Source organism: Streptomyces sp. NBC_00986, assembly GCF_045162565.1.
Classification (GTDB): Bacteria; Actinomycetota; Actinomycetes; order Streptomycetales; family Streptomycetaceae; genus Streptomyces.
Genome location: NZ_CP108733.1, coordinates 7,917,972 through 7,974,307, shown reverse-complemented (window position 1 = coordinate 7,974,307; position 56,336 = coordinate 7,917,972). Strand labels below are relative to the sequence as shown.

The following is a 56,336-nucleotide window of genomic DNA, read 5'->3' as shown; positions in this document are numbered from 1 at the left end:
GGGCGTTTCGTCACCGCACTCCGACGGGTGGACGCGGTGGGCGGACCCGTGTCCTTCCGAGGTGGGCCGGTCGGTGCGCAGGACGCGGACGTCCGTAAGGCGATCGAGGACCTGGGCGCCGACGGCATCCATGACCCGGCCCTCGCGACGGCTGCCTGGGAACACACCCTCTCCCTCCCCCAGTGGGATGCCGCCCCCGTCTGGCTCCACGGCGACCTCCTCCCCGGCAACCTGCTGACCGGGTCCGGCCGCCTCACCGCGGTCATCGACTTCGGCTGCCTCGGGGTCGGCGACCCGGCTGCGGACGCGCTGCCCGCGTGGGCTCTGTTCTCCGCCGGGACGCGTGAAGTCTTCCGCGAGGCAGGCGAGTTCGAGGATGAGGTGTGGGCTCGGGGGCGGGGGTGGGCGTTGTGCTTCGGGTTGGTGGCGGAGCACTACTACCGGGGTGGGCGGAATCCGGTGTTGGCGGGGGTGGGGCATCGGGCTGTGCGGGAAGGGCTGGAGGAGTTCGGGGCTTGATCCGCGATCATTCCGCTGGTGCCGCGTGCCGCTTCCGCCGCGCGTCGCGGGGTTTCTCCAATACACCTGCGGCTTCGGCGATCACCCGGCGACGGAGGTGAATATGACCGCTTCGAAGAACGCTCCGATCCAGGGGCCGATCCCCTTCAGGAACGGCCGCGTTTGTTGCCCCCTCGTCAGGGCGTCAGATTGTCGAAGTCGTCGGCAAGGAGCCCCGTGTCGGATCAGCGGTGGGTGCGGGAGCAGTCCCGCGTCACATGGGAGGCCATGAGCAGGCGCGAACACGCGGCCGTAGTCCGAGCTGTCCGCAAGGGCGAGCCGGCACGGGACCCCGCGACCGCGCTGCCGGCGCTGCACTGGGCCTGGGCCGTCATCGGGCCGCCCGGTGCACGCAGGCGCCACCCCTGGCGGGACGCCTTCCTCGCCGACATCTACGACGGCACCCCGCGGAACGATGCCCGGAGGGTTGAGGCGGCGTACTTGCCGTTCACGGAATCCCTGGATACTTGACGTTGTGACTGATCAGCGCGAGGTGTCCATCGTCCGTCGACCGGGCCGGGGTCTTTCCGCCGAGGACGGACTGGGCGCGTTGCTGGCGGCCTACCACCTGCGGACGGAGGCCGAGAAGGGGGAGCCCGTTGCCGATGTGGACGCACTGCCGGACCGGTACCGGGCGGAGATCTCGGACCCTCGGACCGCGTTCGTCGACGATGTCGTGCTGGTGGCAGTGAGCGGGGACGCCGCAGTGGGCTGCCTGGTGGTGACCGCTCCCGCCGACGGGCGGTCGGAGATCAAGAGGCTATGGACGGACCCGGCGTTCCGGGGCCGGGGCGTTGCCTCGGCTCTGCTCGGTGCGGCGCTTGCGCATGCCGCGGAAAGCGACGTGGGTGCCGTGCGCTTGTCGGTGTGGAAGTGGCGGACCGGGGCCATCGCCCTCTACGAACGGTTCGGCTTCGCCGTCACCGAGTCGTGGGACGAGCGGGATCAACTGGTCTGCATGGAGCGGGTCGTGTGAGTGGTGTCGTACGACGTCCAACTCGCACCACACCGCCTTGCCTACGGTGAGCTCGCGCACGCCCCAACGGTCCGCGACCTGACCGACGATCAGCAGTCCACGCCCGAACATGTCGCCCTCGGTGGCCTTGCGGAGGCTCGGCCGTAACTCGCCCCTCGGGTCGGACACCGCGATGCGTACGGCGCGTTCCGTGAGGGTGAGTTCGACGCGGAACAGGCGGTCGCGCAGGCACCCGTGCAGTACGGCGTTGCCGCCCAGCTCCGAGACCAACAAGGCGGTGTCCGCGGCGAGTTCGGGGTGACCCCACTCAGTGAGGAGCCGGTGCGCTCGGCGGCGGGCGAGGGTGACGCTCTTGGGCAACGGGGTGTAGTCGAGGCGGTCGTGATGCAGCGGGACTTCGGGGGCGACCATGTCGCTCACCTCCGGGCAGGGGCGAGCTGCGCCGCGTATCAACTGGCGCCGCTCTGCGATCGGTTCACAACGGAAGGTAGCGGCGCGGCGCCAGGGTTTTCAAGCTCTTCCTGGAAGATATCCACCAATCGTGTTTGCCAGCCCGGTGCCCCACCGAGCAAACTGACCGCGCACAGCACCGAAGGAGCAGCCGGGTGACAGCGAGTCAGGCACGTCAGGGCAACAGCACGACCAGCGTTCTGGGGCGCAGGCTCGGAGCCGAACTCCTCCAGCTCCGCGTAACGGCCGGCCTCACTCAGCCGCAGGCCGCGAAGGCGCTCTCCGCTTCGACGGCCAAGGTCGCCAAGCTGGAGGGTGGTTGGGTTCCCGTTCGCGATCCGGACATCCGGGCCTTGTGCGAGCTGTACGGCGTCCGCGATCTCGGAAGAATCGGCGGCCTCCTCGAACTGGCGAGGGTCGACCGGGAGCGCCGGAAGGCCAAAGGCTGGTGGGACGACTTCGACATCCCGGGTGTCATGCAGGAGTACGTCGCACTGGAGAGCGCCGCGACAGCCATCAAGGCATGGCAACCCGCCTTCCTCCCCGGACTGCTCCAAACAGCCGAGTACGTAAGGGCGTTGAGGACCGAACCGACAGCCACGGTGACTACCAAAGGGACCGAGACCGACGAAAAGTTCATCGCGGCCCGGCTCGCCCGACAACGCCGCCTGTCCGATGACCCTCTACTGTCGCTGCGGGCGGTGATCTACGAGGCGACTCTCCGCAACTTTCCCGGCGGCGCAGCCACAGCCATCGGCCAACTCGACGAGCTGATCAAGACAGCCGACCAGCCGAACATCAGCCTCCGCGTCTTCCCATTCGACGCCGGTACGCACCCGGGCCTCAACGGCTCGTTCAACATCATGTCGTTCGCCGAACCCGGGGCCATGGACGTCGTCTACGTGGAGTCACCCTTCGTCGAACGCTGGGTGGAAGGCGGAGAATTGGCAGCCGCCTACGCCGAGTTGTTCGAGAAGATCACCGAACGCTCCCTCAGTGAACGGGAATCCATTTCCTTCCTCCACGAGCTGCGCAAGAGACTGTGAACCATGCCCACGTTCGAGTACCGCAAGTCCAGCCACAGCAACGAAAAGGCCGAGTGCGTCGAGGTAGCCACCAACATTCCCACCACCATCGCCATACGCGACTCCAAGAACCCCAACGGCCCCTCCCTCCACCTCAACCCCGCCACCTGGAGAGCGTTCCAAGCCTCCCTCCCGCCAACCTCCGCGCCCCGCTGAGCTTCTCTTCAGCGGATCGTGGCGCGGAGCCGGTGCTGTGTCTCGTGCATCAGGTCTCGTGCCGTGGACGCGTGCGTCCCGACCAGCGTGCCGTCGCGTTTGGCGAATTCCCCGCCGACCAGGACCGTCTCGACGTCGGCCGGGCCGGCGCCGAGCCCGAGCATCGCGACCGGGTCGCCGAAGCCGTCCAGGTGGGGCGAACGCAGGTCGACGACGGTGATGTCGGCCTGCTTGCCGGGGGTGAGCGAACCGGTCCGGTCGGCGAGACCGAGTACCTGGGCACCGCCGAGCGTGGCCAGCCGCAGCATGTCCCGCTGGTGCAGTGCGACCTCGTGCACGAGCTCGTTGCGGGCGAGGGACTCGGCGTTGGCGCGCGAGCGTTCCGCGGCCAGCGCGAGGCGCATCTCGGAGAACAGGTCGGTCCCGGCGCTGCAGACGGTGTCGACTCCGAAGCCGGAGACGATGTCACGTTCCAGAGCTCGCCCGGTGGCCGGGTAGGTGCCGAACTGCATCAGCATGTCCGTGCTCGGGGTGATGGTCACGGTCCCGCCCGAGGCGGCGATCAAGTCCATCTCCTCGTCGGTCAGTTGGTTGGCGTGGATGTAGTTGACGTCCGGGCCGAGCAGCCCGTCCCGGCGCAGCGCGGTGACCGCGTCCGCGGTGCCGGCCATCCCGACGTGGATCGAGATCGGCAGGCCGAGTTCGCGGGCGAAGGCGAAGTCCTGGCGGTTGCGCTCCGGGGAGGTGAAGCACGGCCCGCGCAGCGCCATGCCCATCCGCAGCCGTCCGTTGCCGCTGGTGCCGGGGAACTGCTCGTCGCGCATGCGCCGGGCGTCGAGCGGGTGCGGCGGGTTCGGGTCGTCGTCGGCCGGGCCGGGGCCGCCGTAGAAGAACAGGCCGCGGATTCCGGACTCGCGCAGGCCGCGCAGGTTGGCGTCGGCGTGGTCGGCGGACTGCAGTGCGTGGGCCCAGTCGCCGATCGTGGTGATTCCCGCGTCCAGCGCCTGCAGGGCTCCCCACAGCGTGCCGGCGTAGATGTCGGCCGGGGTGTGCCTGAGGGAGATCCCGGTCAGTACGGCCGGTCCGTACCCGTATCCGGTCATCTGCGGGGTGAATCCGGCGATCGCGCCCTGCCAGACGTGTCGGTGCGTGTCGATCAGGCCCGGGATCACCAGCCGGCCCCGCGCGTCGACGACCTCGGTGTCCGGCCCGGGGTGCAGGCCGGCACCGATCTCCGTGATGACACCGTCCCGCACTCGCACGTCACCACCGGGTACGTCGCCGAGCGCGTCGTCGAGCGTCACGACGTGGCCACCGGTGATCAGGATTTCCTCGGACATCGTCGAACTCCGTTCCAGTTGAATCGACTTGGGGGTGACAGGGCCGGACGCGTCGGGACCGGGCAGGGTCATCGCGACGCGCGGATCGAGGTGCCGGTGAGCTCGGCGCAGTAGTCGAGCAGGGCGTCCTGAACCGTCGCGTCGTGCGCCTCGGCGGGCACGGAGCGCTCCTTCTGGTGGTAGAAGTGCCGGCCGGTGACCTGCGCTGCCTCGTCGTCGCTGACGGCGAGCCACGCCTGGGTCACCGGGCCCCAGGCCAGGTCGTCGGGCGCGCCGGGGCCGCCCATCCTGGTCGCGACCCACCCGGGTTCCACGGAGTTCGACAGCACGTCCGGCCAGCGCCGCGCGACTCCGAGCGCGAGCAGGACGTCGAACAGCTTGCTGTCGCTGTACGCCTGCGCCCCGTTCCAGCGCCGGTCGTTCCACTGCGGATCGGACAGATCCGCGTCCCCACCGCGAGCCATGCCCGAACTGAGGTAGACCAGCCGGTCGGGCCGCGTCATCGACGCGGTCAGCAGGTAGGGCGCGAGCACATTGACCGTGAACAGCTGGGACAGGCCGTCGACGGTCCCGACGCGGCGCGGCTCGCGGTAGCCGATGCCCGCGTTGTGGATGACGGCGTCGAACCGGCCCGCCGCATTGGCCTGGGTGGCCACCGACCGGATCCCGTCGAGGGATCCCAGATCCCCCACCAGCACGTTCTCGGCAGCGGGCAGGACCGCACGCGCATGTGCGGCTCGCGCGGTGTTACGAGCGTGCAGCGTCACCTTGTGGCCTTGGCCGATCAGCAGGCGAGCGGCCATCAGGCCGAGGCCGTCTGCGGATCCGGTGATCAGGACGTGAGTCATCGTCGCACCTCCCGGAGGGCGTTCGAGATGTGTCTCGGGGTGTCGGTCGGAACGCCGGCGACAGGCAGGAACCGGGATCCCGGCCCGCTGTCGCGGCACGTCCACTGTCGATCCGCGGGGGCCGCCCTGTCCAAGACTCTTTGCGTCGCCTGTGATGCCCGCGCGTCATGCCCGGCGGGCATCACAGAGCACGGAACAGGTCTTGGACAGGACCGGCGACCAGGCCGCACGGTGGAGTCACACCTGATCAACAGCGAGGGACGGCATGCGAATTTTCCTGACGGGCGGATCCGGCTACATCGGCCGGGCCACGATCGCCGAACTGGTGCGACGAGGCCACTCCGTGGAGGCGCTGGCGCGCAGCGAGCAGGCGGCACAGGCCGTGACAGGCGCCGGGGCGGTCGAGGTGCGCGGTGGACTCACCGACCTGGACGTGCTCAACCACGCGGCCGCCCGCGCCGAGGCGGTGATCCACCTCGCGCAGGCCAGCTCCGCGGACATGGACCTCGCCGCGGCCACGGCCATGCAGGACGGCGTCGGGGCCGGACCCTACGTGCACACCGGTGGGACCTGGGTCTACGGCGACACCGACGGCGTACAGGACGAGAGCGCACCGTGGAATCCACCTGGCGTGGTGGCCTGGCGCAGGTCGGTCGAGGACGCGGTCTCGGCACGCGCCGCCGAAGGCGGTCGCCCCGTCGTCGTGCAGCCCGGGCTGCTCTACGGAGGCGACAACCGGCTGATCGAACATTTCTTCATCGCGCCCGGTAAAATACGGGGAGCTGTCCCGTACATCGGTGACGGTGCCAACCGGTGGGCGCTCGTGCACATCGACGACATGGCCACGCTGTACGTCGCCGCACTCTCGGCGAAGGCGGGGTCGGTCTACATCGGGGTCGGCGAGAGCCACCCGACGATGAAGCAGGTCGCCGAGGCGGCGGCGCGCGGTGCCGGACTCGACGGCAAGACGGTCTCGGTCACACTGGAGCAGGCCCGCGCCGAGATGGGGCCCGTCGCGGACGCGTTCGCGCTGGACCAGCGGCTCACCTCGGCCAAGGCCCGCCACGAACTGGGGTGGGCACCGACGCACGGTGACCCGCTCGCCACCTTCGAGCGCGGCTGATCACCCGGAGGAACCGCATGGACGTCGATCTGCGCAAGCTTCGCTACTTCCTCGCGGTGGCCGAGGAACTCCACTTCGGACGCGCCGCGGAGCGCCTGCACATCACCCAGCCCGTGCTCTCCCGCCAGATCCGGGTGCTCGAGAGCGAGCTGGGCGTGGACGTGTTCATGCGCGACCGCCGCAGCACCGTGCTCACACCGGCGGGCGAACAGCTCCTTCACGACGCCGGGCCCCTGCTGGCGAGCGCGGACGCACTGCTGCGGCGGGCACGCGCCGCGGGCGAGAGCGTCACCCGCTTCACGATCGGGTTCATGCCGGGAATCACGCTGACTCCCGTCACTCGCCTGCTGCGCGAGCGCCACCCCGGGCTTGACGTGCGGATGCTGCGTACCGGCTGGCACGACCAGGTGGAGGTGCTCCACGACGCCCGCGCGGATGTCGGCATCGTCCGGTTGCCGATCGACCCGGCGGGCCTGGAGATCAGGCCGCTCTACACCGAACCGCGCCTCGTCATGGTGGCCTCGTCCCATCCCCTCGCCGGCAAGGAGTCCGTGCGGGTCGCCGACCTGGCGGCCGATCACCTTCTGCAGGATCCCGACGCCGTCCCCGAGTGGCGCGACATCGCGGTGGAACTGCGAACCGGTGAGCGCCGCCCGGTGGCGGCGATCCACAGCGTCGAGGAGAAACTCGAACTGGTCGCCGGCGGGCAGGGGATCGCCGTGATCCCGGAGTCCACCGCGAACTTCTACACCAGACCCGACGTCGAGGCGATCCGGGTCGAGGACCTCGGCCCCAACCATGTCGCGGTGGCCTGGCCCGCCGGGCGAACCACCGGCCTGGTCCAGGAGTTCGTCGACGCCGCCACCGCTCTGCTGCCCGAGCAAGTCTCCTGACCCCCACGAGGACCTACCGTCAGTGGGCCGTCCCCACGGTCATCGACCGCGGACGTGAGGCCGTTGCCCGATGTGGGCAACGGCCTTGTCCTGCGGGTGAGTTGAGGTAGACCCGGGTCAGGCGGCCAACTCCCGCTCCGCCGTCCCCTCTTGGGCCTCGGTCACCGGCTCCCCCGGCTTCCCGTCCCGCATCACCACGGCCGCCAGCACCGCCGCCGCCACGACCCCGACCGCGCTCACCATGAAGGTCGTTGACATGGAGTGGGTGAACGCCTCGCGGGCCGTGCGGACCAGCCCCGCGTCCCCGTGCGCCGCCGCCAGCGCCCCGCCGATCGAGTGGCGTGCCTCATCGGACGTACCGGAGGGCATCTCGTCGGCGAAGCCGCTGGACAGGAGGGAGCCGAGGATCGCGATACCGAGAGCCGTACCCGCTTGCTGGATGGTGTCGTTGAGGGCCGAGCCGACGCCCGCCTTGTCCTCGGGGATCGTGCCCATGAGCGCGCCCACCGCCGCCGGCATCGCGAGGCCCGCGCCCAGCCCGAGGAGGCCGAGGGCGACCGCCGGGACGGTGAAACCGGTGTCGGCCGTGACCGTCGTGAGCAGGACGAAGGACGACGCCATCACCAGCATGCCCGCCAGGATCAGGTACCGATGGCCGTACCTCGCCATGAACTTGGCGCCCGCCGCGTTGCCGACCAGCGCGGTGACCGCCAGCGGGACGAAGGCCAGGCCCGCCTTGACCGGCGAGTAGCCGAGCACGAACTGCAGGTACTGGGTGAGGACCAGCAGCAGGCCGCCGTTGCCTATCTGGACCAGCGTCAGGGAGAGCGAACCCCCGCTGAAATTACGGTGCTTGAAGAGGACCAGGGGGACCATCGGGGTCGGGGTGACGTTCTCCCAGATCACGAATCCGGCCAGCCCCACGACCGCCACGACCAGGGTGACGAGCGCCCGGCCCGCGAACGCTCCGTGCTGCGGGATCTCGATGATCCACCAGATCAGGGCCGTCATCCCGACCGCCGACAGCACCGCGCCCAGCGGATCCGGCTTCTGCCAGGGGCCCTTGGACTCCGGCATCAGCGTCACACCGGCCACCAGGGCGAGCGCCACGACCGGCACGTTGAGGAAGAAGATGGAGTGCCACGAGAAGTGGTCGATCAGTACGCCGCCGAGCACCGGGCTGCCGACCAGCGCCAGCATCGACACCGAACCCCAGGCCGCCATCGCCTTGCCGCGTTCCTCCGCGTCGAAGACCGTGATGAGGATCGAGAGCGTCGACGGCATGATCAGCGCGCCGCCCACCCCCATCGCCACCCGTACGGCGATCACCTCGCCGGGGTTCGTGCAGAACGTCGCCGCCAGTGACGCCGTCCCGAACAGCACCAGGCCGATCAGCATCACCTTCCGGCGGCCGAAGCGGTCACCGAGGCTGCCGGAGGTCAGCAGCAGGCCGGCGAAGACCAGGATGTAGGAGTCGAGGATCCACTGGGTGTCCTGTGCGCTCGCCCCGATGCTCTCGGTCATCGACGGGACCGCCACGGTCAGCGCCATGCTGTCGACCACCAGCACCAGCGAGCTGAGGCACAGCACGACGAGGATCCACCAGCGCCGGGGGTTTCGGGTTTCCATGGGGCTTCCCTTCAGAGTCATCGGCCGGCTTTGTGCGTACACCGTTCCTTCGATGCGAACACTGTACGCACAACGGAACAGTGTGCGCAATCCCTGAACTCTGTACGCTGGATGCGAACGTCGTACGCACGGCCCGCACGAAGGAGCGCGCATGCCCCCCAGGACCAAGCAGCACCCCATCCCGTCCGTGTGGGCCCGCGAGCAGCGTGCGGCCGATCAGCCCGCGCTCAGCCGCGACGCGATCGTCCGTGAGGCGATCGCGATGCTGGACGCCGACGGCATCGAGGCGCTGAGCATGCGCAAGCTCGGCGCGCGTCTCAACGCCGGCGCGACCTCGCTCTACCGGCATGTCGCGACCAAGGACGAGCTGATGGAACTGGCCGTCGACGAGGTCGCCGCCGAGATCCATGTCCCGGCCGCGGACGCCGCCGACTGGCGCGCCGCCGTCACCGAGGCCGCCGCGTCCTTCCGTACGACCGCGCTACGGCACCGCTGGCTGTCCTCGGTGCTCGGGCAGGCGGGGCTCGCCTACCTGGGCCCGAACCTCATGTCGTTCACCGAACGGCTCGCCGCGCTGTTCACGACCGTCGGATTCCCCGAGCCGAGCGGCGCGATCGACGCGGTGCTGTCGTACACGATCGGGATGAGCACGACCGAGGCCGCCTGGCTGACCACGGTCGCGCGGTCCGGCGAGAGCGAGGCCGAGTTCATCGCCCGTCTGATGCCGGCCGCCCAGCAGGCCGCCGCCGGCCACGCCCATCTCGCCGGCACCTACGCCGAGTCGGCCGTCACGAGCACCGATCCGGTGACCCTGCGCGACGGCAAGTTCGCCTACGGCCTCGATGTCGTCCTGGACGGGCTGTCGCTACGGCTGGCCCGCTAAGCCCCTTCCGCCAGGTCGGCCGTCTCCAGGTACACCTCCGCCAGCACCTGCAACTCCGTTTCACCGGTGGTGAGTTGCTCGCCCGGGCGTAGGCGGCCGGCCAGGTCGTCCGGGCGGTTCGGGATTGTCACCAGGTGCGCTGCCGTCTCTCCTACGGCGCCCAACGCCAGCCACTCCCCCACGAGTTGAGCGGTCAGCACCTGGTCGAAGTCCGGGGGGCGGGTGAGGGCGTGGGCCAAGTAGAGCTGTTCGCGGCCGAAGAGGAGGTACCGCAGAGCTGCCGGTTCCATGGTGGGCTCGGTCGGGTGGCCGACGTACAGCCGCCCCTCGATCCTCACTCTCACCTCCCCCAGCGGCTCGCCGTCCCTCCCGAAGCGGCCGAAGTAGAGGTCGGCGGGGAAGGTCGCGCCCGGCTCGAGGTCCTTGAGGAGGAGGGTGGGTGGGCTGAGCGTGAACAGGGCCGACGTGCCGTAGCGCTTGCGGGCCGTGCGGTAGGTGTCCGTGTCCAGCGCCACCCGCAGGACCGCCTGGAAGTCGTACGGCGCGGTGAACGTGGGCATGTGGACGGCGTACACCGTGTCCGTGCCCAGCAACACGAGTCCGTGCACGGCCAGTTCGGGGGTCACCATGTCAGTGCCGGGTCAGGGTCCGGGCTCTTCGGGAGCTGTCTGCACACGAACCCGGCGAGGAACACGTCGTCCGGTGCGGTGATGCTGCTCTGCGTCGCGGAGGTCGCCTGTTGGTAGGCCACCCAGCGGAGTTGGAGGTCGTAGCCGTACTGGACCACCTGCACCTTGGCAAAGCGGCCCTCCGTCGTCCGTACGGCGAACACGTCCCCGGTGACGAGTTGGTTGCTCGCGTTCGGGTTGCCGGTGAGGGGGGTGCTGCCGTAGGTGAGGGTCGAGAGGCGGTGGCCGTCGAAGGCCTCGTAGTCGACCTGGCCGAGGTTGACGATTCCGGCGTGGGAGCTGGGCACCAACTGGGCGGTGGTCTCCGTCATCCACTCCCACCAGAGGTCGGCGGTGTTCATGTCGCCGCCCGCGATGCCGTTGTCGAGATCCAGGGTCCAGGTGCCGTGGAGGGTGGTCTCGCCGGGGGTCTCCGTGTAGCCGACGGCCTGGCGGATGAGTTCGATGTTGCGGGCCAGGGCGACCGATTCGACGTACGACGGGCAGCGGCCGTGCGGTGGGGTGGCGCCGTCGCTCAGCGGGGCGACGCCTGACGACAGGCGCCAGGCTCGGGAGCCGAAGAGTTCCATCGGCGGGTCCAGCCAGGGGCGGACGACCGACACGACCCGGTATTCGAAGGCCAGGGAGAAGACCGTGTCGTCGGTGGCTCGGTCGCCGAACGCCGACTTGAGTTCTGCGGGGGTCTGCGCGGCCAGGGTGCGGAGCATGTCGTCCGAGAGCACGACTCTCGACCAAGGGTCGTCCAGCGCGCCGTCCGGCGAGTAGTAAGTGGGCGCGAAACGCGTGCCGTTGGGGGCGGTCGTGTACTGGTCGGGGAGGTTCGGGTTGAAGGTGTCGCGGTGTCGTTTCCAGATGCTGGAGGGGGCCTTCGAGGCGAGTTCGGAGGTCTCGCGCAGGGCGTCCTCCACCTCGGCCTTGTGGCCCGCGGTCTGCCAGGCGTCCATGGCGTCGTCCCTGGCCTGGCGGAGTCCGGGTTCGTCGACGTGGGTCCAGTGGTCGCGGACCGTCTGGTCGGTCGACATCGTCGCCGTCTGTTCCGCCTGGTGGTAGTCCGTGTCGGCCTGGAGCCAGGCCTGGCGGGCCGTGCGGTAGCCGCGCAGGGCGGCCGAGGGGACGAAGACTCCGTCGGCGCCGGTGTCGTAGAGGTAGCCGACCGCCGTGTCGTAGCGCTGGTGTTCCTCGGGGGTGAGGGTGGAGCTGGCCAGGTCGGCGCCGAGTACCTCGCCGTAGATTCCCCAGAGGTGGACGGTCGACGAGGGTGCCCAAATCGGTTGGGTGGGAACCCTGTTGACCAGTTCGCAGAACTCGGACCAGACCGTGGCCCGGGCCGAGTCCAGGGCGCCGCCGAAGCGAAACATGCTGTCCTGGTGGACGATCGGCGTCACCGGAACGGCGACCAGGTGGTCGGGGTCGGTGAGCAGGCCGCGGAAGTACGCGCCGAGGCTGAACATGGCCGCCGTGTCGACGGGGGACGCGGCCCACACCGTCTCGGTGTCATTCATAACTGGCCGCCGCCCTAGACGAGTTGGTCGGGGTCGAGGCCGTCGAGCAGGTTCGGTGTCTTGTCCAGGAGGTGGTTGACGAAGCCGATGATCTGCATGCCGGGGACGGTGATGGTCGCGCCGTCGTTCTCGGAGTGGAAGTGCTGGTCCGACTCGGAGTGGCTGTAGCTGCCCTTCACGGTGAACGGGCCCCAGCCGACACTGGCGTTGACCGACACCGAACTCTGGTGGGTCTGCAACGCCTGGGCCAGCGAGGCGGAGTGGATGGTGAGGTTCCTGATGAACAGGGCCTGGAGCGGATAGCCGATGAAGCGGCCCTCGGGCGGGTTGCCGCCGTCGGACGGCATCTGGTCGTAGTTCCAGCCCTGCCCCGTGCGCAGGTCCCAGCCGCGGTTCTCCAGGAACTCCGGGTAGAACCACGGCCGTACGACCTGCACCTGGGCCATCTCGAAGGACATCGAGAAGTCGTCGACCTGGAAATTCTCGCTGTAGTCCTGGGAGTTGGAGGTGATGCCCGAACTCGCGCTCCACAGACCGAAGTTCAGTCCGCCGCCCGCCGACCAGGACGTCGTCTCGTAGTGGCTGTGGGAGTCCACCATCTGGTGGTACATCGAGTACGCGGTCCAGCCGTTCGAGGTGGCGAAGTCACCGGGGACGACCGTCGTGTAGTAGAAGGACTGGCCCGGGCCCAGCGCGTTGGTGTTCGCCTCCTCGTAGAAACGCTCCAGGTTGCGCTTCCACAGCAGCATCGACTTCTCGGTGGTCTGGTCGATGTAGGCGTTGATCTCCTCGACCTCGTTGCGGTACCCGCTCGACGTCCAGTCGTCCATCGCGGCGGCGACCTGCATCGAGTACAGCTGCGCGTTGGCCGCCCAGTCCGCGACGGCCTGCTTGCCGGACTCGCCCACGGCGGCCTGCGCGGCGATGCGTTTGTTGTTGTACGACAGGGCCGCGGTGACGTACGCCTGCATGCACGCCTTGTAGGCCTTGAGCATGGGGCTGTCCTCGGTGACCTGCTTCTCCTGCTCGGTGACGATGTCCTTCACCGTGCGCGTCACCCTCAACAGGCCCCGGAACCGGTCGAGTTTGGCCTTCTGGTCGTCGGTGAGCTGGTCGTCGACGACCTTGGAGAACTTGAGGATCTGGCCGTAGATCTCACTCAGCCGGGCACCGCTCGCGTTGCGCCACACCCCGTCCTGCCGTCCCGACGAGTACGCCGAGGTCACGTCCGGGATGAAGTCGACGAGCGAGGAGAAGTTGTACGCCTGCTGGAGCAGGAGCTTGTCCTCCGCTGCCGTGGCGCCGGTGCCGATGCCTTGCGCGGCGAACGCGAAGTCCGCCTCCTGGTACGGCAGTCCGGGCATGCACCAGGTGATGAAGCTGGACTTGGCCGGCGGGACACTGCCGTCGCCGCCGGTGAGCACGTTGTACATCTGGTCGCGGAACGTCCGCCCCAGATCCCCCAGTTGGTATCCCATGGCCCCGTCCTGCCCGGGTCATATGACACCTATACGGCACCTTGTTTGCATTCACCCGGATAAGTGAATCACCGGTGCCCTCAGGCAGCGGCCTCGATGTTCCGCATCACCGAGGCGAGGGAGTCGTAGTAGTTCGTCGCCGTCGCGTACCCCGCGTCCGCGACCGCCTGCGCGAAGGCGTACGGGTCGTCGGTGTGCTCGAACGCCGAGGCGTAACGGGCGTTGTTCCGCAGGTAGTTGCCATGGGCCGTGAAGGACTCCTCGGGGGTCGCGTAGACGCGGAACCAGTCGCGGACGACGTACAGGTACTTGCCGTCCGGGCGCTGCGTCACCGAGACGACTTCGGGGAACTGCACGTCGGGGCGGTCCAACACCTCCTGGGTTCGGAGAAGTTGGCGGGTCTTCGGTGGGTCGGTCGCCTTCGCCTTGATACCGAAGAAGTTGTTGCCGGGCGCGGCCGTGCCCCAGCCGGACTCCAGCGCCGCCTGGCCGAGTGTGACCAGCGCGGGGACGCCGGTCGCCGTTTCACTGGCGGTGGCGAACTCGCCGTAGGAGAGCTTGAATTGGGTTGCCTTGCTCGAACTCGGGGGCGCTGTGGCCGCGTTGGACCAGATCGCGTCGTAGGGGCCGGTCAGGCCGGGCCATTGGTCGGCGGTGGTGAGCGGGTAGCCGTCCTCCTGTTTCTTGGTGTGCCAGTCGATGGCCGCGTACTCGGTGCCCTTGAAGAAGTACGCCCGTCCGTTGCCGGGGTTGAGCGCGCCGTCGATGCCGTCGCCGATCCAGTCGGCGGTGACTCCCGTCCAGCCGTCGGCGATCGGCTTGGGGTAACCGGGGTCCTGGCGGTCGGCGGCGATGTCGTAGCGGACGTACTGCGGGCCGCTGAAGAAGTAGAGCTTTCCGTCGGACCAGTTCATGACCGCGTCGACGGTGTCGAAGGAGAGGCCGGACCAGTTGTCGCGGGTCGTGAGCGGGTAGCCGTCGTCCACGGTCTGGGTGGCGAACGGGATGCGGACGTACTCCGGGCCCCGGAACACGTACAGGTGGGCCTGGCCCAGGTCGACCGCCGCGTCGACGCCCTCCTCCCAGCCGGGCGGCAACCCGCCCCAGGCCGTGCCCAGTTGCCAGTCCTGCGCCGGGTCGGCCGCGTCCGCGTCGATGTCGTACGTGGACACGGTGGCCCCGACGGTGAAGTACGCCCTGTCCACACTCATGCCGGGATGCATGCTCCGGCGGTGCGGTTCTTATGGCGTGACACGGGGTCCCGTTCGAGTGAATCATCGGGTGATCCACGTGGCGTCACGGAGGTGGCACGACGTTTCCAGTGATCGTTTAGGGGTTGTCCGGCCCGACGTGCCCGTTTTCCGGCGCGTCATCCAGAGATCATTGGAGTAGTCATGCGTATGCGTTCCGCCCTGACCACGTCCGTCCTCGCCGTCGGCATCCTGCTCGGTGGCGCGGGTGCCGCCCTCGCCCACGACAACGGCCCGTTCCCCCACGACGACGGCGCGCTCGTCCAGGGCACCGGCTCGCAGGGTTCCGGGCACGTCGACAACACGATGTTCGCCGGTGTCATCGACCACGTCGGCCCCGTCTACTCCTCGACCACCAAGACGGACCACGACTGGGACCGTGGCACGTTCGAGGGCGTCTTCGGTTTCTGACACCTCCCCGTGACGGTGTGAAGGGGGCGGCCGACCTTTGTCGGCCGCCCCTTTTTCGTTGGATCCTTTTTTCGTTGGATCCTTTCGCGTCAGACCAACGGCCGCACCCGGCGTGCCTCCTTCAACGCCCGTCCCCACCACACCAGTTGGTCCAGCATCGCCTTCGCCGCCGCGTCCGGGGCCGACGGGTCCTTGAGGCGGCCGTCGTCGTCGAAGGACGCGCCCGCGTTGTGGAAGGAGACGGTGTCGCGGACCGTGACGGCGTGGAGTTCGGCGAAGACCTGGCGCAGGTGCTCCACCGCACGCAGGCCGCCCGCGAGGCCGCCGTAGGAGACGAGGGCGACGGGTTTGGCGCGCCACTCGGTGAAGTGCCAGTCGATCAGGTTCTTGAGGCCGGCCGGGTAGGAGTGGTTGTACTCGGGGGTGAGGACGACGAAGGCGTCCGCGCCGGCCAGCTTGGGGGTGATGCCGGCGAGTGCGGCAGTGGCCTCCGGGGTCGGGGCGAGGGTCGTGGGCAGGTGGCCGGTGTCGGCCACGTCGACGACCTGGAGGGTGAGCTCGGGGTGGTCGCGGACGTGCGCGATGAGCCAGTCGGCGACGACCGGGCCGAAGCGGCCGTGGCGGTTGCTGCCGATGACGACGGTCACGGTCAGAGGAGCCGTAGTGGGTACGGCAGCGGGTGCGGTGGTGGTCGCGGTGGTGGTGTCCATGCGGGCAGCCTGGTACCTCAACCATTCTTGAGGTCAAGGGCCGCCGACCTCGCCTCCTGCCCGCGCCGCCCGCTGTGCCCGGTCACCCGTTCACACGCGCGGCTTGCGCTCTTCGGGTTCTTCTCCGGAACGGGTTTCGCCGCAGCCCGTCGTACCGCCATGACCTGCTGAAACGGCGCCGAGAAGGGGCGCCGGAGGCCCTTTCTGACACCCATTCACCGCAATTCTGACGCTCGCTCAGGAAGCGCGCTCGGCCCGGTGCCACTTACCTCGGAAGGGCAGCCAACCACAGCTCGGAGGAGCACCGATGCGACGTACCGCCCGTCTGCTGACCGGCACCGCGCTCGCCGTCGCCGCCGCGGGTCTCGCGACCGCGCCGGCGTACGGCGGCGAGACCGGCAGTCTGGAGGTGTTCCCCTCGAACGCCGTGCCGGGCGGCGACGTCACGGTGAACACGGCGGCGTGCGGCGACGACGGTACGGCCGCCGGTGACGCCAGCGCGGTGGGCGCCGGCACGTTCACGCTGGCGCCGAGCGCGCACGAGGGCGATGCGATCGGGCAGTTCAAGGTGCCGCCGAGTGCGCAGCCGGGGACGTACGAGATCGTCGCGAAGTGCACGGACGGGCGGCAGGTCAGCGGCGATCTGATGGTGACGCTGGCCTCGATGCGGCAGCAGGTGCAGCCGCGAGGCAGTGTGAAGACGGGGGTCGGCGGCGCCTTGGGCCCCGACCCCGTGCAGACCGCGGCCGGCGTGGCGGCTCTCGCCGTCGCCGCCGCGGGCGGTACCTGGCTCCTGCATCGCCGGGCGAGAGGCGACAGGTTCTGACGGACACCCTCCGCTGTCCGTCCGCCGGTACCGCACGTCCCGTCCCCCTCCGGGTCCGACGCCCCTCGTGGCCCGGAGGGGGCGCGGGGCCAGTTACTGGAGAGGGGTTGATCGCTCATGCGCCGTGGATACGGCAATACCGCGATAGGGGCCGTCACCGTGGTCGCCCTGTGCACGGGCGCGTGGCTGTTGGCCAGCGGTTCCGACACGAACGCCCCGCCGCAGCCGTCCGCCGCGGAGGGGCGGCCCGACCCGGCCGCCGGGCGCACCGCGGCGCGTGCGCTGCCGCCGTCGCCGCCGGACCGCATCCGTATCCCTGCCATCCACGTGAACGCCCCGCTGATGGGGCTCAAGCTGACGAGCACCGGCAGCCTGGACGTGCCCCCGGCCGCGAAGAAGAACCTCGCCGGCTGGTACGAGGCCGGGACCACCCCCGGCGAGACCGGCACGGCGGTCGTCGCGGGGCATGTCGACAACGCCGACGGGCCCGCCGTCTTCTACGACCTCGGCGCCCTGAAGAAGGGCAACACGATCGAGCTGGACCGGCTGGACGGCAGCGTCGCGCTGTTCACGGTGGACGCGGTCGAGGTGTACCGGGCGAGCCACTTTCCGGATCAGAAGGTGTACGGGGCCGCGCGGCGGCCCGAGTTGAGGGTGATCACGTGTGGGGGCGGGTATTCGCGGGCGACGGGGTATCAGGGGAACGTGGTGGTGTTCGCGCACTTGAGTGGTAGTCGGTAAACGAAGTAACTCTCAGGCCAGCCACTGCTGGTACGCCAGGTTCGCCACCAGCCCGAACACCACCGTCAGAAGGACGACCCGCACGAAACCGCTGCCCTGCTTCAGCGCCGTGTGGGCGCCCAGCATTCCGCCCGCGAGGTTGAACACCGCCATCAGAGCGGCGAGTTGCCACAGGACCGTGCCCTGCCAGGCGAACATCGCGAGGGCGCCCGCGTTGGTGCAGCAGTTGACGATCTTCGCGGTGGCCGAGGCGGTCACCAGGTCGAGGTGGAGCACGGCGGTGAGCGCGAGGACCAGGAACGTACCGGTGCCGGGGCCCACGAGACCGTCGTAGAAACCGATGCCCAGGCCCGCGAGGCCGATCGCCGCGAGGATCTGGCGGCGGGTGGCCGGGCCGGGGCTCGGGGCCGTGCCGAAGGCCGGGCGGAGGATGACGAAGGTGGCGACCGCCAGCAGGACGACCATGATCACCGGCTTGAGTACGTCGGTGCTCATGCCGGCCGCGAAGAAGGCACCGGCTGAGCTGCCGGCGAGTGCCGCCAGGCCGATGCGTACGGCGAGGCCGACGTTCACCGGTGCCTTGCGGGCGTACGTCACCGCCGCGCCGGACGTGCCGACGATGGCCACGGCCTTGTTGGTGCCGAGCGCGGTGGCGGCCGGGGTGCCTGCGGGCAGGCCGAGCAGGAGTACCGGGAGCAGCAGGAGCCCGCCGCCGCCCACCACGGCGTCGATCCAGCCGGCCGCGAGGGCGGTGAGGCAGAGGACGGCGACCATGGTCAGCGATATGTCGGGCATGATCATGACCCTATGGACGGGGTGCGTGTGCCGTCCATGTATTTGAGGGGGTGGTGAGCTTCGGCGATCTTCAGCAGGCTTCAGTGGCCGGTTTCGAGGTAGCGGAGTACCGCCAGTACCCGGCGGTTTCCCGTCTCCGAGGGCGGCAGGTCGAGCTTCGCGAAGATGTTGGCCACGTGCTTCTCCACGGCTCGTTCCGAGACCGTGAACGCGGTGGCGATCGCGTGGTTCGTGCGGCCCTCCGCCATCAGCGCGAGGACCTCGCGTTCGCGTGGGGTGAGGGTGTCGAGGGCGGTGGATCGGCGTGCGGCGCCGAAGAGTTGGGCGACCACCTCGGGGTCGAGCGCGGTGCCACCGGCCGCGACCCGCTCCAGTGCGCCGACGAACTCCCCGATGTCCACGACCCGTTCCTTCAGGAGATACCCGAACCCGGCCGGATTGCCGAGGAGTTGGGCCGCGTGAGTCGTCTCTACGTACTGCGAGAACAGCAGGACGCCGGTCGCCGGGTGCCGGTCGCGTAGGTGTACGGCTGCTCGTACGCCTTCGTCCGTCTGGGTGGGCGGGAGGCGGATGTCTACGACGGCCACGTCCGGGGCGTGTGCCGCCACCGCGGTGAGGAGCGCTTCGGCGTCGCCCACCGCCGCGACGACTTCCACGTCCCGTAGCTGAAGCAACTGGACCAGGCCGTCGCGCAGGAGGGCCGAGTCCTCGGCGATGACGACGCGCATGCCGCTCCGTTCGGGTCCGCTCAGGTGTGGGGTCACGTGTGAGGCAGTTCGACCGTGACCACCGTAGGGCCTCCGTGCGGGCTGTCGCAGGTCAGTGTGCCGTCGACCGTGCGGACCCGGGCCAGCAGGCCGGTGAGTCCGGAACCGGCGCCGATCATCGCGCCGCCCTGTCCGTCGTCGGTGACGCGCAGGCGGAGGAGGCCGTCGCGGGCGGTGACGTCGACGGCGGCTGCTGTGGCGTGGGCGTGTTTCGTGGCGTTGGCGAGGAGTTCGGCGGCGCAGAAGTAGGCGATGGTCTCGACGGCCGGGGTGGGGCGGGTGCCGATGTCGGTGGTGAGGGTGACGGGGAGAGCGCTGTCGGCGGCGAGGGTGGTGAGGGCGGCGTGCAGGCCCTCGTCGAGTACGGGCGGGTGGATGCCCTTGACCAGGTGGCGCAGGTCGGTGATGGCCTGGGTCGCGTTGCCTTGAGCCGTGTCTACGACGGTGAGGACGCGGTCGGGTTCGGCGCCGGCGGTGACCAGTTCGCGGATCAGGGTGAGGTGCATGGCGAGGGCGACGAGGCGGGCCTGGGTTCCGTCGTGCAGGTCTCGTTCGATACGGCGGAGGGTCTGCGCGGCGTCGTCGACGGCTCGGGCACGGGTCTCCTCCAGGGTGCGGATACGGCGGGTCGCGGCGTCGGGGCCGAGCAGCACGGTCAACAGGGCGCGGTGCGGGCCGAGGGCGTAACGGAGGAGAAGGGGTGCGACGGCCAGCAACAGCAGACCGGCTGTGAACGGAATCAACCAGCGCGGCCAGGAGTCGAGTTGGTAACCGAAGAACTCCAGTGACACGTGATGGTCCGTGGACACCGGGTTCGTGGAGCCGTCGGTGCTGTGAACCGTGTTGTAGTTCCAGCGCTTGAGCAGCGGGTGCAGTGTGAACAGGGCGCCGTAGATGTAGCCGATGACGACGGCTGCGTAGGCGAAAACGGCTGTGAACGGGGTCAACAGGGCGCAGCCGACTGCCCGCCAGCCGGTTCGGTCGAGGAGGATGTCTCGGCGCCATCTGAGGATTCCGCCGGCGCCAACACCAGTACCGCCGGCCTCCGCGCCCGGCTGCTCGATCTCCAGGCCGAGCAGCCGTCGGGCGAGGCCCCGTTGCAGCGCGCCCAGCGCCAACGCGCCGCGCACGGTCGCCGCCAGCAACCACAGGCCGAGCGTGGTCACCGACAGCGCCCCGCCGAACGCCAGCCCGACGAGGGTGAGGAAGAAGCCGACGAGGGCGAGCGGGAGGGCGATCACTCCGTAGAGGACGGCCTTCAGCGCGCGGCGGCCGAAGGTGGCGCCGGCGAGCGTGCGGAGGCGGGAGCGGAGGCTCGGCATGGGATCAACCTAGGAGAGAAGTGACCTGGCCACGCGGAGCTGCACGGCGGTCAGGCCGCGCACCACCCACGGCATCAGCAGCAGGAAGCCGATGCCCCCGAGCACCGCGTGGAAGGCCCAGGCTCCGGCGAAGGTCGGACCGCCCCACGCGCTGGAGTAGTCGTCGCCGGCGCGGAGCGGCCAGCCGAGGTTCATGGGGACGATCGCCCAGCCGTAGAGCGTGATGAACGCCGTGATCAGGTTGAGCGGAGTGGCGAGGAGGGCGTGGGGCAGGCCGCCGGCGCGTGCGCTGCCCTGAATCTCCGTGTCCAGGAAACGGTGGACGAGCCCCCGTTGCCAGCGGGCCGTGGGCGCGCCGACAAGGGCGAGCGGGATGCAGGCCAGGCCGAGCGGGAGGGCGAGGAGTGCGTAGGCGGTGCGGCGCCAGGTGGTGGCGGTGAACGGTGCGCGGACGAGGTTCCAGGCGTGGACGGAGGTCGGGTCCGGGGCGGGCGGCCGGGTGGGCAGATCGCGGGTGGTGGTCATGGTGCATCCCCCTGCACATGAGTCGGTGTACGTGTGTCGGCGCAGCCCGTGTGAACTGCTGTGAACCGATGTCTCCAGCTTTCCGCCGCCGCCCGGCGTACACGATGGTGCCTGCACGGAACCCGGGGGTTCGGTTAACCGAACCTCACGCTCCTCCCCCGGCGCGCACCCCGAACCCTCACACCCCCCGCGCGCTCCCGCTGAGGGCAGCGTTCCTCGCGGGAAACAGGTGGGATGCGGTCGGGTAACACCGGCGTCGCAGGCTCCTGGGCATGACCTCGAATCCGCGTGGGGTGCCCACCGTGCCCACCATCGTGCTCGTCGGCCACGGCATGGTCGGTCAGCGCTTCCTCGAAGCGCTCGCCGAGCGCGGCCTGACCGCCACGCACCGTGTGGTCGTACTGTGCGAGGAACCGCGTCCGGCCTACGACCGCGTCCAGCTCACCTCGTACTTCTCGGGCCGCACCCCCGAGGAACTCTCGCTCACGGACGCGGAGTTCATCACGGAGCACGGGATCGAGCTGTACGTCGGCGACCCGGCGGAGACGATCGACCGGGCGGCGAGGACGGTAACCGCCCGCTCCGGCCTGGCAGTTGAGTACGACACGCTCGTCCTCGCCACCGGCTCGTACCCGTTCGTGCCGCCGGTCCCCGGCAAGGACTCCGACGGCTGCTTCGTCTACCGCACGATCGAGGACCTGCTAGCGATTGAGGAGTACGCCAGGTCGCGGGCGACGACGGGTGCCGTGGTCGGCGGCGGGCTGCTCGGCCTGGAGGCGGCCGGTGCGCTCAAGGGGCTCGGACTGACCACGCACATCGTGGAGTTCGCGCCGCGCCTGATGCCGGTGCAGGTCGACGCGGGCGGTGGCGCGGCCCTGCTGCGCACCATCGAGGACATGGGCCTGACGGTCCACACCGGGACCGGTACACAGGAGATCGTCGCGGACGCCTCGGGCGCGGTCACCGGCATGAAGCTGTCCGACGGTTCCCAACTCGCCACGGACATGGTGGTGTTCAGCGCCGGTGTCCGCCCCCGCGACCAACTCGCCCGCACCTCGGGCCTGTCGGTCGGCGAGCGCGGCGGCATCGCGGTCGACGAGCAGTGCCGTACGGTCACCGACCCGCACGTGTTCGCGATCGGCGAGTGCGCGCTGGCGGCGGACGGCCGGGTCTACGGCCTGGTGGCGCCCGGTTACGAGCAGGCGGAGACCGCCGCCGCGACCATCGCGCAGGACGAATCCGCCTTCACCGGCGCGGACTTGTCGACCAAGCTGAAGCTGCTCGGCGTGGACGTGGCGTCCTTCGGCGACGCGCACGGCGCCACCGCGGACTGCCTCGACGTCGTCTACTCCGACGCGCGGGCGGGGACGTACAAGAAGCTGGTGATCGGCCGGGGCGGTGAGCTGCTGGGCGGCATCCTGGTCGGCGACGCGGACGCGTACGGCACACTGCGCGCGTTCACGGGGTCCGTACCGCCCGTCTCCCCCGAGCAGTTGGTGCTGCCGGCCGGTTCCGGGGGCGCCGTCCAGCTCGGTCCGTCCGCGCTTCCCGACGCCGCCGTCATCTGCTCGTGCCACAACGTCAGCAAGGGCGCGATCCGCGGCGCGGTGACGGACCACTCCTGCACGAGCGTGCCCGAGGTGAAGAAGTGCACCAAGGCCGGTACCGGCTGCGGGAGTTGCGTCAAGGTGCTCGGCCAGCTGGTCACCGCCGAGCTGGAGGCGAACGGCGTAGAGGTCGACAAGGGCCTGTGCGGCTGCTTCCCGCAGACCCGCGAGGAGTTGTACGAGATCGCCCTCGCGCTGCGCGTCAACTCGTACCAGGATCTGCTGGATCGCTACGGCCGTGAGGGCGCCCGGGGTGGCGACGGCTGCGAGATCTGCAAGCCGACGGTGGCGTCGATCATCGCGTCCCTCGCCCCGACGATCGGCGCGAGCGGCTATGTCCTCGACGGCGAACAGGCGGCCCTCCAGGACAGCAACGACCACTTCCTCGCCAACTTGCAGAAGAACGGCTCCTATTCGGTCGTGCCGCGGATCCCCGGCGGCGAGATCACCCCCGAGAAGCTCATCGTGATCGGCGAGGTGGCCCGCGACTTCGGCCTCTACACGAAGATCACCGGCGGCCAGCGCATCGACCTGTTCGGCGCGCGGGTGGAACAACTCCCGCTGATCTGGGCCCGGTTGGTGGACGCCGGTTTCGAGTCCGGGCACGCGTACGGAAAGGCACTGCGCACCGTCAAGTCCTGTGTGGGACAGACCTGGTGCCGCTACGGCGTCCAGGACTCGGTCCGGATGGCGATCGACCTGGAGCTGCGCTACCGGGGTCTGCGCTCCCCGCACAAGCTCAAGTCGGCGGTCTCCGGCTGCGCCCGCGAGTGCGCCGAGGCCCAGTCGAAGGACTTCGGGATCATCGCCACCGCCAACGGCTGGAACCTGTACGTCGGCGGCAACGGCGGCGCGACTCCCCGTCACGCGGACCTCCTCGCGAAGGACCTCTCCGATGCCGAACTGGTGCGCCTGACCGACCGGTTCCTCATGTTCTACATCCGTACGGCCGACCGGCTGGAGCGCACGAGCGTGTGGCTGGAGCGGATTCCGGGCGGCCTGGACCACGTACGGGACGTGGTCGTGGCGGACTCGCTCGGTATCTGCGGGGAGTTGGAGGCGCTGATGGCCGCGCATGTCGCCGGGTACCGGGACGAGTGGACCACAACCATCAACGACCCCGAGAAACTGGCCCGGTTCGTGTCCTTCGTGAACGCGCCGGACACTCCGGACCCGGTCGTCGGCTTCGTCCCCGAGCGCGAACAGATCAAGCCCGACCTGCCGTTGCTCACCATCGGCATGCGGCCCCAGCAGCCCGCAGACGTCCTGGAAGGAAGCGCCCAGCGATGACCCTGGCTCCCGAGACGACCGACCTGAAGGTCCAACTCCGGCTCGCCGAGGGCTGGTTCACGGTCTGCGACCTCAACCGGCTCACCCCCGGCCGCGGAGTGGCGGCCCTGCTGCCCGACGGCAGCCAGGTCGCCCTTTTCCGCGACCGCTCCGGCACTCTCTACGGCATCGACAACCGCGACCCGTTCAGCGGCGCGGCGGTCCTCTCCCGCGGCCTGACCGGCACGCACCAGGGCCGCCCGTTCGTCGCGTCGCCACTGCTCAAGCAGCGCTTCGACCTGATCTCCGGGGAGTGCCTGGACGACGCGTCGGTGCGGGTGGCGACGTACGAGGTGCGGGCGAGCCCATTGACGCGCGAGCCGTGATGCCCCTGGGGCGCGAGGCGCACCACGGCTCCCCTCCTCACCTGATCCGGTGCGTACGCAGCGCGGTCGTCAGCGCGGCGGTGCTCAACACGGCCGTGAACAACAGGTAGTAGCCCGGTGCCACCGGCGAGCCGGTCGCCTCGATCAGGGCCGCGGCGATCGTCGGGGTGAAGCCGCCGAAGAGCGCGACCGTCGTGTTGTAGCTGAAGGACAGGCCCGTCGCGCGGGCCCGGGCCGGGAAGACGTCGGCCATCACCGACGGCAGCGTGCCGAAATACACCGCCTTGAGCAGGGCGAGGACGGTGGTGCACAGCGCGAACGTGAGGAAGGACGGCGAGGCGTTGAGCCACAGGAAGAGCGGGACGACGCTCACGCCGATCAGCACCGCTGTCGGGATCATGAAACGCAGCCTGCCGTGGCGGTCGCCCAGCAGTCCCACGAGCGGAGTGACGAAGGTCAGGACGGCCCCGGCGATGAACAGCGCGGTGAACGACAGCGAGGCGTCCAGGCCCAGTTGACCGATGCCGTACGTCGGCAGGTACTGGAGCATGAAGTTCAGCGCCGTCGAGACGATCAGCGCACCGCCGGCGATCAGCAGCCCACCCCAGTGGTCGCGGAAGACCGACACGATCGGGGAGGGTTTCGGGGCGGCTGACTCCAACTCGGTTGCCAGCGCTGGGGATTCGTCCATGTAGCGCCGTACGAAATAGCCCACCGGGCCGATCAGCAGGCCGAACGCGAACGGTACGCGCCAGCCCCACGACGTCATCTGCGCGTCGGACAGCACGGCCGTGAGCACCGCCGCGAAGCCTGCCGCCATGAGGGTCGACAGGCCCTGGCTGGCGAACTGGAAGCTGCCGAGGAAACTCTTGCGCCGCTCGTCCTGCTCGACCAGGAAGGACGTGGCCGCTCCGAACTCGCCCCCGGCGGCGAATCCTTGGATCAGTCGCGCGAGCACGATCCCCAGGGTCGACGCGATCCCGAGGGTCGAGTATCCGGGCATCACAGTGAGCAGCAGCGTGCCGAGCACCATCAGCCGGATCGACAACACCAGTGCTTTCTTACGGCCGTTGCGGTCCGCGTACGCGCCGAGCAGCAGCCCGCCGAGCGGCCGGATCAGATACGTCACGCCGAACACGGCGTAGGCCTGCACCAGTTGGACACCGAGGTTGCCGCCGGGGAAGAACGTGCGGCCGATGTACGACGCCATCAGCGCGTACAGGGCGAGGTCGAAGAATTCGAGCGCGTTGCCGATGGAGGCCACCGCGATGGCACGTCGTGCGGTGGTGGGGCGGCTCGGCGCCCGGGTGTCGTCGGGGTGGGTGGACTGGATGGGCTGGGGGGACGGAGCGGTCATCGGGGGTCCTTCCGGCGGGTGTTGGGGAGGGGTGTGCCGGACGGGGCGCGGGTGCCGAGACTCGGGGGGGCTTTCGGGGTTACGTGTGGACGGGGAGCGGCCGGTCCGCCGATGGACGGCCCAGCGCGTGGAACAGACCTGCCGCCAGGACGAGGCCCTCGCGAGCGATCGGCGCCAACAGGTGTTCGTCGGGGGCGTGTTGGAGGCAGCCGGGGTAGGAGTGGGGCAGCCAGAGGGTGGGCAGGCCGAGGACGTCGGTGAAGACGGCGTTGGGCAGGGAGCCACCGATGTTCGGCAGTACGGCGATCGGGCCGCCCGTGACCTCTTCGAGCGTGGTTCTGGTCCAGCGCACCCACGGGTCGTCGAGCGGGGTGCGGCTCGCGGCGAAACTGCCCAGCACCCGGACGTCGACCATCGGGTACCCGTGCTCGGCCAGGTGCCGGGTGACGGCCTCGGCGACCTGATCGGCGTCAGTGCCCACGACGTACCGGAGTTGGAGGATCGCGCGGGCGCTGCCCGGGATCGCGTTGACCGGCCGGTCGGCGTCGGCCGCGCCGAGGGCGAGGACTTCGAGGGTGTTCCAGGCGTAGAGCCGTTCGGCGGCGGACAGTTGGGGCTCGCCCCAGCCCTCGTCCGGTACCGGGTCGCCGGGTGAGGCGGCGACGGTGACGCCGGCGAGTGCCTCGCGGACCTCCTGCGGGATCGGAGGCGGCAGCAACTCCGGTACGCGGATGCGGCCGTGGCCGTCGACCAGGGTCGCGACGGCGCCGGCGAGGGTGGTCGCCGGGTTGCGCAGCAGGCCGCCCCAGTTGCCGGAGTGGTAGGCGTCCGGCCGTAGATCGGCGGTGAGTTGGAGGCCGAGGCCGCCGCGCGCGCCGAGGAACAGCGTCGGGGTCGTGGCGTCCAGGCGGGGTCCGTCCGAGGCGACGAGCACGTCCGCCTTCAGCAACTCCCGCTGTTCGGCGGCGAATTCGGCGAGTCCGGGCGAGCCGACCTCCTCGGCGGACTCCAGCAGGAAGGTCAGGTTGAAGCCCAACGAGCCCTGGTCGGCGAGGAGTAGGCGAAGGGCGGCCAGATTGACCAGGTGCTGGCCCTTGTTGTCGGCGGCGCCGCGTCCGTACCAGCGGTCACCCTCGGCGGTCAGCGTCCACGGGTCGCGGCCCTCGCTCCACCGGCCCGCCTGACCCTCGACGACATCCGCGTGGCCGTAGACGAGCACGGTCGGCAGGTCGGGAGACTCGACGCGGGTGCCGATCAGGAAGGGGCCGGCCGCCGGATCGGGGTTGTCGTAGCGCGCGACCTCGCAGCCGAGGGCGGTCAGGGCGGGGGTCAGGAACTCGTCGAGGTATGCCTCAATGGCAAGGCGGCCTTCCGGTCGGGAACTCTCCGTGGCGTACGCGACCATGGTGGCCAGCTCGGTGAAGAAGGCACCCGAGTCGACGAACTCCTCGGCTTTACGGGCCAGTTTCTCAGGGATCACGGGAAGATTTCTCCAGGGAGGGCGGCGGTCGGGCGGGCTGTGCGCTCTCGTCGTTCCAGCAGAGTAGGGCGGATCCGGGCCTGCGACCATTGCCGTTTGTGACGTGAAGCGTTCTACTTTCAGCAACGCAATCTCCGACCAGATGTCTGATCACAGGGGACCCCATGCAACTCCTGCCGGTGAATCTCGCCTACTTCCTGGAGGTCGCCCGCACCGGATCGGTGACCGAGGCGGCCCACGCCCTGAACGTCGCGCCCTCGGCGATCAGCAGGCAGATCGCCAAGCTGGAGTCCGGCATCGGGGTCCCGCTGTTCGCCCGGCACCCGCGCGGGATGACCCTGACCGAGGCCGGCTCCCGGCTGCTGGCCCACGCCCGCCGCACCGAGACCGAATCGACCACGCTGGTCGAGGAGTTGAGGACGGGGCGAGGTGCGGAGGCGCGCAGTGTCGCCGTCGCCTGCTCGGAGGGGTTCGCCCGGCGACTGGTGCCGCGGGCGATCACCGACTTCCGGCGCGAACACCCCGACGTGGCCTTCCGCGTGGACGTGGTCGGCCGCCAGGAGGCGACCCGCCGCGTGGTCGAGGGGCTCGCCGACGTCGCCGTCACCTACACGATGGGCCCGCAGCACGATGTCCGCGTCGAGTGCGCGGTCGTGGTCCCGGTGGCGGCGATCGTCCCCCTCGGTCACGACATCGCCGGACGCGACCGCATCGGCCTCGCGGACCTGTGCGCGTACCCGCTGGCACTGGCCTCGCCGGGCACGAGTCAACGTGAACTCTTCGACATCGGGGCCCAGTTGGAGGGGATCACGGTCCGTCCGGCGCTGGTCTGCGACAGCCTCGCTCCGCAGTACGAGTTCGTGCGGTCGGGCGGGGGCCTCGCCCTGGTCGGAGACCTCGGCGATCTCGGCGATCCCGGCGACGGAGAGCGGGACACCGAGGGCGTGACGTACGTCCCCGTCGAGCACCCGGTGTTCCGGCAGCGCGAGGCGCAGGTGCAGACGGCGACAGGGCGGCGGCCGTCCTGGTCGGCGACGCAGTTCACCGAGTTGCTGGTGGCGTCACTGCGGCGGGACCGCTCCCCCTGAACCACTGCCACCCACACATGAGCCTCACAGCGGGACGTCACGCCCGGAACACACTTCCCTGACAATCTGATCCGGCCGCGTGGGAGCGCTTCCCATCACAAGTCGGCCGGAGAGAAGGGCAGTTCGGTACGTGAAGCTCGACATGTTCAGCGAGATCCAGGACCCCAGGCCGTGGGCGGCCGAGGACCACGAACACCGGCGGATCACGGAGGCGGTCGAACAGGCCGTGCTCGCCGACGAGTTCGGGTACGACTGCTGGTGGCAGGTGGAGCACCACGGCGCGGCGGAGTTCAGCCTCAGCTCGGCGCCGGAGTTGCTGCTGGCGGCACTGTCACAGCGCACGTCCCGGATACGGCTGGGCCACGCGGCGGTGTTGGCACCCGCCGAGATCAACCACCCGAGGCGAGTGGCCGAACGGGCAGCCTGGCTGGACCAGTTGAGCGGTGGCCGGGTGGAGCTGGGCCTGACCCGTTCCACGGCGCCGGAGTGGCGCATGTTCGGCGTGGACCCGGCGGGCGCCCGCGCCCAGACCCAGCGGGCCTTCGAGGAGATACCCCGGCTGTGGACGGGCGCCGGCGACCGGCCACTCGTCCCCGCGCCCCTCCAGCACCCGCACCCGCCCCTGTGGCAGGCGGCCTCCAGCCCGGCGTCGTTCGAAGAGGCGGGCCGGCGCGGAGTGGGCGTCCTGGGCACGACCCTCTGGGAGCCGTTGACCCGGGTGGCGCGGCTGGTGGAGCTGTACCGGGAGGCCGTAGCCGCGTGCGAACGGCCCGCCGGTGCCTTCGTCAACGACCAGATCGCGTTCTTCACGTTCGTCCACTGCGCCGAGACCGACGAGGAGGCGCTGCGGTCCGGCGCGGCCGCTGCGGCGGCCTGGTACACCGCCCGGGCGCTCACCTTCTTCGAGGCCGCGGAAGCGTTCGTCGAGACGATGACGATCCAGCAGGGCATCCTCGCCGACCCAACCGGCGGCGGGCTGGCCGGCGCGTTCCTGCGCGACGAGGTCGACACGGCCCCCAACGCGGCCCAACTGGCCATCGGCCGCATCCTCCAGGGCGAAACCGTCCCGGAGGACGAGCTGTTCGAGGCCCTGATGGCCCAGGACTCCCTGATCGTCGGCAGCCCCGACACCTGCCGCAAAAAGCTGCGGGCGTACGCGGACGCGGGCATCGACCGGTTGATGTGCTTCCAGCAGGTGGGGGCGATTCCGCACGAGCGGGTGATGGACAGCATCCGGCGGGTGGGCGAGCTGATCCCCGAGTTCGCGTGAACGGGCCAGCCTCTGTGCGTCCGGACGGGCTTTCTTGACTGATCGTTCTCGATAACCCTAGGCTGCTGGACATGGCCAGGACCAAGGAGTTCGACCCCGAGGCCGCGCTGCGGGCAGCCCTGGAGCTGTTCTGGCGGCGCGGCTACGAGGCGACGTCGATGTCCGACCTCGTCGAGCACCTCGGCGTCGGCCGGGCCAGCATCTACGCGACCTTCGGCAACAAGCACGAGCTGTACCTGAAGGCCCTGGAGAGCTACGACCGGTCCGGACTCACCCCGATGGTGCGGGAGTTGTCCCAGCCGGGCCCCGCGCTGCCGCCCGTGCGAGCGATCGTACGGCGGTACGCGGCCGAGGCTGCGGACGAGCAACTCCGGACGCTGGGCTGCATGGTGACCAACACGGCGGCCGAACTCGCCCCGCACGACGTGGCCGCGACCCGGCTGGTCGAGCGCAACTGGGACCAGTTGGAGGCGGTGTTGCGCTCGACGTTGGTGCGGGCGCAGGCACAGGGCGAGCTGCACGCCGACCGCGATCCGCTCGCCCTCGCGCGCATGCTGCTGGTGCTGATGCAGGGGTTGCGGGTGGTCGGCCGGGCGTCCGGGGACCCGGCGCGGGTACGGGACGCGGCGGAGCAGGCGTTGACGTTGCTCGACTGAGACACCCTTCTGTTCAGGGCCTCTTCTTATGTCCTCATATTGAACTGATCGGTCAAGAAAAGGGGAGATCATGACCAGCCGCAACACACCAGCCCGCTTCTCCGGCAGGACCGCGCTCGTCACCGGTGCGGGCTCGGGCATCGGGCGCGCCATCGCCCTCGCGTTCGCGGCGGAGGGGGCGAACGTCGTCGTAGCAGGACGGCGACGCGAACCGCTGGACGAGACCGTCGCGTTGATCGAGACCGAGACCCGGGGCGGGGGCGGGAAGGCCTTCGCGGTAACTGCCGATGTGTCGAAGGCAGTTGACGCCCACGCCCTGGTGCAGGCAGCCGTGGACCGATACGGCTCGCTCGACGTGGCCGTCAACAACGCGGGGATCTTCCGGGGCGGACAGCCCCTCGCCGACCTCGCCGAGGAGGACTGGCGCGCCCAACTCGACATCAACGTCACCGGTGTCTTCCTCGCGCTCCAGGCGGAGATCCGGCAGATGCGTACCCAGCCGTCAGGCGGCGCGATCGTCAACGTGGCGTCGACCTTCGGCGTGCACACGAGCAGCCCCGGCGCCGCCGCTTACTCCGCGTCAAAGGCCGCCGTGGCCGTATTGAGCAAGGGTGCCGCCGTGGACCACATCCGCGAGGGCGTCCGTATCAACGTGGTCAGCCCCGGCGCCACGGACACCCCGATGTCCCTGCGCGCGGGCGAGACGGAGGCCGACCGAGCCGAACGCGTACGGGCCACGCTCCCCCTGGGCCGTATCTCCGCCACGTCCGAAGTGGCCGCCGCCGTCCTCTACTTGGCCTCGGACGACGCGGCGTCGGTTGTGGGCACCGACCTGGTGGTGGACAGCGGCGCGACGGCGTGAAGGCCGGGGGCTTGAATGCCGGTAACTTGCCCGCTCACGGCTTGAGTTGGTCGTACACAACCCCCGTCAGCTCCTCCGAAGCGACCCAAAGGCGTTGCCCCACCGCGTCGTTGAGGGTCCAGGGTGCCCGCCAGGACGGCGCGGGCGCCCCGCGCCACATAGCGACACGGGGGCCGAAGAACGCATCAGGTCGGACGTCGGGGGCGGTCGCCGCGTAGAGGGAGGGCAGCGCGCCGGCCTCCGCGGACTGGGCGAGGACCCGGTTGCCGATCTCCATGAACCGCTCGGCACCCTTGCGCCCCTCCGCCTGCGGTCCGGCCGTCTGGAGGTTGGTGGCGGCGTACCCGGGGTGGGCGGCGGCCGCGACCACCCCCGAACCGGCCGCCGCGAGCCGCCGTGCCAGCTCGTGTGTGAAGAGCAGGTTGGCGGTCTTGGAACGGGAGTACGCGGTCCAACGGCTGTACCGGCGCTCGCTGTTGAGGTCGTCGATGTCGATGTTGGCGAGCAGGTGCATGAAGCTGGAGAGCGTGACGATCCGGGCGTCGGGTGCGTCGAGCAGCGCGGGCAGCAGCAGCCCGGTGAGCGCGAAGTGCCCCAGGTGGTTGACCCCGAACTGCGTCTCGAACCCGTCCACGGTCGTGCCGTACGGCATCGCCATGACCCCGGCGTTGTTGACGAGCAGATCGAGCCGCTCATAGGGGAAGGTGTCCGCGAACTCCCGTACGGAGGCCAGATCCCCGAGATCCAACCGCCCGAACTGCGCCTCCGCGCCCGGCACTTCGGCCACGATCCGGTCGGCGGCCTCACTCCCCCGCACCTCGCTCCGGCACGCGAGCACGACCCGGGCACCCTTGCGGGCCAGTTCGCGCGCGGTGACGTAGCCGAGCCCGCTGTTGGCCCCGGTGACGACGGCGACCCGGCCGCGCTGGTCGGGGATGCCGTGTTCGTTCCAGCCGGACATGAGCGAGCTCCCTCGGTAAGCGTGGACAAGAGTCGGCGAGCGGTTGGGATCTCAGCGTACGAGAGCCGACCTGCCACCGCTCCGCTCACTCCGAGCGACATATCCATCACGAGATGGTCACTCTTCCCTCACCGCCCTCACCGGGGCAATACGGTCCATGTCTCACCAGACACAGGGGGACGAGATGACCCACCCGTACGCCACACCACCCATGCCCCAGCCCCAGCCGCCGTTCCAGCCCGTCCGCCCCGCACCCCGCTGGGCCCGCAAGCGCTACGTCCTCCCCGCCCTCGCCCTGGCCTTCCTCATCGGCATCGGCGCGGGCGGCTCCGGCCAGGACAAGAAGACCGACACGACGGCCGACGCGAAGCCGGCAGCGGCCAGCCCCCAGCCGACGATGACCGTCACGGCGACGACGACGGAACCGGCGACCCCGGCGCCCGCGCCCACGGTGACCACGACAAAGACCGTCAAGGTCACGAAGACGGTCACCGCGGCGGCCGCCGCGGGCAGCGGCTCGGGCTCGGGTTCCGGCTCCGGTTCTGGCTCCGAAGACACCAACTCCGGCGGCGGCAGCACCTATTACACGAACTGCACCGCGGCCCGCGCGGCCGGCGTCACGCCCCTGCACGTGGGCGACCCCGGCTACGACTCCCACCTCGACCGCGACGGGGACGGCGTCGCCTGCGAGTGACGGCCGAGGAAGCGGCGAGCCGAAGCGGCATACGACGTAACCGTAACGACAACACCGGCGCTCGCACCGGTAACTGCCCGGATGTCCAGGCAATCCGCCCAGAGCCGGTGCTCACCGAATCACGGGGATCTACGAACGGCGAGGAGGGCGCGGGCCCCGTTGAGGGATGAGTGACCTCACACCACCGGACGGCGCGTCGCGCGTGAGCGCTCCTACAGATGCATCCGCACGCCCCCCGAGACGGACTTTAGGCAACATTTCGGAGGGTAGCTTTAGCGCTACTTGATGACATATCAGATTTGCATATGTTGTTAGCGCATGACCGCTTCTCGGGGCGATCATCCAGGGGGAAGGGGGACGCATGCCGAGGCGTCGCCGCAGGACGTCCGTGCGGGCACCGGCACCGCGCGGTGCAACCACGCGCAGGGGAAGCGTACGCCGGACCAACCGTCCGTCCCGTCGGGCGACGCAGCTAAGACGCCGACTGCGGTCGGCGCGACGACGTGGCTGGTCCCCGCAGACGGGGCAGCAGGGCCCCGTCCGCTGGGACATGTTCCAGCAGGTCGTCACACTGCTGATCGCCCTGGCCACCACCTATATCTCCTACCAAGCGATCCTGGAGAGTGCTCAGGACTCCAGGGTCAGCCACCAGGAGACCTACCAGCAGAACGCACAGGACACCGAGAGCGGACTCGCCGAGCACTACAGTGCGGCCGTCGCCCAACTCGATTCGCATTCCGTACTGGAACGCCTGGGTGGTATCCACTCCCTGGAACGCATCGCCATCGCATCCGCCACCATGTCGGCCGATGTCTCCAAGCGGTACCGGTCGGTGGTGCTGGACCTGCTCTGCGCCTTCGTGCGGCAGGAGGCACCGGATGTCCACCGAGCACCGAGCCCCCGCGGGCGTGGGACAGAGCCGAACAACACCCGCCCAAGGGTCGATGTCGCAGCAGCACTCACGGCGATCCAGAAACGCCCGCAACGACTCCCGGCCGATACGGTCGACCTCAGCGAGCGCGACCTGACCGGAGCCGATCTGGACTTCTCTCATTTCGAAGGCTCCGATTTCAGCGGTTCCCGACTGACATACGGCACGTTCAGCAAAGCCAGCTTCAGCGAAGCGAAACTCGACGGCGCCGACCTCAGCGGAGCACGGTTCAATTCAGCGAACCTGTCCGGCGCGAAAATGGTGAGATCCGTGCTGGCCAAAGCCGATCTCATCGGCTCGGATCTCTCCGAGGCCACACTCGGCCTGGCAGATCTGTCGCGAGCCAAGATCGGCGGCGCGAAGCTGATGAGCGCTCGCCTCACGCACGCGAAGCTGTTCTGGGCCGACCTGGGCGGAGCCAACCTGAGCCGTGTGACCGCCGTCGGCGCAGACCTGCGACATGCAGATCTCAACGGCGCTCGGTTGTCCGGTGCACAGCTGAGCGGTGCTTCATTCGACGGCGCGAATCTCAATCAGTCCGATCTGGCGGGCACGGACCTCAGCGGCGCCAAGGGATTGACGCTCCAGCAGTTGCGCTCCGCCAAGAAGATCGACGCGGGTACACGGCTGCCGAACGGTTTCTCATGGTCGGCCAACGGCGGCATCAGGGAAACACACACATCTCATACGAACAGGTGACGGGGAATCACATGGCATACTCCACCGTCCTAAGGCCGACACCGGTCTCGGTGCTCTTGCTGGCCGGACCGCTCACCGGATGCGGCGACGACAAGCCGTCCGAGCACATGCGCATCGTGTCCTTGTCGCCTACGGCCACGGAGATTCTTTACGCCGTGGGCGCAGACGACGACGTCGTGGCCGTCGACGGACTCTCCGACTACCCACCACAGGCACGCCGGAAGAGTGTCGACAAGATCCACGCAATCAATCCCGACATCGGCGAGATCATGCGGTACAGGCCAAGTCTCGTGATCCTGGCGGACTACACGGGGTCAGACGGCGGCAAGGGGATCATCTCGGAACTCCACGACCGGAAAGTGAACGTTGACCTCGAACGAACACCGAGCGACCTCACCGGTGCATACGCCTCGATCGAGAAACTCGGCAAACTGACACATCACAAGCCGCAGGCACAGAAGATCGTCCAGCACATGCAGAGGAAGATCGGAACTCTAGTGAAGTCGACACCTGTACCGCCGAAAGACACACGGTACTACCACGAGATCGACAACAGCTACTACTCTGCGACGTCCCACACCTTCATCGGTTCGGTCTATGCAGAATTCGGCATCCAGGACATCGCCGACCCGTACGACGTCGAAGGAACGGGATATCCGAAACTGACACCCAGCCAAATCATTTCTGCCGACCCGGACCTAGTCTTCCTGGCCGACACCAAGTGTTGCGGCCAGAACCTCAAGACGGTCCGGGAGCGTCCCGGCTGGAAATCAATCAAAGCCGTCCGTAATGGAAGGGTGATCGAAGTCGACGACGACGTATCGTCCCGCTGGGGACCACGCCTGGTCGATTTCGCCGAAACGATTTCCAAAACTCTCAGGAAGGGACATTCCTCACGATGACCCCTCACTCGGACCAGCATGAACGGAGGATCCTCAGGCGACAGGTCGTCAAGGGAATAGCGGCAATGCCAGGACTCACCACAGCACAGATCCCGGCGGCAACACCCCCAAAAGCCACTGCACAGCCAAAACCCGAGGTGGAACAAGCCACCTCGGCTCCGGCGACCGGCGCGCCAGTACCCGCTGTTGTCAGGTCACGGCAGGAGCTGATCGGCGGCGGGTCGCTCCGCCATGGCGTCGCATCGCCGTCCGCGTCCCTGCCCATCGCGACGAACGGCACCACGTACGACATGGCGCAATCACTGACCTGGCTGGACTCACGGCACTTCGCCGTCGGCCGCTGGGACGGTTCGATGAGCATCTTCGAGTTCACTGTTTCGCGATCGACCGGACCCGTGATGCGAAGGAATGTGAACAGCCCCGCCTACCAGGGGGTGCGGACGGTGGCACCTCTGCCCGGTGCATCGCTGGTCACGTCGAACGACGACGGCTCGATCGCTCTGTGGTCTTCAGCAAACGGTCGGTGGTCTGATCTGCGCCTGGCGGAGACACCTCAGTTCGACCGCGGCCTTGGAGTAGCTACGAGTGCCCTCGCCCTGTGCTCCGGCAGACTGGTGGTGGGGCATGCGTCCGGCCATCTGTCTCTGTGGTCCCACACACCTCAGCGTCCTCGACTTACCTTCCTGCGCTCGGTGGATCTCCGTAATCCCGCCCCGGTGAACCCGTGGGGACTGCACGACATCAACGCCATCGCCGCGGTGACAGACTCCCGGACGGTGGCTCGGGTCGTCACCGGCTCGGAGGACGGGTACCTGTGTGTCGTCGAGGTTCCCTCTGGACGCGTTCTGTCTCAGAACGTGTTCAATCCCCGGGCCCAACGAGGCGTGAACGACCTAGCAGTTCGGGGGAATTCGCTCCTTGTCGCCACCTGCTCCGTCGGACGCGACGACCACAACTTCTGGTACTACCGGATCGGCAGCGCCGAAGGGGACATCGTCCTGCGGGACAGAGTAAATCTGGTCGTCGACTCAGCCCGTGCCCAGGTGTTCAACTTCAGCACCGTCTGGGGGGAGTACCGGAAGGGACCGTGCTGGTTCGCTTCCACAGAGGAGGGCGCGCTGTGGATGGGCACGGCTGGTTCCGAACTGAAGGCGATCGGACACCAGACAGTGACCGCTCCTCTGGGGTCGGCTCTCGGATGGACCAGCAGTCCCCGCCGGCTGGCCATGGTCGCCTACGACCTGTACGAATTCACGATGTAACGCGCTCGGAGATCATGAGCGGTACCCGGACCGCGATGATCCCGGGCCGCAGAAAGCAGAGAGGGGCGACACCCCCGCACAGGGTGCCGCCCCTCCCCTCGCAATCCGGAACCGCCATCGCGTCGGTGAGGGTCAGGATGACCGACAGCGGCCCCGGGGTTCTTGGATGCCGTACGACGGAACGCCGTACGCCCTACCGGTGATCGCTCCCCTGCCCCGCCGAAGCCGCCCGCCCCGCCTCGAGCCGAGCCACCGGAATCCGGAACGGGGAGCACGACACGTAGTCCAGTCCGACCTCGTGGAAGAAGTGGACCGACTCGGGATCGCCGCCGTGTTCGCCGCAGACGCCGAGCTTGAGGTCCGGGCGGGTTTCGCGGCCCGCCTTCGCCGCGAGCTTCACCAACGAACCCACACCGTCGCGGTCGATCGTCTCGAAGGGGCTGACTCCGAAGATGCCCTTCTCCAGGTAGGCCGTGAAGAACGACGCCTCTACGTCGTCCCGGCTGAAGCCCCACACCGTCTGGGTGAGGTCGTTCGTGCCGAAGCTGAAGAACTCCGCCGCCTCCGCGATCTGACCCGCCGTCAGGGCGGCACGCGGGAGTTCGATCATCGTGCCGATCGAGAGCTTCAGCGATGTACCCGTTGCCGCCTCTACCTCCGCGACAACCTGGTCGGCCTCCTCGCGGACGATCTCCAACTCCTGGACCGTGCCGACGAGCGGGATCATGATCTCGGCGCGGGGGTCGCCCTTGGCCGCCTTGCGTTCGGCGGCGGCCTCCGCGATCGCCCGTACCTGCATCGTGAACAAGCCCGGAATCACCAGACCCAACCGCACACCCCGCAGCCCCAGCATCGGGTTCTGCTCGTGCAGGCGGTGGACCGCCTGGAGGAGGCGGAGGTCGTTCTCGTGGGACTCCTGGCGGGACTCCGCGAGCGCCACCCGGACCGACAACTCCGTGATGTCCGGGAGGAATTCGTGCAACGGCGGGTCCAACAGGCGGACGGTGACCGGGAGTCCGTCCATCGCCTTGAACAGCTCGACGAAGTCGGCCTTCTGGAGCGGGAGAAGAGCCTTGAGGGACTCCTCGCGTTCGGTGTCCGTGTCTGCCAGGATCAGGCGCTCGACCAGTTCGCGGCGGTCGCCGAGGAACATGTGCTCCGTACGACAGAGGCCGATGCCCTGGGCGCCGAAGCGGCGGGCGCGCAGCGCGTCCTCGGCGTTGTCGGCGTTGGCGCGCACCCTCAACCGGCGTACGCGGTCGGCGTATCCGATGATCCGGTGGACCGCCTCGACCAACTCGTCGGCGTCGTCGGCACCCGCGTGCATCCGGCCCTCGAAGTACTCCACGACCGGGGACGGGACGACGGGGACCTCGCCCAAGTAGACCTTGCCGCTGGAGCCGTCGATCGAGATCACGTCGCCCTCCTCGACCACGTGACCACCCGGCACCGTCATCCGGCGCCGCTTGGTGTCGACCTCGAGCTCCTCCGCGCCGCAGACACACGTCTTGCCCATGCCCCGCGCGACGACGGCCGCGTGGGACGTCTTGCCACCCCTGCTGGTGAGGATGCCCTCCGCCGCGATCATGCCGTCCAGGTCGTCCGGGTTCGTCTCGCGGCGGACCAGGATCACCTTCTCGCCCGAACGCGACCACTTCACCGCCGTGTACGAGTCGAAGACCGCCTTGCCGACCGCCGCACCCGGCGAGGCCGCGATGCCCCGGCCGACCTGCTGGACCTTCGCCTCGTCGTCGAAGCGCGGGAACATCAACTGCGCCAACTGCGCACCGGTGACCCGCTGGAGGGCCTCCGCCTCGTCGATCAAACCCTGGTCGACGAGTTGGGTCGCGATACGGAAGGCCGCGCCCGCCGTCCGCTTCCCCACCCGCGTCTGCAGCATCCACAACTGCCCGCGCTCGATGGTGAATTCGATGTCGCAGAGATCCTTGTAGTGGTTCTCCAGGGTCTTCATGATCTGCATGAGCTGGTCGTACGACGCCTTGTCGATCTGCTCAAGTTCCGCGAGGGGCACGGTGTTCCGGATGCCCGCGACGACGTCCTCGCCCTGCGCGTTCTGCAAGTAGTCGCCGTAGACGCCCTGGTGGCCGCTGGCCGGGTCGCGGGTGAAGGCGACGCCCGTGCCGGAGTCGGGGCCGAGGTTGCCGAAGACCATCGAGCAGACGTTGACGGCCGTGCCGAGGTCGTGCGGGATGCGTTCCTGGCGGCGGTAGAGCTTGGCGCGGTCGGTGTTCCAGGAGTCGAAGACCGCGTGGATGGCGAGGTCCATCTGCTCGCGCGGGTCCTGCGGGAAGTCGCGGCCCGCCTCGGTCTTGACGATCCGCTTGAACCGGGTGACCAGCTTCTTCAGGTCGGCCGCGTCCAACTCGGTGTCCACGGCGACCTTCTTGACCTCCTTGGCCTTGTCGAGCGCCTCCTCGAAGAGGTCGCCGTCGACGCCGAGGACGGTCTTGCCGAACATCTGGATCAGGCGGCGGTACGAGTCCCACGCGAAGCGCTCGTCGCCGGCCTGCTTCGCCAGGCCCTGCACGGACTTGTCGGAGAGGCCGATGTTCAGGACGGTGTCCATCATGCCGGGCATCGAGAACTTCGCCCCGGAGCGGACGGACACGAGGAGGGGGTCGTCGGCCTGCCCCAGCTTCTTGCCCATCGTCGACTCGAGCGCGTCGAGGTGTGCACTCACCTCGTCACGCAGTGCCGCCGGCTCCTCGCCACTGTCGAGGTACGTCTTGCACGCCTCGGTGGTGATGGTGAAGCCGGGAGGGACGGGAAGGCCCAGGTTCGTCATCTCGGCGAGGTTGGCACCCTTGCCGCCGAGGAGGTCCTTGAGGTCCTTGTTTCCCTCGGTGAAGTCATAGACGAACTTCACTACGTGGGGTTCTTTGTTTTCCGACACGGGTCTCGACTCCTCGGGACGCGGGTGGCTGCCCTGACGGCCAGGAACATACCCAGATCGAAGGCGCCTGGGTACGTCCACTTGCATGTCATGCGTCTGTAACCGGCAGTCCGCCAGCGGATCGAAAGTCAAAGCTCGGCAAGCGAACACCGTCGGATGTTTTCACTTCTTGAACGCGACGAGGCCCATCGGCGCGCTTTTTCGCTCACCTGAGCGGTTCTCGGCTCGCCTGTTTTCGATCGATGAACGATCAAGGGATGGCACGCAGTGCCACCCCTTGGAGAAGTGCAGCCGCGCAAGATCCGCTCACCTGAGCGCCACCCCTATCAAAGGTGGCGAGAATCACGCTTCCACAACTGCCCGGATTTCACCATCCGGACGAGCAGCGAGACGGAAACCCGAACGTCACATGCTCACGGATCCCACCTGCCCGCTGCCCTCACATGCCCAGCGCGAGCAACCGCTCCTCCACCCGCTCCGGCGCGTACAGGTGCTCCACGACCAGCGCCCCCGCCCCCACCAGCCCGGCCCGCTCACCGAGCCGTGAGGTCAGCACATGCAGATGAGCGGTGGAGCGCGGCAGCGCCCGCTGGTACAGCAGTTCCCGTACGCCCGTGAGGAAGGACGTGCCGGCCAGGTCTCCCGCGATCATCAGCACCCCGGGGTTGAGCAGGGTCACCACGGTCGCCAGCACGTCCCCGACCTGCCGTCCCGCCTCGCGGGCGAACGCGGCCGCTCCCGGATGCCCGGACGCCAGCAGGTCCCGCACATCCGAGCCGGACGCCGCCGGCACCCCGGTCTCGGCCAGCCGTCGCGCCACGGCGCCACCGCTCGCCACGGCGGCGAGACAGCCGTAGGACCCGCAACGGCACAGCGCCTGCGCGCCCGCCGGGACGCGGATGTGGCCGATGTCGCCGGCGCCGCCGTCGATCCCCCGGAAGATGGAGCCGCCGACGACCACTCCGGCGCCGATACCCGTCGACACCTTCACCAGGACGAAGGCCGAGCAGTCGGGGTGGCCGCTGCGCTGTTCGCCGTAGGCCATGAGGTTGGCGTCGTTGTCGACCAGGACCGGGACCCGGGGGGCGCCGGTGTGTTCGGTGAAGGCGCGGGCCAGGCGGCCTCTTATGTCGTAGCCGTCCCAGCCGGGCATGATCGGCGGCTGGACGACGCGGCCGGTCTCGCTGTCGACGGGCCCGGGGACGGCGAGACCGATCCCGCAGACCTCGGACGGCTGGTGTCCGGCCTTCTCCAGGAGTTCGGCGAACCAGCGGCCGAGTTCGCCGAGTACGGCGTCCGGGCCGTCCTCGATGACGAGCGTGCCGCCGTGCTCGGCGAGGATCTCGCCGGTGAGCGTGAGGACGCACGCGCGCGCGTGGCGGGTGTCCAGGTCCGCCGCGAGGACTACGGCGTGGGCGTCGTCGAATTCCAGGGTGATCGAGGGCCTGCCGCCCAGCGGGGAGTCCACGGGGCCGCCCGCGCCCTCGCGCAGCCAGCCCGCGCGGAAGAGCCGGTCCAGGCGCTGGCCGACGGTCGCGCGTGAGAGTCCGGTCACCTGCTGGAGGGCGCCGCGGGTCGTGGCGCGCCCGGTGCGTACCAGTTCGAGCAGATCGCCGGCGCTCGCCTGACCTCGTCCAGTCATGCGCACCCCCTTGTGTTTCTCAACCCTGCATTACATATTGAGTTTTGCGTGTTAAATAGACGTAACCCTACGGTAGCCATGACCGAACCGGTCGGCACGATGTGTTTCGTGGAGTCCCGAGTGGATCGCACTGCCCAGCTCACAGCCCTCCCCGTGGAACGCACCTTCGTATACGATCCGCCACCCTTGTCAGGTTCGCTGCACCTCAGGGCGGCTGCCGTACTGGAAGGGAACTGGACGGGTACCTCAACCGTCCCCTCCCGCGGTCTGTATCCGCACCAGTGGTCCTGGGACTCCGCGTTCATCGCGATCGGTCTGCGGCACCTCTCGCCGCTGCGGGCACAGACGGAGCTGGAGACGCTGCTCGCCGCCCAGTGGGGCGACGGACGTATCCCGCACATCGTCTTCAACCCCTCCGTACCGCTCGACGCGTACTTCCCGAGCCCCGACTTCTGGCGCTCCTCGACCGCGGGACGCACCGCGGGCGCCCCGCGCACCGTACAGACCTCGGGCATCGTGCAGCCACCGGTCCACGCGCTCGCCGCGTGGCTCGTGCACTGCGCCGATCCGGGCCTCTCCCGCGCGCGTGGCTTCCTCGCCGGTGTCTACCCCCGGCTGGCCGCCTGGCACCGCTATCTGCTGCACCGGCGGGACCTGGGCGGGGGCGGCCTCGCGTCCGTCGTACATCCCTGGGAACAGGGTATGGACAACAGCCCTTGCTGGGACGCCCCGTTGGGCCGGATCACGCCGGCCCCGGCCCGTTCCTTCCGCCGCGCCGACCTCGACCACGGGGCCGCCGAGGACCGGCCGACGGATCTGGACTACGGCCGTTACGTGCGCCTCGCGACGGACTACCGGGACGGCGAATACGCCGACGGGGCAAGCGAGTTCGCGGTGGAGGACCCGTCCTTCAACGCCCTGCTCATCGCCTCCGAGCACGCACTGGCCCGTATCGCACGGGAGTTGGGCGCGACGGGCACGGCCCGGCACGCGCGCGCGGAGCGCCTCACCGGAGTGCTGATCGAGCGGCTGTGGGACCCGGCGGAGGGGATGTTCTTCTGCCGCGACGTGCGCGGCGAGACGCAGGATGCGGGACACCGGCACCTCACCGGCGCCCTGATCCCCGAGCGCAGCGTCTCCGGGCTCATCCCGCTGCTCCTCCCCGACCTGCCCCAGCACATCGTCACCGCCCTCGTCCGCACGGCGTCCGGCCCGCACTTCGGACTCGGCGACACCACCCAACTCCCGCCCAGCTACGACCTGTTGGGCGAGGCGTTCGACCCGCACCGGTACTGGCGCGGCCCGGCCTGGTTCAACACGAGCTGGCTGCTGGAGCGCGGCCTGCGGCTGCACGGCGAGCGGACACGGGCGGAGGACCTGCGCACGGCGGTCCTGGAGACGGCCGCCGCCACCGACTTCGCCGAGTACGTCGACCCGTACGACGGCGAGGCGTGCGGCGCGACCGGCTTCAGCTGGACCGCCGCGCTGACCCTCGATCTGCTTCACGAGCCCCCTGGGCACGGCGTGTCCGCCGCGGGACTCGGCACGTTCGACATGAGTGACACACGTGACTGACACGGACGTCAGTGACACCGAAGTCAAGGGCGCCAAGAGAGTCAAGGGAGGGGACCGGGGATGACGGACCGGCATCATCTGCTCGTGCACGGCGGGACGTTCGCAGCCGTGGGCGACGGCGGGGACATCAGCGGCGTACGGGGCGGCAGTTCCCCGGACGGGTTATTCGTACGGGACGCCCGGCACCTGAGCCGCTGGCAGTTGACGGTCGACGGCGCGGTGCCCGAGGCGCTGACGCCGGTGGCCGACGGGGACATGGCGCGCTGCGTCCTCGTCCCGCGCGGCGGCCGCCAGGAACCGCCCGCACACACGCTCTTCCGTGAACAGGCCGTCGGCGACGGCGCGTTCGTCGAATCGCTGAAGGTGACCAGCAACCGTCCGGTGCCGACGACGGTCCGGCTCGCGGTCACCGCGGACGCGGACTTCACGGACCAGTTCGAACTCCGCTCCGACTACCGCACGTACGCGAAGATCGGCGCCACCCGCTCCCGCCAAGTCCTGGAGGACGGCGTGGAGTTCGCCTACCAGCGCGGCGAATGGCGGTCCTGTACGACGGTCACGGCCGAGCCCGCTCCCGACGGTGTCGAGGAGACCGGCACCGGCGCCCGCCGCATGGTGTGGACCCTGGACCTCGAACCGCACGGCACCGCCGAGTTGGCGCTCCGCGTGATGGCCCGCCCGCACGGCGACAAGCGCGCCCTGCGGGTACCGCGCTCACCGTCCGCCCTGAACGACCAACTCATCGCGCTGGAGGGCGAGTACGTCCAGGGCGTCTCCTTCCCCACCGGCTGGCCGGAGCTGGCCGCCGCCTGCGCCCGGGGCCTGTCGGACCTGGCCTCGCTCCAGGTCCGAGCGACGGGTCCGGACGGCGAGGAGCTGCGCGTACCGGCGGCGGGGGCACCCTGGTTCCTGACCCTGCTGGGCAGAGACGCACTTCTGACGTCGTTGTTCGCCCTCCCGTACCGCCCCCAACTCGCCGCCGCCACACTGCCGGCGCTCGCCGCGACGCAGGCGACGGCGGTGGGCCCGGAGTCGGTCTCCCAGCCCGGCAAGATCGTGCACGAGGTGCGGCACGGCGAGTTGGCGCACTTCGGGCAGGTGCCGTACGGGCGTTACTACGGCTCGGTCGACGCGACCCCGCTGTTCCTGGTGCTGCTCGGCGCGTACGTGGAGCAGACCGGCGACACGGCCCTGGCCCGGCGCCTGGAGCCCAACGCCCGTGCCGCGATCGGCTGGATGCTGGACCACGGCGGCCTGACGTCCCGCGGTTACCTGGTCTACCGCGCGGACCAGGGCGGCCTGGCCAACCAGAACTGGAAGGACTCCCCCGGCGCGATCTGCGGCGCCGACGGCACGCGGGCGAGCGGTCCGGTGATGGCGGCGGGGGCGCAGGGTTACGCGTACGACGCGCTGCGCCGCACGGCGTGGGTGGCGCGGACGGTGTGGGAGGACGAGACGTACGCGGCCCTCCTGGAACAGGCCGCGTCCGACCTCCGGGACCGTTTCCAGCGGGACTTCTGGATGCGGGAGCACTCCTTCCCGGCGCTGGCACTGGACGGCGAGGGCCGCCAGGTCGACGCGCTGGCGTCGGACGCGGGCCACCTGCTCTGGTCCGGCCTGCTGGACAAGGAGTACGGCGAGCTGGTCGGCCGCAGGCTCCTCGCCCCGGACTTCTTCTCGGGCTGGGGAGTCCGCACCCTCGCCTCCGGCCAGGCGGCGTACCACCCCCTGTCGTACCACCGGGGTTCGGTCTGGCCCCACGACAACGCGCTGATCACGCTGGGCCTGGCCCGCTACGGCCTGCACGACGAGGCCCGCACGGTCGCGCACGCGCTGGTCGACGCGGCGACGGCGACCGGCCACCGCCTCCCGGAGGTCCTCGCGGGCTACGGCCGCGACACCCACCCGGAGCCGGTTCCGTACCCGCACGCGTGCGTACGGGAGTCCCGTTCGGCGGCGGCTCCGTTGGCGCTGCTCACGGCGGTCGGGGGCGCGTGACACAACGGTGATAAGGCGTTTGCCGGGTGTTTGCCCAGTTCCGTGAACAGGGGCCCGAGGCAACTCGTACGGAAGAGCGGCGGTCCTGCCTCCCCAGTTCGGACCGCCACTCCACTCCGATCACGGGCCTCGCACGGAAGGACCTTCGGGTTGCCTCAGCACACGAGCACACGCCAGACACCGAATACGGCCGGGGCAGCCGATGGCGAGGTACTGCCGCCGGACACGAACGACGAACCTACGTCGGCGCCCTCCGGCGCGATAACAACGCCGGAGGCCTCCGACAGCGCCGCCGACACTGAGTCCAAGTCCGAGGCAGGCGCGGGGAGTTCCGCAGCCAGCGAGGGTGAGGCCGAGGCTTCCGCAGGCGGTGCGGGGCGGGAGGCCAAGGCCGGCTCTCCCCCAGTCGCCGCGAGCGAAGGCAAGACACCGACCAACGCTTCAACGGGCACCGGCAGCAAGGCCAAGGCCGGAACCTCCCCCGCTGCCGGGAGCAAGGCGGAGCGTCCCGCGGACACGGACACGGAGACCGACCTTCCGGCAGACGCCGAGACACGGGCCAACCTCTCGGCGGACGCCGACGGCAAGACCAAGGCCAGAACTTCCACGGCCGCCGAGACAAAGGCCGCCCGCCTCGCGAGCGTCAAGAACAAGGCCAGCCCTTCTACCGGCACCGCGACCAAGGCCGGATCCCCCGCGGGCACCAACACCGAGACCGACGCTGCCGCCACCGGCGAGAACAAGACGGGTTCCGTTACGGGCGCCAAGACCGAAGCCGGAGCTTCTACCACCGCCAACACCGAGACCGGTTCACCTGCCGGCACCGCGACCAAGGCCGGATCCCCCGCGGGCGCCAACACCGAGACCGACGCTGCCGCCGCCGACGAGACCGAGACCGGTTCCATTACGGGCGCCAAGACCGAAGCCGGAGCTTCTACCACCGCCAACACCGAGACCGGTTCACCTGGCGGCACCACGACCAAGGCCGGATCCCCCGCGGGCACCAACACCGAGACCGGTTCCGTTGCGGGCGTCGCGACCAAAGCCGGCTCCCCTGCAAGCGCCGAGTCCGAAGCGGCCGCTTCTCCCGCCGCCAAGGCCGAGCAAGCCGAGGCCACCTCCCCCGAACTGGCCGTAGAAGAGCCGTCCGGGACTACGGCGGAAGCCGCGTCCGAAACCGTGTCCGCCGGGACCCCCGACACCGCCTCCGGCGCCGTGAAGGCCGGGACAGCCGAGGACACCGACGACACCGCCCCCGAAGCTCTCGACTCCGAGGCCGCCGAGAAGGCCACCACGACCACCCCCTCCGCCGAAGCTGAACCCGACGCCTCAGCCACCGGCACGGACGTGGACGCGGACACCTCAACCGAATCCGTCGCAGCCACCGGCACCGGCTCCGAGGACGCCGCCCTCGACGCCCCCGACCCCACCACCCCCCGCCCCAAGCGCCCCGGCCCCCGCTCCTGGAGCAGCCGCCTAGGCCTCCGGCGCCGTATGCAGGCCTGGCGGGAGAAGCACCCGGTAGCCGCGCTCACCCTCTCCTGGGTGGTCACCTTCCTCGCTGCCGTGCTGGTCTACATCTGCCTCGAAATGCCCAACACGCTGGGGCAGTTGAGGCTGATGGAGTTCGCGCGGATACCGGCCGAGGCGATCATGGCGGCGGTGATTCTGCTGAGTCTGCCGCGGCGGGCGCGGATCATCGTGGCCGCGGGGTTCGGCGCTCTCGTCGGGGCCATCGCCGTGTTGAACATGTTCGACATGGGGTTCAACGAATACCTGGGCCGGCACTTCAACATCATCCTGGACTGGAGCCTGTTCGGGGACGCCCGCGGGTATCTGAAGGACACGTTCGGCGGGACGGCCACCCAGGTCATCACGGTCGGTCTCATCGCCCTCATCGTCGCGCTGATCGTCCTCGTCGCGCTGGCGATGGTCCGGCTCAGCAACGTCCTGGTCGCCTACAAGGCCATCGCGACCAAGGGCACCCTGATCGCCGGCACGGTGTGGATCACCCTCACCGCGTTCGCGCTGGAGTTCCACGGCATCCCGCTCGCCGCCGACCACACCGCCGGCGTCATCAAGTACCAGGTACGCGCGGTGCAGGAAACCCTGCGCGACGAGGCCGAGTTCAAGAAGGTCGCCAAGGTCGACGCCTTCGGCAACACCCCCGGCAGCCAGCTCGTCCCGGACCTCCGCGGCAAGGACATGATCTTCACCTTCATCGAGAGCTACGGCCGTAGCGCGATCGAGGACCCGATCATGGCGCCCGGTGTCGACTCGACCCTCGCCGCCGACACCAAGGCCCTCTCGAAGGCGGGCTTCGCCGCGAAGAGCGGCTGGCTGACGTCGGCGACGTACGGCGGCAGCAGCTGGCTCGGCCACTCCACCACCATGTCGGGCCTGTGGGTCAGCAACCAGCAGCGCTACCGCACGGTGATGGCCAGCGACCACCTCAGCCTGACCGACGCCTTCAAGAAGACCGGCGACTACGACACCGTCGGCGTGATGCCGGGCATCCAGAAGGGCTGGCCGGAGCAGAGTTTCTACGGCCTCGACAAGGTCTACAACGCCTTCCAACTCGGCTACCAGGGACCGAAGTTCAGCTGGTCGACGATGCCCGACCAGTACGCGCTGGAGCAGTTCCAGAAGCAGGTGCACAGCAAGCCCCGCACCGACGGCAAGTCGCTGATGTCCCTGCTGATCCTGACCTCCAGCCACCAGCCCTGGGCACCGATTCCGAAGCTCGTCCCCTGGGACCAGCTGGGCAACGGTTCGATCTTCGACTCGATCGAGAAGGCCGGCAACAAGGCGTCCAGCGTCATCGCCGACACCACCAAGTCCCGCCAGGAGTACGGCAAGTCGATCCAGTACTCGGTGAACTCCCTCACCCAGTGGCTGGAGCGCTACGGCAACGACAACACCGTGCTCGTCTTCCTCGGCGACCACCAGCCGATCGCCCGCGTCAGCGGCAATCACGCCAGCCGTGACGTCCCGATCTCGATCGTCGCCAAGGACCCCAAGGTCCTTGAGAAGATCGACAGTTGGAACTGGAGCGACGGCCTGCGCCCCGCGCACAACGCCCCGGTGTGGAAGATGAGCGACTTCCGCGACAAGTTCCTCACGGCGTACGGCTCGACGCCCCACCCGAAGAAGAACTGAGCAGCAGCAGAAGAACTGAGCAGCCGCCCAAGGGAGTTCAGCCTCCGGACGTGTCCAGTTCCGCGTCCTCGCTGATCCCCGCGCAGTCGTACGGGTCCTTCAGCCAACCGTCCGGCAACACAACCCTGTTGTTGCCGGACGTACGGCCGCGGGGCCCGTCCGCGCCCACCGGCCAGGGCTGGTCGAGGTCCAACTCGTCAAGACCGGACCGGAGTTCCTCCAGCGACGACGTGATCGCGAGCCGCTTGCGCATCTCGCTCCCGACCGCGAAGCCCTTCAGGTACCAGGCGACGTGCTTACGGAAGTCGATGACCCCCCGCGCCTCGTCCCCGATCCACTCCCCCAACAGCGTCGCGTGCCGCACCATGACGTCGGCGACCTCGCGCAACGACGGTTCCAGGACGTCCTGTTGACGCCCCTCGAACGCGGCCACGAGGTCGGCGAACAGCCACGGACGTCCAAGACACCCGCGCCCGACCACCACCCCGTCACACCCGGTCTCCCGCACCATCCGCAGCGCGTCCTGCGCCGACCAGATGTCGCCGTTGCCGAGCACGGGGATCTCCGGCACATGCTCCTTCAGGCGCGCGATCGCGTCCCAGTCCGCCGTACCGCCGTAGTGCTGGGCGGCGGTACGGCCGTGCAGCGCGATGGACGTGACGCCCTCCTCGACAGCGATGCGGCCGGCATCGAGGAACGTGATGTGGTCGTCGTCGATGCCCTTGCGCATCTTCATCGTGACGGGCAGGTCACCGGCCCCGCTGACGGCCTCCTTCAGGATCGCCCGCAGCAGGTTCCGCTTGTACGGCAGCGCGGAGCCGCCACCCTTGCGGGTCACCTTCGGCACCGGGCAGCCGAAGTTGAGGTCGATGTGGTCGGCGAGCCCCTCCTCCGCGATCATGCGGACGGCCTTGCCGACGGTCGCCGGGTCCACGCCGTACAACTGGATCGAACGCGGCGTCTCGGTCGCGTCGAAACGGATCAGCTGCATGGTCTTGTCGTTGCGCTCGACCAGCGCCCGGGTCGTGATCATCTCGCTGACGAACAGGCCCTTGCCGCCGCTGAACTCCCTGCACAGGGTGCGGAAGGGCGCGTTCGTGATCCCGGCCATGGGGGCCAGGACGACGGGCGGCGAGACGGTGTGCGGACCGATCTGCAGGGGCGACACAACCGGGGAGACGGGCGAGGACACGGGCGTGGACATTGCTCCATTGTCCCGTACGGCGCCGGGTGCCCGGGCCCGAGGACCGTGTAACGGTAATTAGTTAGCCGCACTATCGAGTTTGGCGTACGATGGTGCGCATGCCCGAGCTCAGCCACCGCCGCCGACAGCTGGTGCTCGCGATCTGCTGCATGAGTCTGCTGATCGTGAGCCTGGACGTGACCATCCTGAACGTCGCACTGCCCGCGATGCAGACCGATCTGCACGCCTCGACCTCCGGTCTGCAGTGGACGATCGACGCGTACACCCTGGTCCTGGCCTCCCTGCTGATGCTGGCGGGTTCCACGGCCGACCGGATCGGCCGCAAGCGGGTCTTCGTCGTCGGCCTGGTGGTCTTCAGCCTCGGCTCACTGCTCTGCTCCGTCGCGCCCGATCTGGACGCGCTGATCTGGTTCCGCATGATCCAGGCGGTCGGCGGCTCGATGCTCAACCCGGTCGCCATGTCGATCATCACCAACACCTTCACCGAGCCGCGTGAGCGCGCCCGGGCGATCGGTGTGTGGGGTGCGGTCGTCGGTATATCGATGGCCGCCGGTCCGCTGATCGGCGGGCTGCTCGTGGACTCGGTCGGCTGGCGCTCGATCTTCTGGATCAACCTGCCGGTGGGCCTGGCCGCGCTGTTGCTCACGCTGAAGTTCATCCCCGAGTCCCGCGCGCCCAAGGCCCGCCGTGCCGACCCGGTCGGCCAGCTCATGGTGATCGCCCTGTTCGGCTCCCTGACGTACGCGATCATCGAGGCGCCGAGCTCCGGGTTCACCTCGATCCTGCCCTTCGCGATCCTCGCGCTGGCCGCGCTCGTCGCACTGCTCTGGTACGAGCCTCGGCGCGACGAACCTCTCATCGACCTGCGCTTCTTCCGGTCGGCGCCGTTCAGTGGGGCGACGGTGATCGCCATCAGCGCGTTCTCGGCACTGGGGGGCTTCCTGTTCCTGTCCACGCTGTATCTGCAGAACGTGGTCGGTCTTGACGCGCTGCACGCCGGGCTGTGGATGCTGCCGATGGCTGTGCCTACGTTCCTGTGCGCGCCGATCTCCGGGCGGCTGGTCGGTAGTCATGGGCCGCGAATATCCCTGCTGATCGCGGGGACGGCGATGACGGCCAGCGCGGTGATGTTCGCGGGGTTCGAGGCGGAGACGTCGGGCGTCTCGCGGTTCATCGGGTACGCGCTGTTCGGGATCGGGTTCGGGTTTGTGAACGCGCCGATCACCAACACCGCGGTGTCCGGGATGCCGCGGGCTCAGGCGGGGGTTGCGGCGGCTGTTGCTTCCACGAGTCGGCAGTTGGGGCAGACGCTCGGGGTTGCGGTTGTCGGGGCGGTGTTGGCTTCCGGGATCGGGGCGTCGTCGTACAAGGAGACGTTTGTTTCTGCTGCTCGGCCCGGGTGGTGGATCTTGGTGGTGTGCGGGTTGGCTGTGCTGGTGCTCGGGGCGGTCACCAGTGGGGCTTGGGCTCGGCGGACTGCTGAACGTACGGCTGAGAAGTTGTCGTCTGTTGAGGTGCGCGAAGCGGCGGGGATCAGCGCGTAGTTTTGCGGGTGCGGGTCCGTTGTGGCTGGTCGCGCCCACGCGGCGGTAGCCGCAAATCAGATACGGCCCCGCGCCCCTAAAAGCAAAACCCTCACATGGCCTGCGCTATGGCGTGCAGCTTCTCCAAGCGCTCCCTCGACTCCTCGTCCGCCGGCGCATACGTCACCATCCTCGGGCCCCTCGCCGGGCCCAGCCACAGGTCGGTGTGGTCGACGGTGATGCGGCCCACGTGGGTGTTGCGGAACTCCTTGCGGCGGGGGCTGGCGCCCATGACCTCGTGGCGGTCCCAGACCTCGCAGAACTCGGGGGACGTGCGCAGGCGCTTGAGGAGGGTCTTCCAGGTGGGGTCGGCGAGGTGGTCGGCCATCGAGCCGCGGAAGCGGGCGGCCATGAGGCGCTGGGTCTTCTCCAGGTGCACGATCGACGAGCGCCACTCCTCGTGCGTGTAGGAGAGGATCATGCAGTTGCGGTCCTCGGGCGGTACCGCGTCCAGGTCGCAGAGCAGCATCCCGTAGGTGCGGTTGTAGGCGAGGATGTCGTACCTGCTGTTCTGCAGACAGGCCGGGATCGGGTCCAGCTGGTCCAGCATCGCCTGCAGGGCGGGCGTGACGACCGCGCAGCTCGTGGCCGGCTGCGGGTCGATCGCACCGGCCAGCTGGAAGAGGTGGGCGCGTTCGCTGCTGTCCAGGAACAGGGTGCGGGCGAGGGCGTCGAGGACCTGTACCGAGACCTGGATGTCCCGCGCCTGTTCGAGCCACGTGTACCAGGTGACCCCGACCGCGGCGAGCTGCGCGACCTCCTCGCGGCGCAGGCCGGGGGTACGGCGCCGAGTACCGCGCGGGAGGCCGACCTGCTCGGGGGCGATGTGCTCCCGGCGGTGGCGCAGGAACGCGGCGAGTTCATGGCGCCGGACCGTCGACGCGGTCTGCGGAGCACCCGCGGCCTCGGCCGTCGCCTCTGTCACCGTCTCCTGTGCCATCGTCGTCATCACCCCAGTCTGCCGCTGTACGGAGCCTGTTTCCAGGTAGTCCTTCTACCAGGATAAGGACACTCTGGTACCAGTCTCCCGGAAGGCGCACGCTCGTCAGCGTGACCGAAACCATCGCTTCCCGCACCGTCAGATCCCCGGCGGCGGCACCCGTGCTCAGCGGCCTCGGACTGTTCACGGTGCTGCTGGCCGCGGCGCTGCCCCTCATCGACTTCTTCATCGTGAACGTGGCCCTGCCGACCATCGGCAAGGACCTCTCGGCGAGCGAGGCCGTCCTCGAACTCGTCGTCGCCGGCTACGGAGTCTCGTACGCCGTGCTGCTCGTCCTCGGCGGCAGGCTCGGCGACCTGTTCGGCCGCCGTCGGCTGTTCCTGGGCGGGATGGCCGCCTTCGGTGTGACCTCGCTGGCGTGCGGGCTCGCGCCCACCGCGTGGACGCTGGTCGCCGCGCGGATCGCGCAGGGCGCGGCGTCCGCGGCGATGCTCCCGCAGGTCCTCGCCACCATCCAGTCCGCGACCCAGGGCCCGCGCCGCGCCAAGGCGATGGGCCTGTACGGCGCGACCGCCGGCCTCGCCATGGTCGCGGGCCAGATCCTCGGCGGGGTCCTGGTGGCCGCCGACATCGCCGGTACCGGCTGGCGCGCGGTGTTCCTGGTGAACGTGCCGGTCGTCGTCATCGGACTGTTCCTGGCCGCCAAGGTCGTACCGGAGACGCGTTCGCAGCACCCTGAGCCGGTGGACGTGCCCGGTACCTTCCTGCTCGGCGCGTCCCTGCTGGCGCTGCTCGTGCCGCTGACCGAGGGCCGGGCGGCGGGCTGGCCGCTGTGGACGTGGCTGTCGCTGGCCGCGTTCCCGGGGCTCGCGTCGGCGTTCTACGCGGTGGAGCGCAGGGCTGACCGGCAGGGCCGTACGCCGCTGGTGCCGCCGAGTCTGCTGGCCCTGACCTCGCTGCGGCGCGGGCTGGTGATGATCGTGCCGTTCGCGATCGGCTTCAGCGGGTTCATGTTCGTGATCGCGGTGGCGTTGCAGAGCGGTGCGGGTCTCGGCCCGGTCGCGGCGGGCCTCGCGCTCGTCCCGCTGGCGGTGACCTTCTTCCTCGCCTCGCTCGCAGGGCCGCGGCTGGTGAACCGGTACGGCACGCGGGTCGTGACCGCCGGTTCGGTCATCCAGGCGGTGGGCCTCGGGCTGATCGTGCTGGCCGTGTGGCGCTCCTGGCCGCACCTCGGCTTCGTCGAACTGCTCCCCGGCGCGGCGGTCGCCGGTGCCGGTCAGGCGCTCCAACTCCCCATCATCTTCCGGATCATCCTGTCCGAGGTGCCGACCGCCCGTGCCGGTGTGGGCGCCGGCGTCATGGTCACCACCCAGCAGTCCGCACTGGCACTGGGCGTGGCCACGCTCGGCACCCTCTTCCTCTCCCTGGTCCCGGGGATGGGCATGCGGGACGCCCTGGCGACAACGCTGTTGGCGCAGCTGGCCGGGGTCGTGCTGACCGGGCTGCTCAGCCTGCGGCTGCCGCGCACCATCGGGTGACAAACCGGACGACGTGCGGACCACGTGCCGTACGGCACCCGGGATGTCATGCTCACAGCTTGGACAACTCGGCGTGAATTGAGCCCTGTTGATGTTGGTCTTGCTGCACACTCCTTGCCGGAGACTCCTGAACGGAGGCGAGGCGCATGTTGCAGATCAACACGAGCAAAGTGAGCCGCTGGGACCAGCACGGGCGGGAACATGTCGTCCGCGTGCAGCGCAAGGGCGCGCAGCGCACGATCGTGTGCGACACCTGCGGCTGGAAGAAGAACGCGCAGTTCCTGCCCTGGCTGAAGGCGGAGGAGCATCTGGCTGAGGAGCACCAGGCGACGGTGGACCCGACCGCCGACTGACCGGGGAGCGATGAGTTCGCGGGGCGAGGAGAGTCGTATCCGATACGACTCCCCGGACCGGAAGGCCGACCGATGAGCTCTCTCCACGACACCCTGCGGCGACGCGTCGACGACGGCACCGTGCCGGGGGCGGTGGGCCTGGTGGCGCGCGGCGACGACGTCGAGGTGGTCGCCGTCGGCTCCGTCGACGTCGAAGGCACCGCCCCGATGGCCCGCGACTCGATCTTCCGGATCGCCTCGGTCAGCAAGCCGGTCACGGCGGCGGCGGTGCTGGCGCTGGTGGAGGACGGGCGGCTCGCGCTGGACGCCCCGGTGGCGGAGTGGCTGCCGGAGCTGGCGAAGCCGACGGTGGTCCGCACACCCTCCTCGCCGGTCGAGGACGTCGTGCCCGCGGACCGCCCCGTCACCGTCGAGGACCTGCTGAGCTTCCGGGCCGGCTGGGGCTTCCCGGACGACTTCTCCCTGCCGGCCGTCCAGGCGCTGCTCGCGTTCCAGCAGGACGGCCGCGCGCCCTACCTCCAGCCGGGACCCGACGAGTGGCTCGCCGCGCTGTCCCGTATCCCGATGGTGGGCCAGCCGGGCGCCGCGTGGCTCTACAACACCTGCTCGGACCTCCAGGGCGTCCTGGTCGCGCGCGCCTCGGGCTCGTCGTTCCCCGACTTCCTGGCGGAGCGGTTCTTCGGGCCGCTGGGCATGACGGACACGGCGTTCGCGGTGCCGGAGTCGAAGCGGGCCCGCTTCACCACCGCCTACACCCCGGGCGAGCACGGCACCCTGGAGCAGGCCGACACCCCGGACGGCGGCTTCAGCCGTCCCCCCGCCTTCCCCTCGGGCGCCGGCGGCCTGGTCTCGACGGCCGACGACCTCCTGGCCTTCGGCCGCATGCTCGCGAACGCCGGCGCGGCACCGGACGGCACCCCGGTCCTCTCCCCCACCTCGGTGAGCCGCATGACCACCAACCACCTCACCGCCGCCCAGCGCGAGGCCGCCACCCTCTTCCTGGAGGGCCAGGGCTGGGGCTACGGCGGCCAGGTCGACGTCGCTCCGGTCGACCCGTGGAACGTCCCCGGCCGCTACGGCTGGGTCGGCGGCACCGGCACGACGGCCCACGTGGTCCCGCCCACAGGCACGGTGACGGTACTGCTGACCCAGGTGGCGATGACGAACCCGGTACCGCCAGCGCTGATGCGGGAGTTCTGGGGGTGCGCGGCAATCGGTTAGACCCAGGCGACCGAGCGGAGGGCAACGGACGGACGAGCGGCCCGACGACGGCACAGGAACCGGTACGAGTCCGAACTCCGGGCATCACATGGGGTGTTGCGTGGCCCCGGTCTCCGGCGGTCCGGGTGACCCGCACGTCGACCTCGCGGCCGTGATCGTCGCCGCGCTGTCCCTGGCAGCACCACCGACCAACCACCTCCGCCACGGCAACGCCCGGAACGTGGAACCCGGCGCCGGACGTTGGTATTCACGATCGGCCCGGGGCAGCGGCTCCAGCAGCGCGGCTAGCTCCGCAGCCCGCGCACCAGCAGCTCCACCAGTGCCTCGAACTCCGCGTCCGCGCCCGGCTTCCGCCACTCCCGCGCGTAGGACGGGTCGTGGAAGCAGTTGGCGCCCTGGAAGACGGCACGGGCGGCGACGGCCGGGTCGGCGGCCTTGAAGACACCGCTCTCGACGCCCGCGCCGACGATCGCGGTGAGCTGGCCGATGAGTTCGTCGAGGTGCGCGCCGACCATCTCGCCCGCCTCCTTGACGAGAACCATGTACGCGGCGAACATTTCCGGATCGTCGCCCGCCTTCCGGCGCTTGGCGTCGAAGAGGCCCGCCAGCCAGTCACGGAGGCGGGCCTCTGGATCGCGGTCCTCGGCCGTGAGGCGGGACAGTCCCTCCGACGTACGGTCGAGCCAGCGCTTGGCGACCGCCTCACGCAGCGCCGCCTTCGTGCGGAAGTGCCGGTAGATGGTGCCATGGCTGACGCCGAGCGCGCGGGCCACGTCCACCACGGTGGCCTTGGCCGGGCCGTGGCGGCGCAGCACCTCCTCGGTCGCTTCGAGGATGCGCTCGGCGGTCAGGGTCTCGCTCGGTGCCATGACGAAGACCGTACCCGCAGGCCGGATCAGTGCTCGCTGTCGAGGTGCGCCATCATCGCCGACGGGTAGCGGTCGCCCACCGCCGAGTCCGCCGGTACGGCCGCCTCGATCGCCGCCAGGTCCGCCGCGTCCAGGACGACGTCCAGCGCGCCCAGCGACTCCGCGAGCCGCTCCCGGGTGCGCGCGCCGACCAGCGGCACGATGTCCTCGCCCCGCGACAGCACCCAGGCGATGGCGAGCTGGGCGACGGAGACGCCCTTCTGCTCGGCGAGCTTCCGCAGCTGCTCGACCAGGGTCAGGTTGTGCTGGAGGTTCTCGCCCTGGAACCGCGGCGAGTGCGCCCGGAAGTCGCTCGCCCCGAGCTGCCGGTCGGGCGTGAAGTGCCCGGAGATCAGCCCGCGCGACAGCACGCCGTACGCCGTGACGGAGATCCCCAGCTCCCGGGTGACCGGCAGGATCCGGTCCTCGATGCCGCGCGTGATCAGCGCGTACTCCAGCTGCACGTCCGCGATCGGCGCGGTGGCCGCGGCCCGGCGGATCGTGTCGGCGCCGACCTCACTGAGGCCGATGTGCCGGACGTACCCCTGCTCGACGAGTTCGGCTATCGCGCCGATGGTCTCCTCGATCGGTACGTCGTGGTCGACCCGGGCGATCCGGTACACGTCGATGTGGTCGACGCCGAGGCGTTGGAGGGAGTAGGCGGCGAAGTTCTTCACGGCGGCGGGCCTGCCGTCGTAGCCGAACCAGCTGCCGTCCGGACCGCGCAGCGCCCCGAACTTCACGCTGGTGAGCGCCTGTTCGCGGCGGGCGGCGGGGGCGGTGCGCAGGGCCTCGCCGATCAGCAGCTCGTTGTGGCCCATGGCGTAGAAGTCGCCGGTGTCGAGGAGCGTCACGCCCGCTTCGAGGGCCGCGTGGATGGTGGCGATGGACTCGGTGCGGTCCGCGTCGCCGTACAGCGC

At 69.6% G+C, this 56,336-nt stretch carries 49 protein-coding genes and 1 pseudogene (2 of these 50 cut by a window edge); 28 read left to right on the top strand and 22 right to left on the bottom strand.

Features of this window, described 5'->3' with window-relative positions; translation table 11 throughout:
• The 3 genes from OG504_RS35675 to OG504_RS35665 form a co-directional block, all read left to right on the top strand.
• Positions 1-519, top strand: partial view of an aminoglycoside phosphotransferase family protein gene (locus OG504_RS35675; RefSeq protein WP_405993481.1) — the 3' portion only. It extends 387 nt beyond the left edge of the window; 519 of the gene's 906 nt are visible here — the last part of the coding sequence; its start codon lies off the left edge, out of view; its stop codon occupies positions 517-519.
• A gap of 216 nt (positions 520-735) precedes the next feature.
• Positions 736-1,029 carry a hypothetical protein gene (locus OG504_RS35670; RefSeq protein ID WP_405993480.1) on the top strand — a complete coding sequence of 98 codons (294 nt, stop codon included), beginning with the start codon at positions 736-738 and terminating at the stop codon, positions 1,027-1,029.
• 4 nt (positions 1,030-1,033) lie between these two features.
• Positions 1,034-1,534: a GNAT family N-acetyltransferase gene (locus tag OG504_RS35665; RefSeq protein ID WP_405993479.1), complete on the top strand. Its 501-nt coding sequence runs from the start codon at positions 1,034-1,036 to the stop codon at positions 1,532-1,534.
• Positions 1,535-1,576: 42 nt separating this feature from the next.
• Here OG504_RS35665 and OG504_RS35660 read toward each other — a convergent pair.
• Positions 1,577-1,945 (bottom strand): annotated as a pseudogene (locus OG504_RS35660) (ATP-binding protein); the annotation flags it as partial.
• A 194-nt stretch (positions 1,946-2,139) separates the two neighbouring features.
• Between OG504_RS35660 and OG504_RS35655 the strand changes: the two are divergent.
• Entirely contained in the window at positions 2,140-3,030 is an 891-nt protein-coding gene (locus tag OG504_RS35655) for a helix-turn-helix domain-containing protein (RefSeq protein ID WP_405993478.1), read from the top strand.
• A gap of 3 nt (positions 3,031-3,033) precedes the next feature.
• Positions 3,034-3,225: a DUF397 domain-containing protein gene (locus OG504_RS35650; RefSeq protein WP_405993477.1), complete on the top strand. Its 192-nt coding sequence runs from the start codon at positions 3,034-3,036 to the stop codon at positions 3,223-3,225.
• A gap of 8 nt (positions 3,226-3,233) precedes the next feature.
• On the opposite strand, the gene OG504_RS35645 is transcribed toward OG504_RS35650, so the two are convergent.
• Together OG504_RS35645 and OG504_RS35640 are read right to left on the bottom strand one after the other, a co-directional pair.
• Entirely contained in the window at positions 3,234-4,565 is a 1,332-nt protein-coding gene (locus OG504_RS35645) for an amidohydrolase family protein (RefSeq protein WP_405993476.1), read from the bottom strand.
• Between the two features lie 68 nt (positions 4,566-4,633).
• The gene (locus OG504_RS35640) at positions 4,634-5,413 is read right to left on the bottom strand and encodes an SDR family NAD(P)-dependent oxidoreductase (protein ID WP_405993475.1); all 780 of its coding nucleotides are present in this window, start codon (positions 5,411-5,413) and stop codon (positions 4,634-4,636) included.
• Between the two features lie 265 nt (positions 5,414-5,678).
• Here OG504_RS35640 and OG504_RS35635 point away from each other — a divergent pair, with 265 nt between their 5' ends.
• Together OG504_RS35635 and OG504_RS35630 are read left to right on the top strand one after the other, a co-directional pair.
• Positions 5,679-6,536, top strand: coding sequence for an NAD-dependent epimerase/dehydratase family protein (locus OG504_RS35635; RefSeq protein WP_405993474.1), 858 nt, complete (start codon positions 5,679-5,681; stop codon positions 6,534-6,536).
• Between the two features lie 17 nt (positions 6,537-6,553).
• Complete coding sequence (locus OG504_RS35630) at positions 6,554-7,429, top strand: LysR family transcriptional regulator (protein WP_405993473.1); 876 nt, start codon at positions 6,554-6,556, stop codon at positions 7,427-7,429.
• A gap of 117 nt (positions 7,430-7,546) precedes the next feature.
• Here OG504_RS35630 and OG504_RS35625 read toward each other — a convergent pair whose 3' ends face one another.
• Positions 7,547-9,058, bottom strand: coding sequence for an MFS transporter (locus OG504_RS35625; protein WP_405993472.1), 1,512 nt, complete (start codon positions 9,056-9,058; stop codon positions 7,547-7,549).
• A 151-nt stretch (positions 9,059-9,209) separates the two neighbouring features.
• Between OG504_RS35625 and OG504_RS35620 the strand changes: the two genes are divergently transcribed.
• Entirely contained in the window at positions 9,210-9,941 is a 732-nt protein-coding gene (locus tag OG504_RS35620; RefSeq protein ID WP_405993471.1) for a TetR/AcrR family transcriptional regulator, read from the top strand.
• On the opposite strand, the gene OG504_RS35615 is transcribed toward OG504_RS35620, so the two are convergent.
• The 4 genes from OG504_RS35615 to OG504_RS35600 form a co-directional block, all read right to left on the bottom strand.
• Positions 9,938-10,570: a hypothetical protein gene (locus tag OG504_RS35615; RefSeq protein ID WP_405993470.1), complete on the bottom strand. Its 633-nt coding sequence runs from the start codon at positions 10,568-10,570 to the stop codon at positions 9,938-9,940. The two genes, OG504_RS35620 and OG504_RS35615, sit on opposite strands and share 4 nt — an antisense overlap.
• Entirely contained in the window at positions 10,564-12,132 is a 1,569-nt protein-coding gene (locus OG504_RS35610) for a hypothetical protein (RefSeq protein ID WP_405993469.1), read from the bottom strand. Before OG504_RS35610 ends, OG504_RS35615 begins: the two co-directional genes overlap by 7 nt.
• 14 nt (positions 12,133-12,146) lie before the next feature.
• Positions 12,147-13,610: a hypothetical protein gene (locus OG504_RS35605; RefSeq protein WP_405993468.1), complete on the bottom strand. Its 1,464-nt coding sequence runs from the start codon at positions 13,608-13,610 to the stop codon at positions 12,147-12,149.
• A gap of 80 nt (positions 13,611-13,690) precedes the next feature.
• The gene (locus tag OG504_RS35600; protein WP_405993467.1) at positions 13,691-14,821 is read right to left on the bottom strand and encodes a hemopexin repeat-containing protein; all 1,131 of its coding nucleotides are present in this window, start codon (positions 14,819-14,821) and stop codon (positions 13,691-13,693) included.
• Positions 14,822-15,004: 183 nt separating this feature from the next.
• Between OG504_RS35600 and OG504_RS35595 the strand changes: the two genes are divergently transcribed.
• Positions 15,005-15,271: a hypothetical protein gene (locus tag OG504_RS35595; protein WP_318016184.1), complete on the top strand. Its 267-nt coding sequence runs from the start codon at positions 15,005-15,007 to the stop codon at positions 15,269-15,271.
• 89 nt (positions 15,272-15,360) lie between these two features.
• Here the strand turns inward: OG504_RS35595 and OG504_RS35590 are convergent, their stop codons facing one another.
• Positions 15,361-15,981, bottom strand: coding sequence for an NADPH-dependent FMN reductase (locus OG504_RS35590; RefSeq protein ID WP_405993466.1), 621 nt, complete (start codon positions 15,979-15,981; stop codon positions 15,361-15,363).
• A gap of 307 nt (positions 15,982-16,288) precedes the next feature.
• Between OG504_RS35590 and OG504_RS35585 the strand changes: the two genes are divergently transcribed.
• Both OG504_RS35585 and OG504_RS35580 read left to right on the top strand, forming a co-directional pair.
• On the top strand, positions 16,289-16,807 hold the full coding sequence (locus OG504_RS35585; RefSeq protein ID WP_033284687.1) for a hypothetical protein: 519 nt from the start codon (positions 16,289-16,291) through the stop codon (positions 16,805-16,807).
• A 117-nt stretch (positions 16,808-16,924) separates the two neighbouring features.
• Positions 16,925-17,548 carry a class F sortase gene (locus OG504_RS35580; protein ID WP_405993465.1) on the top strand — a complete coding sequence of 208 codons (624 nt, stop codon included), beginning with the start codon at positions 16,925-16,927 and terminating at the stop codon, positions 17,546-17,548.
• 12 nt (positions 17,549-17,560) lie between these two features.
• On the opposite strand, the gene OG504_RS35575 is transcribed toward OG504_RS35580, so the two are convergent.
• From OG504_RS35575 to OG504_RS35560, 4 genes are all read right to left on the bottom strand, one after another.
• Positions 17,561-18,343 (bottom strand): sulfite exporter TauE/SafE family protein, encoded by a 783-nt coding sequence (locus OG504_RS35575; protein ID WP_405993464.1) that lies wholly within the window; start codon positions 18,341-18,343, stop codon positions 17,561-17,563.
• 80 nt (positions 18,344-18,423) lie between these two features.
• The gene (locus OG504_RS35570) at positions 18,424-19,071 is read right to left on the bottom strand and encodes a LuxR C-terminal-related transcriptional regulator (protein ID WP_405993463.1); all 648 of its coding nucleotides are present in this window, start codon (positions 19,069-19,071) and stop codon (positions 18,424-18,426) included.
• A 32-nt stretch (positions 19,072-19,103) separates the two neighbouring features.
• The gene (locus tag OG504_RS35565) at positions 19,104-20,432 is read right to left on the bottom strand and encodes a sensor histidine kinase (RefSeq protein WP_405993462.1); all 1,329 of its coding nucleotides are present in this window, start codon (positions 20,430-20,432) and stop codon (positions 19,104-19,106) included.
• Positions 20,433-20,441: 9 nt separating this feature from the next.
• Complete coding sequence (locus OG504_RS35560; RefSeq protein WP_405993461.1) at positions 20,442-20,957, bottom strand: hypothetical protein; 516 nt, start codon at positions 20,955-20,957, stop codon at positions 20,442-20,444.
• A 272-nt stretch (positions 20,958-21,229) separates the two neighbouring features.
• On the opposite strand from OG504_RS35560, the gene nirB reads away from it, so the two are divergent.
• Positions 21,230-23,854 (top strand): nitrite reductase large subunit NirB, encoded by a 2,625-nt coding sequence (nirB, locus tag OG504_RS35555; protein ID WP_405993460.1) that lies wholly within the window; start codon positions 21,230-21,232, stop codon positions 23,852-23,854.
• Positions 23,851-24,219: a nitrite reductase small subunit NirD gene (gene nirD / locus OG504_RS35550; RefSeq protein WP_405993459.1), complete on the top strand. Its 369-nt coding sequence runs from the start codon at positions 23,851-23,853 to the stop codon at positions 24,217-24,219. Before nirB ends, nirD begins: the two co-directional genes overlap by 4 nt.
• Positions 24,220-24,256: 37 nt before the next feature.
• Here nirD and OG504_RS35545 read toward each other — a convergent pair whose 3' ends face one another.
• Both OG504_RS35545 and OG504_RS35540 read right to left on the bottom strand, forming a co-directional pair.
• Positions 24,257-25,576 (bottom strand): MFS transporter, encoded by a 1,320-nt coding sequence (locus OG504_RS35545; RefSeq protein ID WP_405993458.1) that lies wholly within the window; start codon positions 25,574-25,576, stop codon positions 24,257-24,259.
• 79 nt (positions 25,577-25,655) lie between these two features.
• The gene (locus tag OG504_RS35540) at positions 25,656-27,056 is read right to left on the bottom strand and encodes a M20 family metallopeptidase (protein WP_405993457.1); all 1,401 of its coding nucleotides are present in this window, start codon (positions 27,054-27,056) and stop codon (positions 25,656-25,658) included.
• A gap of 164 nt (positions 27,057-27,220) precedes the next feature.
• On the opposite strand from OG504_RS35540, the gene OG504_RS35535 reads away from it, so the two are divergent.
• The 4 genes from OG504_RS35535 (at position 27,221) to OG504_RS35520 (ending at position 30,932) form a co-directional block, all read left to right on the top strand.
• Complete coding sequence (locus OG504_RS35535; RefSeq protein WP_405993456.1) at positions 27,221-28,144, top strand: LysR family transcriptional regulator; 924 nt, start codon at positions 27,221-27,223, stop codon at positions 28,142-28,144.
• A gap of 130 nt (positions 28,145-28,274) precedes the next feature.
• Complete coding sequence (locus OG504_RS35530) at positions 28,275-29,414, top strand: LLM class flavin-dependent oxidoreductase (protein WP_405993455.1); 1,140 nt, start codon at positions 28,275-28,277, stop codon at positions 29,412-29,414.
• A gap of 71 nt (positions 29,415-29,485) precedes the next feature.
• Complete coding sequence (locus OG504_RS35525) at positions 29,486-30,070, top strand: TetR/AcrR family transcriptional regulator (protein WP_405993454.1); 585 nt, start codon at positions 29,486-29,488, stop codon at positions 30,068-30,070.
• Positions 30,071-30,140: 70 nt separating this feature from the next.
• Positions 30,141-30,932: an SDR family NAD(P)-dependent oxidoreductase gene (locus OG504_RS35520; RefSeq protein ID WP_405993453.1), complete on the top strand. Its 792-nt coding sequence runs from the start codon at positions 30,141-30,143 to the stop codon at positions 30,930-30,932.
• Between the two features lie 34 nt (positions 30,933-30,966).
• Here the strand turns inward: OG504_RS35520 and OG504_RS35515 are convergent, their stop codons facing one another.
• Positions 30,967-31,893, bottom strand: a complete 927-nt coding sequence (locus tag OG504_RS35515; protein ID WP_405993452.1) for an oxidoreductase — start codon at positions 31,891-31,893, stop codon at positions 30,967-30,969.
• Between the two features lie 184 nt (positions 31,894-32,077).
• Between OG504_RS35515 and OG504_RS35510 the strand changes: the two genes are divergently transcribed.
• The 4 genes from OG504_RS35510 to OG504_RS35495 all read left to right on the top strand — a co-directional run bounded on the left by OG504_RS35510 (position 32,078) and on the right by OG504_RS35495 (position 36,381).
• Positions 32,078-32,587, top strand: a complete 510-nt coding sequence (locus OG504_RS35510) for an excalibur calcium-binding domain-containing protein (RefSeq protein WP_405996519.1) — start codon at positions 32,078-32,080, stop codon at positions 32,585-32,587.
• Positions 32,588-33,137: 550 nt separating this feature from the next.
• Positions 33,138-34,217, top strand: coding sequence for a pentapeptide repeat-containing protein (locus tag OG504_RS35505; protein ID WP_405993451.1), 1,080 nt, complete (start codon positions 33,138-33,140; stop codon positions 34,215-34,217).
• A gap of 11 nt (positions 34,218-34,228) precedes the next feature.
• Positions 34,229-35,119, top strand: coding sequence for an ABC transporter substrate-binding protein (locus OG504_RS35500; RefSeq protein WP_405993450.1), 891 nt, complete (start codon positions 34,229-34,231; stop codon positions 35,117-35,119).
• A 65-nt stretch (positions 35,120-35,184) separates the two neighbouring features.
• Entirely contained in the window at positions 35,185-36,381 is a 1,197-nt protein-coding gene (locus OG504_RS35495; RefSeq protein ID WP_405993449.1) for a hypothetical protein, read from the top strand.
• A 193-nt stretch (positions 36,382-36,574) separates the two neighbouring features.
• Here the strand turns inward: OG504_RS35495 and ppdK are convergent, their stop codons facing one another.
• On the bottom strand, positions 36,575-39,295 hold the full coding sequence (ppdK, locus tag OG504_RS35490) for a pyruvate, phosphate dikinase (RefSeq protein WP_405993448.1): 2,721 nt from the start codon (positions 39,293-39,295) through the stop codon (positions 36,575-36,577).
• A gap of 439 nt (positions 39,296-39,734) precedes the next feature.
• Positions 39,735-40,937, bottom strand: coding sequence for an ROK family protein (locus OG504_RS35485; RefSeq protein WP_405993447.1), 1,203 nt, complete (start codon positions 40,935-40,937; stop codon positions 39,735-39,737).
• 120 nt (positions 40,938-41,057) lie between these two features.
• On the opposite strand from OG504_RS35485, the gene OG504_RS35480 reads away from it, so the two are divergent.
• The 3 genes from OG504_RS35480 (at position 41,058) to OG504_RS35470 (ending at position 47,669) form a co-directional block, all read left to right on the top strand.
• Positions 41,058-42,512, top strand: coding sequence for an MGH1-like glycoside hydrolase domain-containing protein (locus tag OG504_RS35480; protein ID WP_405993446.1), 1,455 nt, complete (start codon positions 41,058-41,060; stop codon positions 42,510-42,512).
• 60 nt (positions 42,513-42,572) lie between these two features.
• Positions 42,573-44,510 carry a glycogen debranching N-terminal domain-containing protein gene (locus tag OG504_RS35475; RefSeq protein ID WP_405993445.1) on the top strand — a complete coding sequence of 646 codons (1,938 nt, stop codon included), beginning with the start codon at positions 42,573-42,575 and terminating at the stop codon, positions 44,508-44,510.
• A gap of 1,494 nt (positions 44,511-46,004) precedes the next feature.
• On the top strand, positions 46,005-47,669 hold the full coding sequence (locus tag OG504_RS35470) for a sulfatase-like hydrolase/transferase (RefSeq protein ID WP_405996518.1): 1,665 nt from the start codon (positions 46,005-46,007) through the stop codon (positions 47,667-47,669).
• Between the two features lie 37 nt (positions 47,670-47,706).
• On the opposite strand, the gene dusB is transcribed toward OG504_RS35470, so the two are convergent.
• Positions 47,707-48,873, bottom strand: a complete 1,167-nt coding sequence (dusB, locus tag OG504_RS35465; protein WP_405993444.1) for a tRNA dihydrouridine synthase DusB — start codon at positions 48,871-48,873, stop codon at positions 47,707-47,709.
• A gap of 98 nt (positions 48,874-48,971) precedes the next feature.
• Here dusB and OG504_RS35460 point away from each other — a divergent pair, with 98 nt between their 5' ends.
• On the top strand, positions 48,972-50,417 hold the full coding sequence (locus tag OG504_RS35460) for an MFS transporter (protein WP_405993443.1): 1,446 nt from the start codon (positions 48,972-48,974) through the stop codon (positions 50,415-50,417).
• A gap of 91 nt (positions 50,418-50,508) precedes the next feature.
• On the opposite strand, the gene OG504_RS35455 is transcribed toward OG504_RS35460, so the two are convergent.
• On the bottom strand, positions 50,509-51,405 hold the full coding sequence (locus OG504_RS35455; RefSeq protein WP_405993442.1) for a helix-turn-helix transcriptional regulator: 897 nt from the start codon (positions 51,403-51,405) through the stop codon (positions 50,509-50,511).
• 101 nt (positions 51,406-51,506) lie between these two features.
• On the opposite strand from OG504_RS35455, the gene OG504_RS35450 reads away from it, so the two are divergent.
• The 3 genes from OG504_RS35450 (at position 51,507) to OG504_RS35440 (ending at position 54,508) form a co-directional block, all read left to right on the top strand.
• Positions 51,507-52,934, top strand: a complete 1,428-nt coding sequence (locus OG504_RS35450; RefSeq protein ID WP_405993441.1) for an MFS transporter — start codon at positions 51,507-51,509, stop codon at positions 52,932-52,934.
• A 146-nt stretch (positions 52,935-53,080) separates the two neighbouring features.
• Positions 53,081-53,287 carry a hypothetical protein gene (locus OG504_RS35445; protein WP_327404235.1) on the top strand — a complete coding sequence of 69 codons (207 nt, stop codon included), beginning with the start codon at positions 53,081-53,083 and terminating at the stop codon, positions 53,285-53,287.
• Positions 53,288-53,359: 72 nt separating this feature from the next.
• Entirely contained in the window at positions 53,360-54,508 is a 1,149-nt protein-coding gene (locus OG504_RS35440; RefSeq protein ID WP_405993440.1) for a serine hydrolase domain-containing protein, read from the top strand.
• Between the two features lie 284 nt (positions 54,509-54,792).
• On the opposite strand, the gene OG504_RS35435 is transcribed toward OG504_RS35440, so the two are convergent.
• On the bottom strand, positions 54,793-55,377 hold the full coding sequence (locus tag OG504_RS35435) for a TetR/AcrR family transcriptional regulator (protein ID WP_405993439.1): 585 nt from the start codon (positions 55,375-55,377) through the stop codon (positions 54,793-54,795).
• 26 nt (positions 55,378-55,403) lie between these two features.
• Positions 55,404-56,336 carry the 3' portion of an aldo/keto reductase gene (locus tag OG504_RS35430; protein ID WP_405993438.1) on the bottom strand. The gene runs 78 nt beyond the window's last position, so only the last 933 of its 1,011 coding nucleotides appear in the window; the start codon falls outside the window, past its right edge; its stop codon occupies positions 55,404-55,406.

What these genes read in the sequence shown, in the direction of transcription:
- nirD (WP_405993459.1), top strand. Translation starts at nt 23,851, where the DNA reads ATGACCCTGGCTCCCGAGACGACCGACCTGAAGGTCCAACTCCGGCTC.
- OG504_RS35630 (WP_405993473.1), top strand. Translation starts at nt 6,554, where the DNA reads ATGGACGTCGATCTGCGCAAGCTTCGCTACTTCCTCGCGGTGGCCGAG.
- OG504_RS35545 (WP_405993458.1), bottom strand. Translation starts at nt 25,576, where the DNA reads ATGACCGCTCCGTCCCCCCAGCCCATCCAGTCCACCCACCCCGACGAC.
- OG504_RS35605 (WP_405993468.1), bottom strand. Translation starts at nt 13,610, where the DNA reads ATGGGATACCAACTGGGGGATCTGGGGCGGACGTTCCGCGACCAGATG.
- OG504_RS35485 (WP_405993447.1), bottom strand. Translation starts at nt 40,937, where the DNA reads ATGACTGGACGAGGTCAGGCGAGCGCCGGCGATCTGCTCGAACTGGTA.
- OG504_RS35565 (WP_405993462.1), bottom strand. Translation starts at nt 20,432, where the DNA reads ATGCCGAGCCTCCGCTCCCGCCTCCGCACGCTCGCCGGCGCCACCTTC.
- OG504_RS35535 (WP_405993456.1), top strand. Translation starts at nt 27,221, where the DNA reads ATGCAACTCCTGCCGGTGAATCTCGCCTACTTCCTGGAGGTCGCCCGC.
- OG504_RS35595 (WP_318016184.1), top strand. Translation starts at nt 15,005, where the DNA reads ATGCGTATGCGTTCCGCCCTGACCACGTCCGTCCTCGCCGTCGGCATC.
- OG504_RS35575 (WP_405993464.1), bottom strand. Translation starts at nt 18,343, where the DNA reads ATGCCCGACATATCGCTGACCATGGTCGCCGTCCTCTGCCTCACCGCC.
- OG504_RS35625 (WP_405993472.1), bottom strand. Translation starts at nt 9,058, where the DNA reads ATGGAAACCCGAAACCCCCGGCGCTGGTGGATCCTCGTCGTGCTGTGC.
- nirB (WP_405993460.1), top strand. Translation starts at nt 21,230, where the DNA reads ATGACCTCGAATCCGCGTGGGGTGCCCACCGTGCCCACCATCGTGCTC.
- OG504_RS35600 (WP_405993467.1), bottom strand. Translation starts at nt 14,821, where the DNA reads ATGAGTGTGGACAGGGCGTACTTCACCGTCGGGGCCACCGTGTCCACG.
- OG504_RS35455 (WP_405993442.1), bottom strand. Translation starts at nt 51,405, where the DNA reads ATGACGACGATGGCACAGGAGACGGTGACAGAGGCGACGGCCGAGGCC.
- OG504_RS35635 (WP_405993474.1), top strand. Translation starts at nt 5,679, where the DNA reads ATGCGAATTTTCCTGACGGGCGGATCCGGCTACATCGGCCGGGCCACG.
- OG504_RS35560 (WP_405993461.1), bottom strand. Translation starts at nt 20,957, where the DNA reads ATGACCACCACCCGCGATCTGCCCACCCGGCCGCCCGCCCCGGACCCG.
- OG504_RS35570 (WP_405993463.1), bottom strand. Translation starts at nt 19,071, where the DNA reads ATGCGCGTCGTCATCGCCGAGGACTCGGCCCTCCTGCGCGACGGCCTG.
- OG504_RS35475 (WP_405993445.1), top strand. Translation starts at nt 42,573, where the DNA reads ATGACGGACCGGCATCATCTGCTCGTGCACGGCGGGACGTTCGCAGCC.
- OG504_RS35500 (WP_405993450.1), top strand. Translation starts at nt 34,229, where the DNA reads ATGGCATACTCCACCGTCCTAAGGCCGACACCGGTCTCGGTGCTCTTG.
- OG504_RS35585 (WP_033284687.1), top strand. Translation starts at nt 16,289, where the DNA reads ATGCGACGTACCGCCCGTCTGCTGACCGGCACCGCGCTCGCCGTCGCC.
- OG504_RS35445 (WP_327404235.1), top strand. Translation starts at nt 53,081, where the DNA reads ATGTTGCAGATCAACACGAGCAAAGTGAGCCGCTGGGACCAGCACGGG.
- dusB (WP_405993444.1), bottom strand. Translation starts at nt 48,873, where the DNA reads ATGTCCACGCCCGTGTCCTCGCCCGTCTCCCCGGTTGTGTCGCCCCTG.
- OG504_RS35510 (WP_405996519.1), top strand. Translation starts at nt 32,078, where the DNA reads ATGACCCACCCGTACGCCACACCACCCATGCCCCAGCCCCAGCCGCCG.
- OG504_RS35650 (WP_405993477.1), top strand. Translation starts at nt 3,034, where the DNA reads ATGCCCACGTTCGAGTACCGCAAGTCCAGCCACAGCAACGAAAAGGCC.
- OG504_RS35615 (WP_405993470.1), bottom strand. Translation starts at nt 10,570, where the DNA reads ATGGTGACCCCCGAACTGGCCGTGCACGGACTCGTGTTGCTGGGCACG.
- OG504_RS35640 (WP_405993475.1), bottom strand. Translation starts at nt 5,413, where the DNA reads ATGACTCACGTCCTGATCACCGGATCCGCAGACGGCCTCGGCCTGATG.
- OG504_RS35580 (WP_405993465.1), top strand. Translation starts at nt 16,925, where the DNA reads ATGCGCCGTGGATACGGCAATACCGCGATAGGGGCCGTCACCGTGGTC.
- OG504_RS35610 (WP_405993469.1), bottom strand. Translation starts at nt 12,132, where the DNA reads ATGAATGACACCGAGACGGTGTGGGCCGCGTCCCCCGTCGACACGGCG.
- OG504_RS35495 (WP_405993449.1), top strand. Translation starts at nt 35,185, where the DNA reads ATGCCAGGACTCACCACAGCACAGATCCCGGCGGCAACACCCCCAAAA.
- OG504_RS35645 (WP_405993476.1), bottom strand. Translation starts at nt 4,565, where the DNA reads ATGTCCGAGGAAATCCTGATCACCGGTGGCCACGTCGTGACGCTCGAC.
- OG504_RS35515 (WP_405993452.1), bottom strand. Translation starts at nt 31,893, where the DNA reads ATGTCCGGCTGGAACGAACACGGCATCCCCGACCAGCGCGGCCGGGTC.
- OG504_RS35520 (WP_405993453.1), top strand. Translation starts at nt 30,141, where the DNA reads ATGACCAGCCGCAACACACCAGCCCGCTTCTCCGGCAGGACCGCGCTC.
- OG504_RS35440 (WP_405993440.1), top strand. Translation starts at nt 53,360, where the DNA reads ATGAGCTCTCTCCACGACACCCTGCGGCGACGCGTCGACGACGGCACC.
- OG504_RS35505 (WP_405993451.1), top strand. Translation starts at nt 33,138, where the DNA reads ATGTTCCAGCAGGTCGTCACACTGCTGATCGCCCTGGCCACCACCTAT.
- OG504_RS35435 (WP_405993439.1), bottom strand. Translation starts at nt 55,377, where the DNA reads ATGGCACCGAGCGAGACCCTGACCGCCGAGCGCATCCTCGAAGCGACC.
- OG504_RS35525 (WP_405993454.1), top strand. Translation starts at nt 29,486, where the DNA reads ATGGCCAGGACCAAGGAGTTCGACCCCGAGGCCGCGCTGCGGGCAGCC.
- OG504_RS35620 (WP_405993471.1), top strand. Translation starts at nt 9,210, where the DNA reads ATGCCCCCCAGGACCAAGCAGCACCCCATCCCGTCCGTGTGGGCCCGC.
- OG504_RS35470 (WP_405996518.1), top strand. Translation starts at nt 46,005, where the DNA reads ATGCAGGCCTGGCGGGAGAAGCACCCGGTAGCCGCGCTCACCCTCTCC.
- OG504_RS35460 (WP_405993443.1), top strand. Translation starts at nt 48,972, where the DNA reads ATGCCCGAGCTCAGCCACCGCCGCCGACAGCTGGTGCTCGCGATCTGC.
- OG504_RS35590 (WP_405993466.1), bottom strand. Translation starts at nt 15,981, where the DNA reads ATGGACACCACCACCGCGACCACCACCGCACCCGCTGCCGTACCCACT.